The following is a 57,671-nucleotide window of genomic DNA, read 5'->3' as shown; positions in this document are numbered from 1 at the left end:
CCTCCTTCGGTGCCCCCACAGCGAGAGAGGTGGAAATAGCAGAACTCATCTGCAGCATGGTTCCTTCTATTGAAAAAGTTAGGATGGTGAACAGCGGCACGGAGGCTACTATGTCTGCCATTAGGGTAGCAAGAGGTTACACCGGCAGAGATAAGTTCATCAAGTTTGAAGGAAACTATCATGGACATGGAGACTCTTTTTTGATAGCCGCAGGCTCAGGAGCCATGACTATGGGCACCCCCAATTCTCCTGGTGTTACCACTGGTACCGCGATGGATACCCTGTTAGCCCCCTACAATGATTTAAGTGCCGTAAAATCCTTGGTTGAAGCCAATAAGGACGAAATTGCAGCCATCATTTTAGAACCGGTGGCGGGAAACATGGGATGTGTGTTACCAGCACCTGGGTTTTTGGAAGGACTAAGGGGTTTATGTGATGAGGAAGGCATAGTGCTAATTTTTGATGAGGTAATGACCGGGTTCCGACTTTCAGCAGGCGGCGCCCAGGAATTGTTGGGGGTGAAACCCGACATGACCACTCTCGGGAAGATAATTGGGGGAGGAATGCCGGTAGGTGCATATGGAGGAAGAAAAGAAATCATGGAATATGTGTCTCCGGATGGTCCTGTCTACCAAGCTGGGACACTTTCCGGGAATCCCATGGCTATGGCTGCGGGTTTTGCCATGCTTAAGCAATTAAGCGAACATCCAGAAGTCTACAGTAAATTAGAGACCACTGGGGGAAAACTGGTGGAAGGCATAAAAGATAGCTTAAAAAAATTGAACCTCTCTTTTACAGTCAACCACCTAGGGAGTATGTATAGTTTGTTTTTTACAGATTTGAAGGTGAAGGACTTAACTACTGCTCAAAGCTGTGATACAGCACTTTTTGGGAAGTATTTCCAGGCTATGTTGCATAGGGGAGTTTATTTAGCCCCTTCCCAATTTGAAAGTCTGTTTCTTTCCACCGCATTGGAGGAGAAGGAAATAGCGCATGTAATTGAAGCTAACGAGGATTCTTTGAAGGAAATTTTAAGCTAAATATTTTAATCAATCTAGGCAAAAAAAGAAAGGCCGGTTGTAAAACCGGCCTTTCTTTTTACTGAAAACTGAGAATCAATAATTTATTCCAGATCACCTATCATAGAATCAATTTTCTCCTTCACCTTTGGGCTTTGATTGTAAGCCACAGACATTTCCTGAAACTTCTGTACATCCATGTCATTTTCAGCGATAGTTTTTTGCATCTCCTGATTGGTTTCCTCTTGAACTTTCATGACTTCTTGACCAGCCTCGTTAAACTTGGCAATTTCTTCTGGATCCTCAGATACATCGGTAATATTTCCAGATTGTTGGGCTTGGGCAAGCATTTGAAACCTTTCCACGTCTATCCCATGTTCCTCGATGGCATTCATCATTTTTTGTTGAGCCTGCTCTTGGAGGGGGATCATTTCCATATTGATTTTTACAAACTTCTCATATTCATCATCACTGAATTCATCATTTACTTGTTGTTGTTGGGGGTTTGGCAATTGCTGAGCCATCACGCCAAAAGCAAAACAAAAGGATAAAAGGATGGAGAATGAGAAAACTTTTGATAATTTTGAATAAGACATCACATCTAATACGTTATAATTTAACTTCATTTTGGAAGATTAAAATTGCAATTATTATTCCAAAAATTGAAAATTATTACGTTAATTAAAGTTAATTAAGGTTTATGAGTTCAAAAATCTTCGGAATCAAGAATTGTAACACCATGAAAAAAACCATTAATCTATTTGAAAAAGAAGGTTTTTCCTATGAATTTGTGGATTACAAAAAGCAAAAGCCAAGCTTGGAACTACTAGAAAAATTTTTGAAAAAATTGGATTTAGACCAAGTTGTGAACAGAAAAGGGATGACATATAGGAAGCTTACAGAGGAGGAAAAAGCCCAAACTGAGAACCCCAAAACCGCAATCCCTCTGCTCCAGGAGAAAAGCAGTATGATCAAGCGCCCAATAATTGAATTCCCTAATGGAGAGCTGCTAGCCGGCTTTGACGAAGAAGCCATACTGGCCAAGGGGAAGTAAGAATGGGCTGAAGCCTTAGTTGCACTAAGGGATTTTGGTAAAGAACCTCCTGAGGATATGTTGGCTTCTGACAAAGAGCAAATGTCGTGTCTTGACTCCTTTAGTTTCAGCTCCTGACCAGGGTACCAAGACACGACGTTATATTTACATCCAAAGTAAGGGTTTAATCTTTCTATTATACCAAATTCACAGTTCGCCACATGGCCTTGGAGGTGGCGGCCAGTGCCTTATCGTCTTCCATTTCGTTGAGGGCCCTATTGAAAGGTTCCGCTCGCACGGGTCCGTCATACCCGATATCGATCAGCCCTCCAACAAAACCCTTTAAGTCTATCAGGCCGCTGTCACCGGGCAACTGTCGCTCCCCATCTATCTGCTCTTCCACAGACCTGCCTGCAGTGGCATCATTAAGGTCACAGGTTACTACCTGTTCGTTTTTTAGCCCCTTGATGTCGTCCACAGTCTCTTTGCTGCAATACCAATGAAAACTGTCCAATTGTAACCCAACTCCCTTCACATCAATGGCATCCACCAATTCCAACATTTCTTTCATGGTACCCACAAAAGGGTAGCGGTTCCTGATTTTTAAGGTTTTTGTACCCACATACTCTAGACCCAATCGTATATTATGGGCATGTAGCACTTTGGCCACTTCCCTCAGCCGCTGTTTATGTTGTTCAAAGTTTTGGGAATAGGTCAGCTCATCGTGGGAAGGCATTATCCAGGTATTCATCCGTGTTACATTGGCACTTTGCAAGGCTTTTGCTATGCCAGGCAACTCTTTCATCCCTTCTAAGAAAGTGGCATTGTCCTTTCTGAATTCTACAGGTAGTCCCGCAGCATCCCAAGTCAATCCCTTTTCCTGCATTTTCCCTAATAAACTTTCCAAGGCAGTGGCATCCATTTTCTTGATCTGATCGGGAATTGGGATTACGGCTTCAAAACTATGGTTGACGGCCTGCTCCAGTAGCTTCTTCTGGTCTGACTTAACTCCTATGGCAAAAGGATGAAGACTTATGCGGAACTTTCGTTCTGCCACTGAGAATGTATGGGGTATTGCAAAGGAGGGTACAGATAATCCAGCTCCTACCAGGGTCCCGAGGGCCAAAAATTTTCTTCGGTTTATTTGGTTCATTGTCTTTTTGAAAATAGGTTTAATTTAAGCTAATATAGGATGGATCAATTCCCCTTCTACGTCAGTAAGTCTGAAGGGCCTCCCCTGGAAATCAAAGGTGAATTTTTCGTGATCATATCCCAACAAGTGTAAGATGGTGGCGTGGATATCATGTACTGACACTTTTCCCTCCACGCCGGAAAAGCCAATCTCATCCGTGAGTCCATGAGAGGCTCCTTTCTTGATGCCTCCCCCGGCCAGCCACATGGTAAAGGTGTCCACGTGATGGTCTCTGCCTTTAAAGCTTTGGGTTTTTCCCTCCCGGTTTTCCTGCATGGGAGTCCTCCCAAATTCACCTCCCCACACCACGAGGGTGTTATCCAATAATCCTCTTTGCTTTAGGTCCATCAGCAAGGCACTCATGGGGCGATCTATTTCGGTACATTTGTCCTTCATTCCTAGGTCTATGGCCGTACTCTTATCCGTCCCATGCGCATCCCAACCCCAGTCAAAGAGTTGGACGAAACGCACCCCCTTTTCTACCAATTTCCTTGCTAAAAGGCAATTGTTGGCAAAAGATTCCTCACCTGGTTGAGTCCCATACATTTCATGGATATATTGAGGTTCATTTTGGATGTCCATCACCTCAGGTACCTCTATCTGCATCCGGTAAGCCATCTCGTACTGATTGATACGGGCAAGAATCTCTGGGTCTGCGTAATCCTCAAATTCCTCTTGGTTGATACGGTTGATGGTGGAAATGGTCTCCTTTTTTAAGTCCCTGGGCATACCCTTAGGATCATCTATATAGAGAACGGGATCTCCCTTAGACCTGCACTGAACGCCTTGGTAAACAGAAGGTAAAAAACCACTGCCCCAAACCGATTTACCCGCATCCGGGGTTTTCCCCCCTGAGGTGAGTACCACAAACCCCGGTAAATTCTGGTTATCAGACCCCAGGCCATAGGTGACCCATGAGCCTAAACTAGGCCTTCCCAACCTAGGGCTTCCGGTATGCATAAAAAGTTGAGCAGGCCCATGGTTAAACTGATCGGTATGTACAGCTTTTAAAAATGCCACATCATCAGCTACCTTTTTGAAGTGGGGCAGATAGTCAGATACCCAAGCTCCGGATTGACCTACTTGCTCAAAGGAGGCTTGAGGTCCCAACAGGTTGGGTTGTCCCCGTATAAAGGCAAACTTCCTACCCTGCAACAGCGATTCAGGGCAAGCCTGGTTGTGGAGCTTTTGTAATTCGGGTTTATAATCGAACATTTCCAACTGGGAAGGGGCCCCCGCCATATGTAAATAAATCACTGATTGGACTTTAGAGGAAAAAGGAGGTGAGACCGGCGATAAGGGATTCAGGTCCCTCTCACTAAGGTTCAACCCTTTTGGGGGATTTCCGGAGTCGCAGCTAAAGAAAAGGCTACCCATAGCAATTCCACCAAAACCTGCTGCGCACTCCTTGAGAAAGTGTCTTCGGCTTTTTACCTGAGCATTCCGCGTAAGTTGCTCTTGCCATAATTTCTCATATCTGTCCATATCAAGATTTTGTTAGAAATTCGTCCAAATTCATGATGGCATTGGCCACCACTGTCATTGCTGCCAATTCTGCGGTCTTTTCCGAAGACTCCTCCGCAAATACAAGGAAATCCTCCATCGCTTCTGGATCTTCTTTAAAATCTTCTAAAGCAATATGAAACAAGCCCTCCAAATGGTCTAACTGAGAAGAACTTGGTTTTTTACCAAGGGAATGCTCATAGGCAATCGCCAATTTATCCCTGAAAGTCCCCTTGTGTGTGTTGGCCTGCTTGGCCAGATAATAGGCGGTTTCGAGGTAAACAGGGTCATTAAGGGTGACCAAAGCTTGTAAAGGGGTATTGGTGACCGTTCGGTTTACTAGGCAAACCTCTCTACTAGCAGCATCAAAGGTCATAAAGGAGGGATAAGGACTGGTTCTCTTCAGGAAGGTATAAATTGCTCTTCTATACCGGTCCTCACCTTCACTAGTTTCCCAATTTTCCCCATTATAAACGGTTTGCCATACCCCTTTAGGTTGTGGAGGCATTACGCTTGGTCCATACATTTTTTTGCTCAATAGTCCAGATACCGCCAGGGCTTGGTCCCTTACCTGTTCTGCACTTATTCTAAATCTTGGCCCCCGTGCATAAAACTTGTTTTCAGGGTCCACTTCATGAAGGTGCGGGTTACTTTTGGAACTTTGTCGGTAGGTGCTGGAAATGACTATGTCCTTGATTAATCCTTTTAGTTGCCAATTGTGTTCGTTCATCAGCCTCCAAGCCAGCCAGTCAAGTAATTCCTGGTGAGATGGAGGGTCGGACTGCGTGCCCATGTCCTCTATGGTGGACACTAAGCCTCTTCCAAAAAGCTGGGACCAAATTCGGTTGACAACCGTTCTGGCGGTGAGAGGGTTTTCTTTGTCAGTAAGCCAATAAGCTAGGCCCAATCTGTTTTGAGGCCATTCCTCTTTCCAGGCACCGAGGCTGCTAGGGGTGTTGGGACCCACCCTGTCTCCGTGAAGCAGCCAGTTTCCCCTTTCAAAAACATGGGTTTCCCTTTTCATGAAATCCGGGTTTTCTATCAGGATAGGAACCGTAGAGGTGGCTGTGTTCAACAACTCGTCAAAAGTTTCGCTTAGTGCTTTTTGCTGGGGGCCTTCTCCAGGCAGTGCAGGTACAAAGGCCATCCAGTTGATGGCACTGCTGGTTTGTTCGGGTTTCAGGGAAGGGTTTTCCATGTGGAGATAGAGATCCACTCTACCCTTAACGGGTTTAAAGGGGAATTTCTTAATTACCCGCCCATCTGTTTTGTTCAAGGTAAACTGACTAAGGATTTCTCCATCTGGTCCGTCTTTTCGGATGGTCAACCTATTTCCATCATTTCCAGTCCAATAATTCAAATAAATAAAGGGCGCGCCACCAGTAAGTGCATTTCTCAGGTAACAAGAGCCATCATGCCATAGGCCCAACCACTTGGTGTCTATTAATTCTCCCTTGTCAAAATCTTCACAATTGTGTGCATGGTATTTAGGTTCTTGGTACAGAAGGAAATCTTCGAAATACTGGGCATCTGCACCAGAAGCGTTTTTTTCTGCCCATTCCTTTATGGATGCGACTTTTTTTGCCTCTTCTTCTTCGTAAAACTTCAGCTTCGGCTCCTCCCCATGTGTGTCTTCGTCCCTGGTATTGTTAAAGAATGCCATCAGTTGAAAATATTCATCGTGCTTAAAGGGGTCATAGGGATGGCTATGGCATTGTACACAGGCTATGGTGGTGGATTGCCAAACTTCAAAGGTAGTATTGGTACGGTCCATTACCGCTGCAACCCTAAACTCCTCGTCTTCTGTACCTCCTTCATCATTGTTCATGGTGTTTCTGTGAAATGCGGTAGCGGTAAGCTGATCCAAGCTTGGATTGGGCAGGAGGTCACCAGCTAATTGCTCTACGGTAAATTGGTCAAAAGGCATGTCTTGGTTAAAGGCCTTGATTACCCAATCCCGGTATGCCCAAATCTTCCTGCTAACATCACGTTCATATCCTTTGGTGTCTGCGTACCTTGCCAAGTCCAACCACCAAGATGCCCATTTTTCCCCATAGGTTTCTTGGTCAAGCAAGGTGTCAACGAGGTCGCTGTAAGAGATTTTCCCATTTAAGTAATCTTTCCTGAGGTCTTGGGAAAGTGGCAGCCCTGTTAAATCAAGACTTAGCCTTCGTGCCAAAGTGGCTGGGTCTGCCTCGGGTGAAGGGGTTAGGTTCAATTCAGCCAACCTGTCCATTATAAAACTGTCGATGCCGTTTTTGACAAAATCTCCTTCTTCCTTATTCCCAAAGCTTGCCTCCAGTTTTTTGGAGTTGTTTTCAGGAGCCATTACGGGTGAATAGGCCCAGTGGCTGCCCCATTCGGCACCTTGGTCTATCCATTTGCTGAGGGTTTCTATTTCTTTCTCGGAAAGTGGAGGCCGGTCATAAGGCATGCGAAGTTCGGGGTCTTTTTCGTGCAGCCTTTTGATCATTTCACTTTTTTTGGCATTTCCGGGAAGGATAGCAGGCACTCCGGATTCAGTTGCCGATTTGGCCTCTTCCTCAAACAAAAAGCTCAGTCCCCCATTTTTCTTCACGCCGCCGTGGCAGGAGATACAGTGTTTATTGAGTATGGGTTTAACGTCCGCACTGAAATCCACCTTTTCCTCGTGCCCCAATTGCCACAAAATAATCCCCGACAGAAATAGCAGGCTGGACGCAAATATATATGGAAATTTTTTTATCATGCAGTTCCTAAAATACGGATTTTTCCGTCTGCATGCAACTCCTTTTTTGTTGGCTGCTCCCTAGGAGGTTTAATGGTTTTCCTTTCATTTGTATCCCAAACTTAAGGTTACTTTCTGAAAGGAAAACCAGCATTAATTAAGGTCTTAATTGCCTTGGTGTTTTTTTACAGTTTTATTCATTCTGGCCAATGATCAAGGGCCTTGATGCGGTAACCACATTATCCTTGGAATCAGTGGCATACACATATATTCTGTAATCGCCCCCCCCCTTGGGGACTTGAATTTTAACGTATTGGTTGTCCAACAAAGACTCTGTGAGGATAGATTTTTCTTCCCATTTGTTTTGGTCATAAACCTCCCAATGATAGGTAAGCGTGTCTTGATTGTTATTGGTAGTGGCTGCGGATAGCCAGAAGGATTCGCCAGGCCGGGCAGCATTCCAATGACTGACTATTGTCAAGTCTGCAAACTGGTCTTCTTCGATTGGTGCTCCTGTCCAAGCTCTCTTCAGGTAACTATACGCAGGTTTGATCCTGCCCTCATAATCACTGATGCCAAACCAGGTAGCGGTTCCTTCGTACCTATCCCTCCAGCTAAAAGCGAGTCCTCCCAGGTTATCCCCCTTAGAGTTAGCGATATATTCATCCCATTGTTTTTCATACCATTCGGCTTTTCTCAAGGAGGAAAGTTCAATGAGGAGGCTGTCATTCCAAAAATCCCCAAACTCGCGATTCCAATAGCCTTTAGGTCCGAATTCCGTCACAGCATAAGGGCGTAGACTATCTAAGGAGGTAAACATTTGATTTAATGTAGAAATATTTTCCTCGTAATAAGAATTTATGCCTATAACATCTATTGATGGAGCAAAATTTTTGAAATCTAAAATTGTGGAAATCAATCGGTAGTGGTCATGTTCTTCGGAGGAAAAAACTGGCCTTTCCGGATCGATTTCTTGAATAGCTTGTGCCAATTCCTCCAAGAATTCCAGGTATGCCCTTCTATTGAGTGTCAGGTAGGGTTTGGCATAGTGTTTTTTTAATAGCCCATAGGTTTCATTACCAATATTCCAGGCAATAATAGAGGGGTTGTCCAGATGCTTTTTGACGTTTTTCAACACTTTCTTTTTATAGGCCTGCACAGTGGATTTATCCTTTAGAAAATCTGTTTTAGGGTCAAACCAAAAGCCATACATTACCTTAAGGTCAAATTCCTCAGCGGTTTTCAGGATGTTGCTGTCATAGATGCTGGGTTGGTACCTTCTGATCGTATTTGCTCCCATCTCTTTTATTTTGGCAAAATCTTCCCTTACCTGCTTCCTGCTTAATGGGAAGAATCCATCATGCCAATCATGTCCTGCATTGTAGCAAATCCCCCGCATATAGAAATCTTCACCGTCCACTTTCCAAACAAAGTCTCCAGGTTCACCTTCTATGCTTTTTGATTTTTTCCGCTGAGCCTTTTCAGCATTGGTTTTTGGAGGTAGATTGTTCACCAACGAGCGCTGAAGGGTTTTGATGACTGCTGCTAATTCCTCCATGTCAAACTTCCAATCAATAAATGCTTCTTGGGGAGTAGGCCTCCAGGGGGTAATCCAATTTTTATCTATATCGCTATAGAAAAATACGATCGATTTAATTTCTGGAAATTTTGTTTTGATGAGGTTCAAAGACTCTTGGTTCCAATCCCTAGCGGTATTTCCATAGGAGGTGGAACCGAACTCCGCAAGCATTACGGGCAATTCTATGTCTTTTTCATTCAGTTTCTCTTTGAAAGGCAGGTAGATGTCTGTGAATTCTACATTGGTAGAATCAGGACTGGCTTTTCCATAGTTGAGAGCGGTGAGACTCACCCAGTCCACGTATTGAGTCACAGATCCGTTTTCCCCATAAGGAAAATAGTCATCTATGCCATCTACAGACCAAGGGCTCCACACCCAAGAAACATTATGTGCACCTAATGAGTCAAACCTATAGTGAACATACTTCCAGGCTTCCTTAAATTCCTCAGCAGTATTGTTTCCCGTTTTTGACCACGGATACATGGGGTTTTCCATCTCATGGGCAAACCTCAAAAACACAGGAGATTTTAATTCCCTTAATGCCAGTGCCATGCTATCCACATAAGCGTCAAAATATCCCTCCGTGATGTTCTTAAAAACTTTCTTGTTTGTGGAAATAAGTGGGTGGTCGGAATATTGGCCAAATTTATTGGTAAAAGGTTCCCAAGTTATCATAGGAATTGCACCCTTTTCAACTATAAATTTCCATTTTTCTGTTGGAAATTGCTCATTCCCCCAGGCAAGATAAGTCGAAATAATGGACCACTGGCTCTGAAGGCTTTCTTCAGTTTCGTTTAGAATACTTACATCAAAATCCTCATCAAACTCCGGAGAATAAATTCCTATGTAATCACCACCTACATTGGTAGCGGCCTGATGCTCGTCTGAACGGAAAATCTGGATACCCTTTTCAATTTTGAAATTGGAGTAAATTAAAATGGATGTGATCAAAAGACCAAGAAGGCTAATGGTCAGTGTGTTTTTTTGTAGCCTACCTATAAACCCATAATATATCCTTTCCACGATGGTGTTTTCCAAGGTCCTGAAAAGATCTTTTATCCTACTGATCAAGGTGTATTGTCCCACGAAAAAGGCCAGAGAAAATATGGCAAAGTTGATTAAGGAGAAACTTGCCATAAGCAGGCTATAGGGCTGCCAATCATAACTTAAGCCATACCAGGCCGTTCCTAGACAAAACAATGCCACCACCAGATTTGGAAGCCCTAACAACAATTCATTTTTTGAGGTATGTTCTTTCGGGGTAGGTATGTACGGCACTTTAATGTTTAAAAGCGTATAAAGAAAACCGATAATATAGATCCACCATGTACCTACTCTGACAATTCCTCCTAATAGATGCAACCCCCTTTCTTGGGGTTCATTTAGCCAATCTTGTGCCTTAAACCGAAACAACAGTGAACATACCAGAAATGGTGTGTAATAGGTAAAGAACGCGATAGGATTCATTAACCACGGGTAATTTCCAGTGATTAACGAATAGGCAGGAACGACAATGTCAATTAAGGTCACCAGTCCAAATAAATAATATATGGGCATTAAGCCATAATGAATTTTTTGTCTCCAGGAAAATTTGTTGAATAATTTTGGGAAAAGGTTTATCCATAAATCAAAGGAACCCCTACTCCATTTGAGTTGCTGGGAATAATAGGCGGAAAGACTAGATGGAACAAGTCCCCTAGATAGAATTTTGGGAATATAAACTGATTTCCAGCCCTTGGCATGAAGCAACATGGATGTATGCATGTCTTCGGTTAAACCCGGAGCATGACCGCCGATGGAATCAAGAGCAGACCTTCTGAAAGTACAGTTTGCCCCGATTGCTTGGGCGGTACCAAAATCGCTCATTGCGTTCATATAAGGACCATAAAAAAGGTAAGTTTGTTCGGCTGCTGCTCTAGCTATTAGCGATTCCTTTTGGTTGCCGTATGCTTGAACTACTTGCACATACCCTATCTGCGGATCCTCAAAAGGATGAAGGACTTCATCCAGGAAATCTGGAGTGGGGGCGTGGTCGGGGTCAAGAATCACACAAATCTCCCCTTTTGCCTGCTTCAGGGCGTTATTTATGTTTCCGGCTTTGGCATTTTCATGCGTGTCCCTAGTCACATGAACCACCCCAAGCCTTAAACATAACGCTTTAAGTTTTGGGTCATTGCCCTCGTCACAAAGATAGGTTTTATGCGGATAGCGCACCTCCACCATTGCCTTTAAGGTATCCCTGATCATATCAAATGGTTCTCCGGGACACGCAGTAGTAAACATGTCGACAGTGTATGTTCGGACAGTTTTACTCTTGCCATTTTTCTTTTTCAACCCACCAAAGTGGTACCACTCAAAACAAACTTTAAGTACTTTTAGACAAAGTCCGATGGTGAGCAAATAGTAGAGTACCACATGTCCCATCCCCACATTTGAGAAAAAATTGATTAAAAAATAGCCAAGTGAAAGGACTGAAATCACAAGTAAAATCTTGATTTTAAGCCCTTCTTTAAAAAATTCTCCCCCTCTTTTTCTTAATATAGATTCCATCAATAGTTTAATTTTTTAACTTCTCCCCTACAATAATTTAAAAGCATAATAAAATTTTAATTTTTCAAAATACAAAAAAGTATATTTGAAATACATTATTTTGTAAATATAATAGATATTTCTTAACTTTGAAAGAATAAACTAAGAGGATTTCGAAAAAATTAGGTGTTGGTCATGTGGAGAATAAAAGTGATTGGATTAATAGTGTTAGCGACTATTTTTGGATGTAGGGAAAATGAAAATCATGGTGAAAAAGTTGTAGAACTTCGACTTGAAGATGGAAGTTACCAATTATATAGGAATGGAGAACCCTACTATATTAGAGGAGGGGGTGGTACCGAGCACTTTGATGAATTGGCTAGAATCGGGGGGAATTCTGTAAGAACATGGAGCACCCATGAGGCAGGTAGAATATTAGACGAGGCCCACAAGCATGGGCTCACTGTCACGCTTGGAATAGAAATAGGAAAGGCAGCATGGGGGGAAGACTTTAACTACCTTAATTTCCGAGCAGTAAATCAAAAAGTGGAGGAGATAAAGGAGCTTGTAGAAAAGTATAAAGATCATCCTGCGCTGCTAATATGGGGTGTTGGTAATGAGGTTCACCTCCATGGAGGCAACAGGATTTTGGTATGCTACATGATCAATAAGATTGCCAAAATGATTCACGAAGTAGACCCTAATCATCCCGTAATGACTACCACCACTGCGGGTAAGCACTTGGGGAAGTATGGTTTTATGAGGATTTTGTGTCCTTACGTTGACATTTTGGGGATCAATGCTTTTGAAAGATTGCCGGATGTCGCAGATGATATGCGAAGTCCCACAGGTTGGGGAAAGGCTTACATTGTTTCCGAGTTCGGTTCTATAGGACATTGGGAAGTGAGAGATACGGAGTGGGGAGCCCACAAAGAATTAAGCACTACCGAGAAGGCACAAACAACGGCTGATTTTTGGGAAATAGTAAGTAGTGATAGAGAGATGGGCTTGGGAGGTTACGCATTTTATTGGGGGCATAAATATGAGATAACACATACTTGGTTTAGTCTTTTTTCTGAGGAAGGGTATAGGTCCGAATCTTTTAATATTTTGGAGAGCCAGTGGCTTGATTCGGATAGGGTTAATTTTGCCCCAAAAATCTATGGATTATCTATCCAACCACAAGACAGGGAGGACAACATTTACCTTGAGTCGGGACAGCAATATTTTGCAACCGTAGTGGCCGACGATCCTGAAGACGATCCACTGAACTATAAGTGGGAAATTCGGCATGATGGGATAACCGAACATATTCCTGGTAGGTTTGTGTACAACTATAACCATCTGTTTGAATCGGAACCTGACGCTGAGATTAGGTTTTCAGCCCCTGAGGAGGAAGGTACCTATAGGTTGTTTGTCTTCGTCCATGACGATAAAGGGAATTTTGCAAGTCATAACCTGCCATTCTACGTTTTGCTGAGATAAAAGGCTATATTCTAAATTGACATTTTTAAAGGCAGCCAAGCCAATTGTAACTCTTTTCGCTTGGCTGCCTCATTGATTAGTAGGAAAGGTACCCGTCCTTCCGCACCGACAGTATTTTGCACCCTTATCGGATTTTGATCAGTGTATAGTTGAATTCTGAGACCATTCGTCGATTTGCGGTATCCAACATTTCCAAGCCTCCTTCCTCATCTTGGATAAAGGACCGAGTGAGGTTCCCCTCCTCATCCATCAGTTTGATCACAAAGGCATTGGGGTTTCCTTCTATGCCGTAGCCCACTTCCAGTAGGCCTTTGGACAGGAAATTCCTGTCCCCGTCTTTGGTATCCAGGTAAGTTTCACTCAACTCATAAATTCGTTCGGTTTTCTCGGGGCTGTTTTCCAGTCTTAGCTCCATTTTGATTCCACGGCAGTCCGCGCAGGGAATGATTCCTTCATAGCTCAGCCAGGTAGCTGTTTCTTTTTCCAGAATAATTTCATCCTTAGGTGCAGGTAGGGGCGATTCCCCTTCATATCTTTCCTCGGTACTAGGACTGTCACATGCTATTATTAGAGAAAATATTAGGACTAAATAATTAATGTGGCTGTTCATATAAGTGGGGGAAATAGTTTGGAAGGTGAGAAAGCATGTCTTGGGTCATTTTAGGGAGGTCATAGGAAGGCCGCCACCCCCAGTGATCCCTGGCGTTCCGATCATCTATACTGCGCGGCCAGCCATCAGCGATGGCTTGGCGGTAATCCTGCTCATAGAGGATGTTGAATTCGGGCAAATGCTCTCGGATACTTTGATACACTTGCTCTGGGGTGATGCTCATAGCGGAGACGTTGTATGCAGAGCGGATTCTGATTTGGTTTTTGGGTGCCTCCATAAGTGCGAGCGTAGCCTTTATCGCATCGGGCATATACATCATGGGCAACAAGGTGTCTTTTTTTAAGAAACACGTAAAAGTTTTGCCTTCCAAAGCCTTATGGTAAATTTCAACGGCATAATCTGTAGTGCCACCACCAGGAAGGCTCTTGTATCCAATAAGCCCAGGATAGCGAAGGCTCCTGACGTCCACTCCATGTTTCAGGAAATAGTATTCGCACCACTTTTCACCGGCCTGTTTGGAAATACCATACACGGTCCGTGGATCCTGTATGCAATTTTGAGGAGTCTGATGCGAAGGGGTGTTGGGGCCAAATACAGCGATGGACGAAGGCCAGTATACCTTGCTCAATTTTTTTTCCCTTGCCAACTCCAAAACCGATAATAGGCTGTCCATATTTAGAGACCAGGCCTTGAGGGGTTGTTTCTCCCCCACTGCCGACAATATAGCTGCCAAATGATAAATCTGGGTGACTTTTTCTTTTTCGACTAGCATGGCAATTGACCGGGCATCCATCACATCCAAGGGCCGAAAGGGAATGCCTTTCAGAATTTTTTCAGCGGCGGGGTTGACATCGGTGGCGAGTACCGAATTTTCCCCGTAAGTTTCCGCAAGAGCAAGGGTAAGTTCAGAACCAAGTTGGCCACCGGCACCCGTTATCAATAGTTTCTCCATTCAATCAGGTTATCATGCCCATTTAAGGCTGCCATTCTTTTCGCAAAATGGCTATATTTGGGCAATGTTTCCTTACAAAATTACTAAAAGGATGCAAACCCCATGAGGGAAATCAAAATATCCTTGAAAAATGTTTTATTCCTAAACGAGTCAACATGTTCGAACAGCTCAGACCCCAATTGGCCCATACCCTAGAAGAGATTAAAGAAGCCGGATTATACAAAAAGGAGCGTATCATTATCAGTGCCCAAGGCCCCTTGATCCAGACCGAGGCTTCCGGGGAGGTTATGAATTTCTGTGCCAATAACTACCTGGGCTTGTCCTCTCACTCGAAGGTTATCAAAGCTGCTAAGGAGGCCATTGATTCACATGGATTTGGCATGTCTTCCGTCAGGTTTATATGTGGCACACAGGATATCCATAAAATACTCGAAGACAAAATTTCCGAGTTTCTGGGAATGGAGGATACCATTTTATATGCGGCAGCTTTCGATGCCAATGGAGGGGTATTCGAACCCTTATTTGGCCCCGACGACGCTATCATTTCGGATTCTCTGAACCATGCCTCCATCATAGACGGGGTCAGGCTTTGTAAGGCCATGCGCTTTCGCTACCAGAACAATGACATGGAGGACCTGGAAAAACAACTGCAGGAAGCCGATGCAAAAGGAGCCAAACAGAAAATCATCGTGACCGATGGGGTGTTCTCCATGGATGGCACTATCGCCCAATTGGACAAGATCGTCGAGTTGGCCGAACGCTATGAAGCCCTGGTCATGAGTGATGAGTGCCATAGTACAGGGTTTGTGGGCAAGACAGGACGTGGGGTACACGAGCTAAAAGGAGTAATGGGCAGGGTGGATATTATCACCGGCACTTTAGGCAAGGCGTTAGGTGGGGCATCTGGTGGATTTACCTCAGGGAGAAAGGAGATAATCGACCTGCTCCGTCAAAGATCCCGCCCCTACCTGTTCTCCAATACCCTTGCCCCGTCCATAGTGGGTGCTTCCATTGCGGTGTTCGATATGCTTTCTGAGACTACTGAACTGCGGGATAAGCTGGAGCAGAACACCCGTTACTTCAGGGAGGAAATGAGTAAGTCGGGTTTTGACATCAAGCCCGGGGAGCATGCGATAGTTCCCATAATGCTGTACGATGCAAAGCTAGCCCAAGAGATGGCCGATAAGCTGCTGGAAAAAGGCATTTATGTGATTGGATTTTATTATCCCGTGGTGCCCAAGGGCCAAGCCAGGATAAGGGTGCAGCTTTCTGCGGCCCATACACGAGAGCAACTGGATAAGGCCATAAAGGCGTTTAGGGAAGTGGGGGAGGAATTGGGAGTGGTTGGTTAGGGATAGCCAAAAGGCCATCTTTACCATTAGGTAGGAAGGTTGGGATACAGGCCTTCACACTAGGTTAGGAAGAGAGATGGGTAAGTTTGGGTTCTAGGGTAGAAAGAAACCACAGATTGGGATATGTGAATTAGGTTTCTTTCCATTGGCAAATACCAGCATCGAGATTCAGACGCTAGGTAGGTGTGGGAATGCAGTCATTTTCCGGTTTCTGGTCTTTATATCTTATGGTGAATTACCAAATCGGAATAACATGGTGATCCATAAGCCATCTGCATTTGTGTGCTGGGGTTTTGATTGCCTTTCAAATCAAAACTCATGATCCGCAAATACCTCTCCCACTTTATTCAATAAAGTGCAAACATGGCCATAATCTTCTGAAGTGACCAGTTCTGTTCGGTAAGGCTTAAAGTTGGGTATACCCCGGAAATAGTTAGTGTAGTGCCTGCGCATTTCCAGCAAGCCCAGTTTCTCCCCTTTCCACTCCACCGAAAAATCCAGGTGTTGCTTAGCCACCCTGATCCTTTCCCCCAGCGTTGGTGGTGGAAGTTGTTCACCCGTGGCAAAAAAATGCTTGATCTCGTCAAAAATCCAAGGATAACCTATGGATGCCCGGCCTATCATCATGCCGTCCACCTGGTATTTTTCCCGGTATTCGGCAGCACGCTCAGGGGAGTCTATATCCCCATTGCCAAAAACAGGAATTTTCAACCTAGGATTTTCCTTTACCTTGTTGAGGTATTCCCATCTGGCCTCGCCTTTGTACATCTGTTTGCGTGTTCGGGCATGGATGCTGATGGCCTGTATGCCTACATCCTGTAGTCGTTCGACCACTTCTACAATCCGGATGGTCTGCTCGTCCCAACCCAACCTGGTTTTCACCGTTACAGGGATTTTCACGGCCTTTACGATTTCCGCCGTCATGGCCACCATCTTGTCGATGTCCAAAAGAATCCCTGCACCGGCACCTTTGCAGGCCACCTTGTTGACGGGACAGCCATAGTTGATGTCCAGAATATCGGGTTGGGCCTCCTCCACAATGGCCGCCGCCTCCCGCATCGACTGGATCTCGTTGCCAAAAATCTGAATGCCTATTGGGCGCTCATAGTCGTAGATGTCCAGTTTTTGCACACTTTTGGCCGCATCCCTGATCAGTCCTTCTGAACTGATGAACTCGGTAAACATAAGGTCTGCGCCATTTTCCTTGCACACCGCCCTGAATGGGGGGTCACTCACATCCTCCATGGGGGCAAGTAACAAAGGAAACTCACCCAGCTCCAGATTTCCAATCTTGATCACAACTGATAATTTTTTCTGCAAAAATGGGGCTTTTTTATTTGATTTCAAGGTTTTACCCCCAAAGTATGCTAGGTAATTGATACAGATGATAGCAACAAGATTGTGATTTGGGCTTGTGGTGAAGGGTAATTCATGTAAATTTACTTCTCATATGGAAATATACAAACACAGAAAGGGGTTTCAAACGGAACTTCACTGGTTGCTTGCACTTATAGTTTTGGTGCTGATCGTCTTTGGTGTCCTTGCCATTTTGCAGACTGTATCTCTCTTTTTGGTTACCCAGCTTTTTGATATACCCATGGAGTCCATGATGAACCTGTTCGGTGGCAACCTTGACCATCCCAACGCCAGGTTGGCTTTATTGGTCATTCAGGGACTGGGTGGAGGAACGGCATTTCTGCTGGGAGGCTGGGTGTTCATGCACTTCGTGGATAAAAAAACAATGGTATGGCCCAAGCAATTGGAACGGACCAACCTCAACGGGTTGCTGATTCTACTGCCCTTGTTATTGGGGTTTATCCTTTTCAATTCCCTTTTTGTGTACCTGAACATGAACGTACAGTTTCCTGACTTCCTGGCTGAACTTGAAAAGGCCATGAGGGACAAGGAGGATGAGTTGATGAAACTCACCATTTATATTACCAACTTTGAGAATACCCTAGAGTTAATTGTGGGGGTTTTGGTCATAGGGGTAATCGCAGGAATAGGGGAGGAGTACCTTTTTAGGGGAATATTGCAACCTAAATTAAGAGATTATACCAGAAGTATACACTGGGGCATTTGGCTTAGTGCCTTTATTTTTTCCGCTATTCATTTCCAGTTTTACGGGTTTATTCCCAGGATGCTTTTGGGGGCTTTATTCGGATACCTATATGTATACTCGGGCAGCCTTGTTTACCCCATGCTGGCCCATATCCTTAATAATACCTTTACGGTGATCATGGTCCATTTGAACAAACAAGGCGTCGTGGAATTTAATTTGGAGGAGCCCGGGCAGTTGTATTGGCATTATATTTTAATAGGTTTAGTGCTTTTCGTGGTTAGTGCTTTCTATTTCGTTCTTCTTCACCGACGTAGATCCCCTGAAAATGGCTAATTGGCAAAAGGTGTATGAAACGGGTTCTCAAATCAGGGCCGAAATTATCAGAGGCGTATTGAATGAAAGGGGTATCACTGCTGTGGTGCTGAACAAAAAGGAATCGGTTTACCAGATTCATGGTAATTATGAGGTTATGACTTCTCCAGATGAGGTGGTCAGGGCTCTACAAATCATCGAACATGAAGTCACGTTTTAGCATCAGTAACTATAGCAACCTTGCCCAACGGGTAATCACAGCCATTATAGGGGCCACCATAGTGGTGGGCGGTTCCATTTATAACGAGTGGGCCTATTTTGGGGTGTTTGGCATTATTCTAATATTCACCCAAATGGAGTTTTACAAACTATCCGGTTTAGATGGAATGCTTCCTTTGAAGAGTTTCGGTACTTTTTTGGGGCTGGTGATTTTTGTTTTTACCTTTTTGGAGGAAATGAAAGTGATTCCTATAGCTTATTACTTTTTGGTTTTCCCATTAGTTTCCATGATTTTCTTCATCAAATTATACAGGAAATCAGACAAGAAACCCTTTACGGGTATTGCCTTTACCATTTTGGGCATCTTTTATGTGGCCATACCTTTTGCACTATTGACCATTGCGGCATTCTCGGTGGATAATACTTTCCATTACGAAATAGTGGTGGGCTGCCTGTTTATCCTATGGGCAAGCGATAGTGGAGCATATTTTGCGGGTACTAAGTTTGGTAAAACCAAGCTTTTTGAACGGGTATCGCCAAAAAAATCCTGGGAGGGAAGCTTAGGTGGTGCCGCCACCGCTGTGGTGGTGACTTATATCATGTCCGGTTATTTTACAGTCCTGCCCCAATGGCAGTGGTTTTGTATAGCGGCCATTATTATCATTGCCGGAACTTATGGAGACCTGATAGAGTCTCTCTTTAAGAGAAGCATAGCCATTAAGGACTCAGGCCGGGGATTACCTGGGCATGGGGGTTTTATGGATAGGTTTGACGGATTACTACTATCCACACCGTTCATCGTGGCCTTTTTGAAAATATTTTAATAATAAGGTCATTAAAAGTATTATTTTGCAACCAAGTAACAGGATCATATGGCATATATAGAACCAGCACCCATTAAAGACAAGGAGAACCCACTGGAATCCATGATGGAGCGTTTTAATATCGCTGCGGAAAAGCTGGGCCTTTCCGATGAGGTTTACAACGTATTGAAGAACCCTGCCAAACAAGTCATTGTTTCGGTACCCATTACCATGGATAATGGCAAGATCAAGGTTTTTGAGGGAATGCGGGTGGTGCATTCCAATATCCTTGGTCCGGCAAAAGGAGGTATTCGCTTCGCCCCGGACGTGCACCTGGATGAGGTGAAGGCACTGGCGGCATGGATGACATGGAAATGCGCTGTAGTGGATATCCCCTATGGAGGAGCTAAAGGCGGGGTGAGGTGTAATCCCAGGGAGATGTCCCAAGGAGAAATCGAAAGGTTGGTGCGGGCCTATACCCTGGCCATGATCAATGTGTTTGGACCCGATAAGGATATCCCCGCACCCGACATGGGCACAGGCCCTAGGGAAATGGCTTGGCTGATGGACGAGTATTCCAAAGCACACGGTATGACTGTAAATGCCGTAGTGACCGGTAAGCCACTTGTGCTTGGGGGTTCCCTTGGCAGGACAGAGGCTACCGGAAGGGGAGTGATGGTATCTGCCATGTCTGCAATGGCCAAGTTGAAGATCAATCCCTTTCAGGCCACTTGTGCCGTACAGGGTTTTGGAAACGTTGGGAGTTGGGCCGCCCAATTGCTGGAGGAAAGGGGATTGAAAATCATAGCGGTATCAGATGTTTCCGGTGCATATTTCAATGACAAAGGTATAGCCATTTCTGAGGCCATTGCCTACAGGGATGGGAATGGTGGAATTTTGGAGGGTTTTTCCGGTGCTGAGAAGTTAAGTTCCCCAGGCGAACTTTTGGAGCTGCAGGTGGACGTGCTGGTGCCCGCAGCGGTGGAGGATGTGATCACCATCAAAAACGTGGACAAAGTAAAGGCCAAACTGATCGTGGAGGGAGCCAATGGGCCTACTTCCTTCAAAGCTGACAAAATAATCAACCAAAAGGGGATAATGGCAGTTCCAGACATCTTGGCCAATGCCGGAGGAGTAACTGTCTCTTATTTTGAATGGGTACAAAACAGGCTGGGATACAAGTGGACTGCCGAGCGGGTAAACCGCAGGTCTGACAGGATCATGAAGGAGGCATTTGATTCGGTTTATGTCACCTCTCAAAAATATGAGGTGCCTTTGAGGATTGCGGCCTATATAGTGGCTATAGACAAGGTGGCTAAAACATATAATTACAGGGGAGGCTTTTAATCTTTGGATGATTCTGGTAAATTTATGTACTTATCAAAAACCTTTTTACAATGAGCATACACAAGGAAGGTAGAACGTTGTTGTTTTGGATGATGTTTTTTTTGGCGGCACTAAATTTTGGCCTGCATCAACTCCTGGAGGGTCAGGACACCTTGTTAAATTTGGTATTGCTGGGAAGTGTTGTGCTGTATCTACTGGTACTGCAGTTTTTCAGGAACCCCACCATCCCCATACCTAATGATCCCAACCTGGTTTATGCACCTGCTGATGGTAAAATTGTCGTGATCGAACCTACCGAGGAAGAGGAATACCTGAATGAAAAGCGCATACAGATTTCCATTTTTATGTCCCCAATCAATGTACATGTAAACAGGTCTCCCATTACCGGGGTGGTCAAATATTTCAAATATCACCCTGGCAAATACTTGGTGGCTTGGCATCCCAAATCCAGTACGGAAAACGAGAGGACCTCAATGGTTATTGAACAAGCCAACGGCTTGCAATTGATGGTCAGACAGATAGCAGGGGCAGTGGCCAGGCGTATAAAGTATTATGTAAAAGAAGGCGATCCAGTGGCTCAAGGGTATGAATTTGGGTTTATTAAATTTGGCTCTAGGGTGGATGTGTTTCTCCCGCTGGATGCCGAGCTTTTGGTGCAAGTCAATGACAGTACCCGCGCAGGAATTACCCCACTTGCCAAATTAAATCAGGAATAGTTTAGTTAGACCCGAATGTGTACCTGATTCCTATATTTCCTCTGAAATAGAGGAGTTCCGGCATATAATAAGGGGTGGCTTCAAGAACAAACGCAAAATTCCTGACATTTTCAAAGGGTTTCAAGCTCAGCAATATGGGGATACCCACCTTGCCGTTTTCAAAATCATCCAGACCCACCATAATCCCGCCGGAGAGGTTATAGTTCTCACTTTTTCTGATGGTATACTGCCCTATTATTTCCGCGCCAAAATAACGATTATACACATCCCCAGCGAGTAAACGCAGCTCTCCGAATAGTTGTTTTTCTGGATTGGATCCTATTCCTATCTGTGTAGTTTGAGCATTTTGATATACCCCGGCACTTATTTGTGCCTGAACGCCTTGGAAACTAAAAAGAAAAAACAGGAATAAAACAGATATCTTTTTCATCGTGAAAATTTGAATTTAAAAACTAAAAATAGGAATTATAGGAAGGATATCCAAAGGGATATTGAAATATGGAGCTTATGGATGAGGTTTTTGCATAATATTGTACTTCGGGTATGCCTTTATTTTTTTTATTCCATTGTGAACAAATGACCCTAATGTAGCGCTGCATTTTATAAAATATGCCTTGATGACACACCATTATTTAGTCCCAGAAAAAAATGATTTAACAATAAGGTAACATTGGCGACATCATAGAGCAATATCACTTATGTTCCTTTGCATCGCTGAATTACTACATTTTAATTAAGGTTTTTGTGATGCGAAAACTACTCATTTGGGCTATCCTTGCAGGAGTGATGATGTCCAAAGATTTACAAGGTTCTACCTTGAATGAAGATTTGTTAAGGGAGGATTCCCTAAAGGAGGAAAAGGTTGCCCCAATAAGGAATTGGGCAGACAAGATCCAGCTTAGGGGTTATGCCCAGCTCCGTTATAACCGGCTTTTCGAAACCAACCCCCAACTGCAATGTGCCCAATGTGACCGTTCTTGGGGGGAAGATGGAGGTTTTTTCTTCAGAAGGATAAGAATGATCTTTTATGGCGACATCCATGAGCGTATTTATTTTTACATACAGCCGGATTTTGCATCCGGAGGTGGCAACTATGTCCAGTTAAGAGATGCTTATTTTGACTTAGCCCTAGACCAGAAGCAGGAGTTCAGGTTGAGGATAGGGCAGAGTAAGGTTCCATTTGGGTTTGAAAACCTACAGTCCAGTCAAAACCGAATCCCCTTGGACAGAAATGACGGCTTGAACAGTGCTGTGGCCAACGAACGTGATATTGGTATGATGTTCTATTATGCACCGGCGGAGATAAGGAAAAGGTTCAGGTACCTGGTTTCTTCAGGGTTGAAGGGCTCCGGAGATTATGGGGTATTTGCATTGGGGCTCTTTAATGGTCAAACCGCCAATCAGCCGGAACGGAACAATTCCCTTCACGTGGTGTCCAGATTGACATATCCGCATGAATTCTCGAATGGACAAATCATTGAAGGTTCCTTTCAGGGATATACCGGTAAGTTTGTGATTGATAGGCAAATGAGAACCGATACGGATCAGACCGAGTTCAGGGAATACAGGTATGGGCCTACCTTTGTGCTGTATCCACAACCATTTGGGATCCAAGCTGAATTTAACTGGGGCAGGGGGCCGGAATTTAACCCCGAAACCATGGACGTTGAGGATAAACCCTTGGAAGGAGGATATGTGATGGCCAATTATTTTTTAAGGACAGGTAAGGATGTGTTTATTCCTTTCACCAGGTACCACTACTATAATGGGGGAAAGAAACATGAGTTTGATGCCATGAAGCACAGGGTTAAAGAACTTGAAATTGGACTGGAATGGCAGCCGAATCCCCATTTCGAGCTGGTGGCAATGTACACCATGTCCGACCGGACATTTGAAAATTCCAGAAACCCGGAAAACCGACAAAAAGGCAGTCTTCTTAGGTTGCAGGCCCAAATTAACTTTTAGTAAACTACATTTCTTGGGGGTTTTTGGTAATTTTAGCTCAGGAAACCGAAAAGTTATCAACTGAACCATGCTAAGAAGACCAAGAAGAAACCGTAAGTCAGCTGTAATCCGGGATATGGTGGAAGAAACCCGACTCTCGGTGAAGGATTTTATTTTTCCCCTGTTTTTGATTGACGGGGTAAACCAAAAGGTGGAAGTGGCTTCCATGCCTGGAATCTATAGGTTTTCCACTGATTTGCTCTTAAGGGAAGTGGAAGAATGCCTGAACATGGGAATCAAGGCTTTTGATATCTTCCCCGCTTACCCAGAAAGCAAGAAGGACAAATATGCCACTGAAAGTTATAATCCGGATACATTTTACCTCAAGGCCATTCGGGAGGTGAAGCGCCAATATCCAGAGGCTTGTGTGATGACTGATGTTGCGATGGATCCCTACAGTTCGGATGGCCATGACGGATTGGTCGAGGATGGAAAAATCCTGAATGATGAGACGCTGGCAATCTTGGGGAAAATGACTTTGGCACAAGCCAGTGCCGGAGCCGATATAATCGGTCCATCAGACATGATGGATGGACGGGTGGGATACCTCCGGTCTTTATTGGATGAGAATGGGTTCAAGGAAGTTTCCATTATGTCTTATACCGCCAAATATGCCAGTGCATTTTATAATCCCTTTCGCGACGCGTTGGATTCTGCCCCTAAATCCGGTGACAAGAAAACCTACCAGATGGATCCTGCCAACCTGAAAGAAGCATTGATGGAAGCAGAGTTGGACGTGGGAGAAGGTGCGGATTTCCTTATGGTAAAACCAGCCTTGGCGTATCTGGACGTAATAAAACTTTTAAGGGACAATTTTGACTTACCGATATCTGCCTACAATGTAAGTGGAGAATACAGTATGATTAAAGCCGCAGACGACAAGGGGTGGCTGGATGGGCAGAGGGCCATGTTGGAGAGCCTGCTGGCCATCAAGCGTGCAGGTGCTAATATCATCCTTAGTTATTTTGCAAAGGAATTTGCACTGCTCCAAAAAGCATAGAAAAAGCCGCCAGGAAAAATACCTGGCGGCTTTTTGTTAAGCTAGTAAAACCTAGAATCAAATATTCGTTTTTTAGAAGCTAAAGCCGGTAGTCAGTTTAAAGAAAGAATCGTTTCCTTCTACCAGATCCCCTCCAGCGGAGAATCTTGCAAAAGCACCAGAAGGAGTCGAAAACTGTACATAGGGGCCAAGCCATTGATATACATCTGTAGCTTCAGGAACTTCAGAACCACCGGTGTTGGTCAGTTGCTCATAGTGCAAGCCAAGCGAAAAGAAATCACTGGCCTTCACACCGAAATTTGCCCAGTAGTGTAGATAGGACAATGTCGTACCTCCCGCTGGAGCTTCATCCCTAAGAGGTGCATAGTATCCCAAATAAAACTCCCCTTCCACACTGGTTTTATCCAGGTTGATGGTGATGTTAGGTACGATGCCGTCTCCAAAAATGGGTGGGCCTTCTGTCCCGGAGGATAGCAGGTTGCCACCAAGTACACCGATTTGGGGATTGATATTGAAGCCATCCGCTGGCGAAAAATCAAACCCAGCACCAAACTCTGTCCAGTTTCCCCATCCGCCACCAGTACCACCAGACCAAAGGATACCATAGAAGGTAAATGCAGTGGTTTCTGATAGACTGTACGCACCAGTAAAAAACGGGTAGAACCCGAAGAACTGATCCGAGTTTAAGGTAACATCGAAGCTGAACTTGTCATCGTCCTGTGAAAACGCTGGCATTGTAGCCAACAAAAAAATCATAGAAAAGGCGATTAGCCCTTTTGATAAAGTCGGAATGTTAGAGTGTTTCATAGTTTTTTAAGATTTTGATGTTAATTTCACCTTATTCAAAAACAGAATTTTATTTGTTTTAATGAATAGGCGAATTGATGGATCAAAAATAAACGGAAAATTCGATATATTCAAACATATTGGTAAAAATAGGTTAAAAAAATACCCCAATACCTATTTTTATGAAAAATAATCAAGAAATTTAATATAATATTATTTGACTATGAGGTTCAAATATGAACTAAGAACCCATTATTTATAAATTTTAATTCTATAAAAATGCGTAAAACAAAATTAAAATACAAATATATATAAATTTTAAATTTTTTGATAAAACTAGGTAAGGTTATAAAAAACACCAAGTAACAAAAAAAACCACCATGATGAGTCATGGTGGTTTCAAATAGGACACTTGAGTGATAAAGGCCTACAGGTCTTCTTCCCTTTCAAGCATGAGGACGGCATTTTGAGGAACAATGTAATATTTTTCCCCCTCGTAAATTACTTCATAGGCTCCATTGAGTAGGAATACGGCAAGATCCCCTTCTTTCGCTTGCAATGGGATGTATTTCACGTTTTCAGAATGATCCTTCCAAGGTTCGTCGTCTTCCACGGGAAGAGGGATGGGGTATCCTGGGCCAGCTTTTATGATGTAGCCTTGCTGGACCTTTTCTTTTTCTTGGACCCCTGGAGGAAGATATAAACCACTGGATGTTTTTTGGTCAGGCTTTTTGAGTTTTATCAGGAGCCTGTCACCTACTATTATCACTTTTTTAAGTTTGTTTTCAGAAGTTAGTTGCATAATGTCCCCCTCTTAAATGTAAAATACCCTAAACTAATAATCTGGTCAGAAGTTTTTGCTATCAACCGATTGCTGCCAGCCGACAAAAAAGAACGGCATTTCCATTGTATGGAAACGCCGTTAACTTTATTGTCTAATGTCATGAAGAACACTGTTATTTTTTGTCCTCTTCATTTACTTCTTCGTAATCCACATCCGAGACGCCATCACCAGTGCCTGATTCGCTGGCACCTGATTCTGGACCTGCTCCTCCTGGCTGACCCTCAGCATCTCCTTGGGAGGCACTGTAGATTTCCTGGGAAGCTGCGCCCCAAGCTGTGTTCACTGCTTCTATTCCTGCATCAATTCCAGCTAAATCCTGAGACTGATGAGCTGCCTTCAGTTTATCCAATGCACCGGTAATAGCGGTTTTGTTTCCTTCAGAAAGCTTCTCTCCATACTCCTTAAGTTGCTTTTCAGTTTGGAAGATCAATCCGTCGGCCTGATTTAGTTTGTCTATTTTTTCTTTTTCTGCCTTATCTGTTGCAGCATTGGCTTCCGCCTCCTTCTTCATTCTGTCGATTTCATCCTGGGAAAGTCCGGAAGAAGCTTCTATCTTAATCTTTTGTTCCTTACCTGTACCTTTGTCTTTCGCGGAGACATTCAATATACCATTTGCATCAATATCGAAGGTAACCTCGATTTGGGGTACCCCCCTTGGTGCAGGCGGAATATCGGTCAACTGAAACCTACCTATTGCTCGGTTATCCTTGGCCATGGACCGCTCGCCTTGCAGCACATGTATATCCACGGCTGGCTGGTTGTCTGCGGCGGTACTGAAAACCTCGGATTTTTTGGTGGGTATGGTAGTATTGGACTCAATGAGTTTGGTAAATACCCCTCCCATGGTTTCTATACCTAAGGAAAGTGGCGTCACGTCCAACAGTAGCACGTCTTTTACCTCACCGGTAAGTACACCTCCTTGGATGGCAGCACCTATGGCAACTACTTCGTCAGGATTCACCCCTTTTGAGGGTTTCTTCCCGAAAAACTTTTCCACTTCTTCTTGAATCTTAGGGATTCTTGTAGAACCTCCCACCAAGATCACCTCATCGATATCAGAGGGGGATAGTCCGGCATCGCTCATGGCCTTTTTAACAGGCTCCAGGGATCTCCTGATCAGATCGTCGGAAAGCTGTTCGAACTTCGCCCTGGATAATGTTCTGACCAAGTGCTTTGGTCCAGATTGAGTAGCAGTAATATAAGGTAGGTTGATTTCCGTACTCGAAGAGCTTGAAATTTCGATTTTTGCTTTTTCTGCCGCTTCCTTAAGTCGCTGCAGAGCCATAGGGTCTTTTCTGAGATCAATTTCTTCCTCGGCCTTGAACTCATCGGCGAGCCAGTTGATGATCACCTGGTCAAAGTCATCCCCCCCTAGGTGTACGTCACCATTGGTGGATTTCACTTCAAACACACCGTCTCCAAGTTCCAGTATCGAAATGTCAAATGTACCTCCGCCCAGGTCATAGACGGCGATTTTCATGTCCTGGTTCTTTTTATCCAGTCCATATGCCAATGCAGCAGCTGTAGGCTCGTTGATGATACGTTTTACCTCCAGGCCCGCAATTTGACCCGCCTCTTTTGTGGCTTGTCTTTCGGAGTCATTGAAGTAGGCAGGTACCGTAATTACGGCCTCCGTCACCTCTTGCCCCAGGAAATCCTCAGCGGTCGATTTCATCTTTTGGAGGATCATGGCAGAAATCTCTTGCGGAGTATAAGCCCTGTCCCCGATCTTGATGGTCACCGTGTCATTGGGGCCTTGCTCTACCTTATAAGAAGCATGTTTTTTCTCTTCGGAAATTTCAGAGAATTTTTTCCCCATGAATCTCTTCACGGAAGAAATGGTATTTGCAGGATTGGTGATAGCCTGTCTTTTTGCAGGATCCCCTGCTTTTCTTTCTCCGTTTCCATTATCTAAAAACGCCACAATGGAGGGGGTAGTCCTACGCCCTTCACTATTCTGAATCACTACGGGCTCACTTCCTTCCATTACGGCAACGCAGGAATTGGTCGTACCCAAGTCTATACCAATAATCTTTCCCATAACTAATGTAAATGTATTTTTAGTCTTAAATTATTTACCGATTTTTAAATCAGTAATAGCTTATCAACCAATGTGCCAAGTGGGTCTGGGTCGAAATAAGTGCCAGATTGGCAGAAAATTTGTCAGCATTCAACCTGATCTGACAGCACTCTTTTGAATTAGGCGGTGTTAGATAGTGCAGAAAAAGGTTGCCATTTAGTCAAAAACGCACATGCAAATAAAAGATATATATATCTATCCCATCAAATCATTGGGTGGAATCCGAGTGGAATCGGCCAAGGTGTTGGAGAAGGGGTTTGTTCATGACCGCAGGTGGATGCTTGTGGATAAAAATGGGGATTTTATGACTCAGAGAAAAACTTCCCATATGGTTTTGCTTCAGACCGACCTCACTACGGAAGGGGTGAAGGTTTTTCATAAGCACCATCCTAAGGAATCCATGTTGCTGCCTTTCTCTGCCGAAAAGGCAGATAGAAAGGTAGTAAGGGTATGGGAGGATGAGGTAAATGCCTTCACTTTTGGAGGGGAGGTAAACCAGTGGTTTTCAGAGATGCTAGGTTTGAAATGTGAGTTGGTGCATATGACGGAGCAAACGGATAGAAAGTTTGGTGAAAAATACAGGGATCAAATCGAACAAGTGAGTTTTGCCGATGCCATGCCATTCCTAATCATTGGGCAGTCATCCCTAGATGACTTAAACAGCAGACTTTCTACTCCGGTTGGCATGGAAAGGTTTAGGCCTAATTTGGTTTTTTCCGAGGCAAGCCCATTCTTGGAGGACCATTGGAAGGAGATAAGTATCGGGGGGATAACCTTTAGGGTTACCAAGCCGTGCGCAAGGTGTGTGGTGACAACCGTTGACCCTAGCAATGGGCAGAAGGGTAAGGAACCCCTAAGGACCCTGGCTACTTATAGGAATAATGATAAAAAGGTTCTTTTTGGACAGAATTTAGTAGCTTATGAAAAGGGGGAAGTAAAGGTGGGAGATCGCTTATCAGTTTTGAATTAGGGAATGAATTGGGTCTGAACTTGAAATTATTTTTGTGATTGTAATGATAATGAAAGCATATTTTCTTAGTAAAAATCAATTTTGTGTAATTAATCCACACATTGTGGAGGTTTGCTGAACAGGTACTTGTAAAGATGGAAAAGTGAAGATTCAAACCCTGCATCCTTTTTTTGAATCTTTAACTTTTAAAAGATTTGCTATTCTGACATTTTAAATGCATTTTTAAGTGCTTAAAATACCTAAAAGCACATACAAAACACGTGGTGAAGGTTTTCATGATTTATTCAAGGGACTGGGAATAGCCAAGGGATTGGTTGCTTCCTTGAATATGTGAATTGTGGCACAATCTTTACCAAGGTTGGTGTAGGTTAACTTAATTACCCTAAGAAACCAACTAGTACTTCCTTAAAAATTAACAGCTTAGTTTAAATGGAATGGGTAGTATTCTATCCATCCAGTTCAATCCTTATTCATTTACCGATAATTTATCGGGAGTTGAATTCTATTGCCCTATTTATAACAGTATACCACCAACTAAAATTAAAGTTTTCTATGAAAACAACTTTAACAAAACTCACTTCTTTCTTAATCCTGTTTTTGTTGTTTGCCTATGCCGAGGCAGCAACCTATTATTTCAGTTCCGAAATAGGAGATGATTCGAGGAGTTCAGGACAGGCACAAAATCCAAGTACCCCTTGGAGAAGCATTGATAAGTTAAACAGTATATTTTCTTCCTTAAGGCCTGGCGATCAGGTATTGTTTAGGAGAGGGGACGTCTTTTACGGTTCAATAAACATTAATGCTTCAGGAAATAGTGGCAACCCCATAAAAATTGGGGCCTACGGTTCTGGAAACATGCCAATAATTACTTCGTTTGTAGAATTAAGGGGCTGGAACTCGATTGGAAATGGAAGGTTCGAATCTTCCAGCCAAGTAAATTCAAATCAGGTTAAGGTTGTTTTGATCAACGGTGAACCTCAGGAATTAGGGAGATTTCCCAATAGTAACGCATCCAATGGAGGGTACGTAAGGATAGATTCCCACGGGGGCAATAGTTCTGTTACAGGTAATAGCTTGGGTGCACCTACTAACTTCTCAGGAGGGGACGTGGTGATCCGGAAAAATGATTGGATAACTGACATTCATCGCATCAACTCACACTCTGGCAACACCCTTCATTATGCTTCTGCCTCAGGGGGCAATACTCCTCCTAGGCGGGGATACGGGTTTTTCATCCAGAATCACCTCCAGACTTTGGATAGATTTGGCGAATGGTATTACAACCCTTCACGCAGAAGGATGAATGTGTTTTTTGGATCAAACAACCCCCAAAATTATAAAGTGGAGGTATCTACTTTAGATCACTTGATTAGAAAGGACAACGGATCGAGTTTTGTGTTGATCGAAAACTTGAATTTAAGAGGGTCTAATGATGATTTAGTATTTTTAAGAAGCGGAAGAGGCGTACAGATCAAATCGAGTAAGTTGGAGTTTTCAGGAAATAATGGCATAAATTCCTATAATGTTGAGGATTTGGAAATCAATAATTCGGAAGTAAACTACAGTTATAATAATGGAATTTCACTTCGGCATGGGGATGGGGGAAACAAAATAATTGGCAATAAAGTACACCATACCTATTATGTACCCGGAAGAGGAAAAAACGGGGATTTAAACGGAATGGGGATTTTGGCCATTGGAGATGGCAATCTTGTAGAAAATAATGAGGTTTTGCACACCGGTTTCAACGGGATTTATTTCGGGGGCAACAATACAGTAGTTAAAAATAACTACGTACAGAATTTCTGTTTCGTAAAAGACGACGGTGGTGGGATTTATGCCTATGTCGGAAACAGCAACAGAAACATGACAGGCAGGAAAGTAATTGATAATATAATTTTGGATGGTATTGGGGCAAAAGATGGGGCACCTCCCGGACCTGTAAACGCTAAACCCAAGGCGGAGGGGGTGTTTTTAGATGATAATACCAATGGTGTTGAAGTGATCGGGAACACTATTGCTCGGACAGCAAACAGCGGCGTAAAAATGGCGAACAACAGGAATATTGTCGTCAGGGACAATATTATTTTTGGAGCTGGCTTTCAGGTCTTGGTTGACAATAATTCAAGAGGTGCGGATGTGAGGAACCTTAATGTCACAAATAACACTTTAATATCAGAATTTCCTGACCAAAACACTTACTCAATTACCACTTTGAAAAATGACATTTCAAGCATGGGTAATTTTGATAACAATAGAATTTCTAGGCCTTTGGGGGATGGGCATTCCTTGTTTTACCGCTATGTAGATGGAAATGGGAATACACAATCTAGCCATACCGACCTGAATAATTGGAGAAGCCAATTTGGTAAGGACCGGAGTTCCTCGTTTGCGGATTTTGATATAAAGGGATTTGAGGTAAGATCAATTATAGAAAGAATATTCCGAAACTCGACATTCGACCGAAATATTGATGGGATTAATTGTTCCACTTGTTCTTGGGTATCGGGCGTTCTAAGTGGTGGTAGTTTAAGAGTCAATAGTACAAATGGCAATACCATGGCGATTTCGATGGGTAGGATATCCAAAGAGAAGAATTATTTGGTAAAGTTTAAAGCCAAAGGCAGTAAATCAGGTTCAGTACAGTTATATCTTAGGTATTCACAGTCTCCTTGGCAAACAGTCTCCAAGAGGGTCACTTTTAATTTATCCACCTCGGAAGAGGAATATGAAGCTGTATTTTCTCCCTATGCGGATGTGGATGCTGCTAATTTGATGGTAGATACAGAAGATAATAATTTCACTTATTGGGTGGACGACTTAGAAGTCGCAGAGGCTGATGTGCAATTCACAGACCCGAAGGAAGTCTTCGTTTTTGAATACAACAGAAATGGCAGTAAAAGGAGTATTTCATTGGCAGGGGAATTTATGGATTTATCCAAAAGACAGGTTTCGGGATCCGTTTCATTAGATCCTTTCAAATCCATTGTACTCATTAATAAGTCTGGGGGAAATGTAGAGGAACAGGATCCTTTTTCCATTAAGCTAATCACCCCAAGCACCACTTCTAATCTCGAAGCTGGTGCGAATCTGAGTTTAGAATCAGAGGTTTCTGGAAATGGGGTTCAGAAAGTGGCTTATTACGTAGGCAATGAACTTATTGGAGAATCTCAAAATAGCCCCTATGCCGTCAATTGGCAGGATATCCCATCAGGGAGCCATACTATTTCGGCTCGGCTTTACTCCGGTGGTAATATGGTAAAGACTTCAGAACCAATTTCACTGACCGTCGCAGCGGCACCTGTAGATGATTCAGGGTCTGGATCCTCTTCCGGAGGCTCAGGCGGGGCAGATTTACCTATTTTCGTGAATTTGGGAAATGAATCAAACCAGGTTGCTTATCAAGGCAATCAGTTTACCCCCTTGGGCAGCTCACCTTTGAGTACTAGTGGTCAGAGCTTTAGCAGAAATCCACAAATCAATGGGGAGCCTCTTTTCCAGACCTCAATGTTCGGATCCAATATGAATATTTCCGTAGATGTACCCAACGGAGAATATTTGGTCAGAACCTACCACATTGAAGACTATTTCGGAGCATCAGTTCCTGCTAGCAATGGGCAACGGGTGTTCAACATTGCTATTCAAGGGACAACAGTGAGGTCCGATTTTGATATTTATCGTGAAAATCAAAATAACCCTATAGTATTGGACTTTGAAAAGGTAAGGGTTACGAATGGTAGGCTTTCCATACAATTGACTGCAAGTGCAAACAATGCCAATATTTCTGGAATTGGGATATTTAAAGATGAGGAGGATGTACCTTCTAATAATACACCCCCCAGTGGAGGCACTTTCAGAAAGCATATTAGCGTAGGAGGAACCGATGAGGTGGTTTTTGAGGGAGTGAAGTTTGATGGGGAGGAATCAGGAACCAGGCCGAGGAGTCAATCAACGCTTGCCCGTCATGAATATGCAAGTAACGAACCCATTTTCCAAAAGGAAAGGTTTGGAGTCAGACTTACCTATTCCATAGATGTCCCAAATGGCACCTATACGGTGCAGACGTTCCACAACGAAGTGTTTTTTGGTCGCTCGGGTCCATCTGCTCAGCCAGGCAGGAGGGTGTTTGACATATCTTTAGAAGGTGAATTGGTAAAACCTGCATTTGATATTTTTGTTGAAAATCAAAATAGGGAAACGGTATTGACATTTGAGGATATCCAGGTAAACGACGGTAAATTAGATCTCGATTTAAGGGCAATAGCCAACAATGCCACTATCTCGGGAATTAGCATAGTATCCGATGGAAGTGCTATAGAAAAAAGAGGTTCTTCTAACTTCCCTGGCATATTTATCAATGCTGGAAGTAGAAATGAATCCAGTTTTGGAAACGAATTATTCGAGTCTGATTTTGAGTCGAATTATTTTTCATCGGGATCGCTTCCTGCAAGTAATTTTGTGACAGGTGTCCATGAATTATTCTACACGCACCGGTATGCAAGGCAAATGGGATATGCCATACCTGTTCCAAATGGAAAATACACGGTGATTACTTATCACTGCGAAAGCTATTTTGGTGTGTTGATCGGGGATAGTGGTCCAGGAAGAAGGGTTTTTGATATCATGATCGAAGGGAATAAAGTGGTCTCCAATTTCGACATTTATGCTAAAAACCAAAATAAAGGTGTAGAGCTTCGGTTTGAAAATATTACCGTTAATGACGGTACTCTCAACATTGATTTTTCTGCCTCAGCGAATAATGCATTAATTTCTGGCATCGCCGTATTATCCGAGGACAGTAACAACAACGCTGGAAGTAATTTGAGAGTCTTGGGAGAAGAGTTGGAAGTAACCACTGTGAATTTAGATGCCAATTCAGCTAAACCTAAAAATGAGGGCGTGAGGTTTTATCCCAACCCTGCTAAAGACCAACTATTCATTGAAACTCATAGAGAATTGCCAGAAATGGGAGTTTTGGTCTATACCATGTCGGGCCAGTTAGTACAGAACTTCAACAGGGAAGACATGATCTTTGAAAAAGGGGCCTATTCCCTTTCTCTGGCTAATCTCAAAAGTGGGGTGTATCTCGTGAGGGTCATCTCGAAAGACGGAGTGGTGGAACAGAAGAAAGTAATAGTTTCGCAATAATTTTAACTGCCAAATATCAAAAGCCCAGGGGAATTATCCCTTGGGCATTTTTTTTGTAGTTGCTTTGAAACAGCTGGCAAAATCCCATTCATTTTGCGAAAAATGTTAACACCCACTTCTAATCAATAATAAAGATGCACTTGTTAGGCATCACCAATGCCTTCGAGATTCAGCCTTGGGAGTAAGAGAACCTGAGAAGTTTTGTTGGACAAGGCGAAAGCTAAAATCTATCTACTTGCTTGATTTTGATTTCTGGGACAATTAAATTACTTTGAGATTCATGAAATTTAGGCAACCATTATTTCACAGAATAGTCGCTTTTACCGTTTTTTATTACCTAATATCCAGTTACGGATTTTCCACTACTTATCACTTCTCCCAGAAATCCGGTGACGACAATAGATCAACTAAAGAGGCAACTTCTCCTGAAACCCCATGGCAATCGCTGAAAAAACTCAATGAAATACTACCAAAATTAAGACCTGGGGACTCCTTGTTACTTAAGCGAGAGGAAGTCTTTTTTGGAAAGATGGTTCTCAATGGAGTAGGCTCTATGTCCGACAATATTTATATTGGACCCTATGGCAATGGAGATAAACCAACGGTCTCCGGAATGCAAAAATTGGGTGAATGGGAGGAGCAGGGTAAAAATGTGTATGTTATCCATTTGGATTATTCGATGGATTTACAAATAGTAAGTAACAAGCGTAAACCACTGAGAATGGGAAGGTTTCCCAACGATCAAGATGATACATGGCTGAAAAATATCTCAGAAAATAGTGACTATGTAGCTTCATCTATCTCCCTTGATGATTGGGAGGGGGCAGAGGTCGTAATCAGGAAAAACCAATGGATTATTGATAGGCATTATATTGAAAGCCAAGAAGGGGAAAAACTATTTTTTAAAGATTCAGGAAGATACCCTAGTTCGAAGGGGTATGGTTTTTTCATTCAAAACCATATAAATACGCTTGCTAAAGACGGGGATTGGTATTTTGACAAGGATACCAGAAAATTATATCTATACAGTGAGGGTTATCCGGATGAAATTTGGGCAAGTGTTTTGGATCAATTGGTGGAGAACGGTATTAATGCAAAGTATTTAACCATTGAAGGGATAAAGTTTGAAGGCGCTAATCAATCTCTGATAGCCTTAAAAGGCGCAAGCAATATCACTTTTCAAAATTGTGAAATGAATTTAGCAGGCAAAAATGCTTTTCAAGCCAGTAGTTCTCCGCAAATCCGATTTCTTGACAACCTGGTCAGCAATGCATTTAACAGTGGAGTTTACCTTGTCCAAAACAGTTACAAGGCAGAAATACGAAATAACCGAATTTCAGAGGTCTATCTTTTTGAAGGAATGGGACAAAATGGAGATGGAAACGGCATGGGGATAAATGCAACCTCCGATTTTGGCCTTATCAAGTCAAATATTCTTCAAAATATCGGGTATTCCGGTATCGTGTTCGGTGGTCATGAGACTAAAGTTATGGATAATTATATTGCTGACTATTGCTTGACAAAAAATGATGGAGGGGGGATTTATTCGTATACAGGAGTATCCAATGCAGAATTTAAGGATCGGCAAGTTTCTGGAAACGTCATTCTCAATGGGAGGGGAGACAGGAAAGGAGCTAACCTTGAAGAATCGGTATATCCTCCGCAGGTGGAGGGTATTTATTTGGATGATAATGCATCCGGTGTGTTGGTGAAGAACAATAAGGTGGTGAATGTTCAAAGAAATGCCGTTCATCTTCACAATGCAAGGAATATCCATATCGATAATAACTTTCTCCATGGCGGTATAAAGGTGAGTAATGATGATTTAGGCAGTCAGTTTAGGGGGATTTCGGTGGATGGGAATAAATTCATCGCCTCTACCAATGAATTGCCCATAGTCGAAATCACATCGAATGAACCGATGGACTGGAGAGACAATATTTCATTTTCCAATAATCAATTTGTAAATCCCACTGAGGATAAACTGCCAATTAAAATTGCAATTAAGGAGAATGAAAAAAGCCCGTATTGGGAAATTGATCAATGGCTTTCTTCCGTCCAAAAAGGAGGGGAAGCGATATTTTTCACACGACAAAGAGAGTTGATTGAGGAGGGCTCAGAGGATTTATTGGAGGCTATTATTCGCTCAGGAAATCCCCAAGGTGCTTGCAAAGGGGATGGATGCATGCTCAAAGCGGTCGGTGATGCATCTTTGAAACTGCTTATAAATGACATTGATGCAGGACTTATACGTAATATTGGGAACGTAGAATCTTCAAAATCATATGGCTTAAGAATCACTACCGAGTTAGAAATGCCACTTGCTGTTAGTGCTTATTTTAGAAGGAATGGAGACCCATGGAACCCCATATCGATGCGAAAGCCTTTTCAAGTGGGTGGATCCTCAGAAAATGAAATTCACATTACTCCAATGCAAAGCTTGGAAAATGTTTCTCTAATTATTGACTTTTATTCAGAGGAGGGATTGGAATTTCTTATTTCAGGGATGGAATTCGTGACTTACAATGTACCTGAAAAAAATGGGGAATTACTTATTTTTAGCAATATGGATAAAGAAATCCAAGAATTTAATTTTGAGGGAAAGGAACACCTGGATTTGTTTACAGGAAGTGTGTCAGACCAGCATGAGATTGATTCAATGGATGTGATGATCCTGATTCCTGTAGTATTTTTGGAGGAGGACTAAAGTAGAACTGTCCGATTATTTCCAACTAATCCATAAAGACCAATTTTTTTAATTTTTTTTTTTCAACTGAGAATTTACACTATCAACATTATTATTATTTCAAAAGGCAAAATTTAACCAATCATTGAAAACATTGTGTTTTCGGTGAATTTTTATGGGTTAAATTATTTTCCCTTAAACTTTGAAATTAGAATTTTACCTTCTTTATTAAAAAAAATACCTAATGAATTAGAATATCATTTTGGTATATATGAAAATCAAAAAATATAATTCTTAATTTCAAAATACCAAATTTATCTTTTAAAAGTCAAAAATAAGTGCACAAAATCAGAATTGATCGAAAATTTAAATCAATGGTCATTTATCTTTTTTGAAGGGTGTCGAAACATTTTAAGTTATGGGAAGTAAAGTTTTAAATCTTGGAGGAGTAGTGTTGATGTTTTTTTTAAGTCATCAACTATTAGCGGCTGATTATTATTTCTCTTCTGAATCAGGAGATGACAATAGGAGTTTTGCGCAAGCGCAGAACCCAGCCACGCCGTGGAGAAGCATAGAAAAGCTTAATTCCATATTCAGCTCATTGAGAGCAGGGGATGCAGTTCTTTTCAAAAGAGGGGAAACGTATTATGGTACTATTCAGATTAACAGATCAGGCTCAAATGGAAATCCAATTAGGATTGGAGCCTATGGCACAGGCCATAAACCAAAAATAACCAGTTTTGTAGAGGTAAAAGGATGGAGGTCAATAGGTAATGGGCGGTTTGAATCCCAGAACTCCATCAATAGCCCTGATGTTAAGGTGGTTTTGTTAAATGGAGAGCGGATTGAGATGGGAAGATTTCCAAATCTGGATGCACCGAATAAAGGATACCTTACTATTAGTCAACATTCTGGAAATTCATCTGTTAGCAGTAGCCAATTTAGTTCTTCTCACAATTTCAATGGAGGAGAGGTAGTAATTCGAAAAAATGACTGGATAATTGACATACATCCAATTTCTAGCCACTCTGGTAATACTTTTCATTATTCTGCCTCAGGGGGATATAGCCCTAGGAATGGAAATGGGTTTTTTATTCAAAACCATATTAATACACTGGATTCTTTCGGAGAATGGTTTTACAACAAAAGTTCAAAAAAACTTATAGTATATTTTGGCTCAGCAAATCCAAATAACTATAAGCTGGAAGTAAGTACCAGGGATCATGTTATTACCAAGACCAGTGCATCTAGCCACATTTTAATAGAGGGCGTTTCCTTGGAAGGGGCAAATAATGACATTGCAAACTTTAGTGGTGGTTCGGATGTAAAAATCTCAAGAACCCATTTTAGGTTTGCAGGGAGAAATGGTATTTTCGCTAGTAATGTCCCCAATTTTGTAGTGGATAGCAGTACAGTTGAATTTTCCTATAATACAGGGATTGGATTTAGGTTTAATGAAAGTGGAGTTAAGGTAACGAAAAATATTATAAGAAACACTTACGATATTGCTGGCAGGGGCCAAAATGGTGATTTACAAGGTATGGGCATCATGGCCGTTGGGAATGACAATTTAATTGAAGACAACCATATTTTCAACTCTGGATATAACGGGGTTTATTTTGGAGGAGACAGGACATTGGTTCAATACAATTTTATAGACACATTTTGTTTTGTAAAAGACGATGGTGGGGGGATATATGCATACGTCGGAGACAATAATCAAAACAGGACTGGACGTAAAGTCTTAAATAACATCATCATCAATGGTGTAGGGGCTTTAGATGGTGCTGGTCAGGGTCCTGTAAATGCCAGAGGAAAGGCTGAGGGCATTTTTCTAGATGACAATTCCAATGGCATTGAAGTAAGGGGTAATACTATAGGCTATACACATAACAGTGGGATTAAGATGGCAAATACCCGGAATGTTATCGTGGAGCAAAACACGTTTTTTAGTGCAAACTCCCAGGTTTTGATGGATAACAATGTTCGGGGTACCGACGTACGGAACAATACTATCAGAAACAACATCTTATTTTCTGAAAATCCTGATCAGAATGCCTATAACCTTACATCAAACAAGAATGATATTCAGCATTTTGCCAATTTCGATAACAATTTCTTTTTGAGACCATTAGGGGATCCCTATAGTATCTATTACAGGTATAATAATGGTTCTGAAAACATCCCTTCCTATAATAACCTAAAGGATTGGCAAAATAAATTCGGAAAGGATAGGAATTCAACGAGTTCTGATATTTCCTTAAAAAACTTCAAAGTTGGCAAAACCCAATCAAGCCGATATACAAATTCAGCATTTAATTCCAATATTCAAGGAATAAACTGTAGCAGGTGTTCATGGGACAGCAATGGAATTGATGGTGGAAGTTTACGGGTTAACAGTAGTCAACCCACTACATTTGGAGTTTCCATAGGTTCTGTGGAAAAGGGTAAAGATTATGTGTTTAGGTTCAAGGGAAAATCGGATAAACCAGGAGCTGTACAGGTTTATATGAGGCACGCAGGATCACCTTGGCAAACGCTTTCACCTAGGCTTACTTTTGATTTAACTACCAACACCCAGTCTCACGAGGTGGTTTTCTCTCCGTATGCCACTTCGGCCTCTACCACATTCTTTGTGGTTACCGAACAATCCGGCTTCACCTATTGGATGGATGATTTCGAAATCGCTGAGGCGGAAGTAGAGTTTTTCGATACCTCTAATTTTTTCCTCTTTGAATATAATGCCAGCAGGAACCAAAAAACCATAGCTGTAGCAGGAGATTATGTCGATGTCCGAGGTCAAAAAGTATCCGGTAATGTAACTTTGGCCCCATTTACCTCGGTAGTGCTAATTAACAAAAGCCCCTTAGCTTCTGAACCAGAGGTCTTGCCTGCTCCTGAGGTTACACTTACCACCCCTTCAATCAATCCCCAAATGAATGCTGGGGACGATGTGGAAATTGTTGCCGAAGTAATTGACCATGGAAACCATATAAATAGTGTAAGGGTCTATAATGAGGACAAACTTATTGGAGAGGTCAATGAAGCTCCTTATTTAGTGGTGTGGTCATCAGTTCCCGAGGGAAATCATCAATTAAGAGCAGTGGTCTCCACAAGTCAAGGAGTAACAGTGGAATCCGAAGTAATAAGCTTATTGAGTAAGCTAGTGATCAGCGAGGATGAAAAAATCATTGATGAGATCATTGAGGGTGCGGATAAGAACATATCTTTTAATGCTGGCTCTAACCAGGGAGTGGAATTTCAGGAAGACTTCTTTATTGGAGAAATCCATGATTTCAGAACCTCAAGGGATTGTAGGGTTTCACAGAATAACAATGCAAGTAGCCAAAGACTATTTCAAACAGAAAGGTTTGGGACACAAGTATCCTATGCGATACCTCTTCCTAATGGCAACTACACTGTAATGACCTACCATAACGAATTGTATTTTGGAAAAAATGGGCCTTCTCAAAAAGCTGGGCAAAGGGTCTTTGATATTTCCATTGAAGGAAACGTTGTAAAAAGTAGGTTTGACCTGTTCACTGAAAACCAAAATAGGGAGACAGTATTGAGGTTTGAGAACATCGAGGTGAAAGATGGAATTCTCAATCTGGACATGAGGGCTTTCGCAAATAATGCGACCATTTCTGGATTGATGATACAGCCATATGAACCCGCTGAACAATCAGAGCCAGATACGGATAACACCGATGACCAAGTGGAAGGTTTTGAACATCTTTATAGCTTTAATACTGGTAGTAACAGAACCACGAATTACCAAGAGCAAGATTTCGCAGGAGAAATCCATGATTTTAGGACCTCAAATCAATGCAGGGTTAGTGAGAACAGGCAAGCTAGCAGCGAAATTCTATTTCAAACAGAAAGGTTCGGGACCCGGATTTCCTATGCCATACCTGTGCCTAACGGAACGTATATGGTCAAAACCTATCACAATGAAGTTTATTTTGGGAAAAATGGACCTAGTTCAAAAGCCGGGCAAAGAGTATTCGATATTAGAATAGAGAATACAGACGTGAGGAAGAATCTTGATTTATTTAGGGAGAGCCAAAATCGGGAAACTGTACTTACTTTCAATAAGGTAGAAGTAAATGATGGGGTACTTAATGTAGACCTAATTGCTTCAGTAAACAATGCTACCATCTCTGGCATATCTGTTTTCAAGGAAATTTCCGGAGGAACAAGTGAGCATAAAGTTGTTTTCAATACCGGAAGCAACCAAAAAGTGGACTATCAAAACGTGACTTTTGAAGGCGAGATGAATGCCTACAGAACTTCAACCCAGTGTAGGGTAAGTGCTCATCCAAACGCAAGTTCAGAACCGTTATTTCAAACTGAAAGGTTTGGTACGAGGGTTAATTATGCTATTCCTTTGCCAAACGGTACGTATACGGTCACCACATTACACAATGAACTATATTTTGGAAAGAGTGGTCCAGCTGCCAGATCTGGCCAAAGGGTATTTGACATCCTCTTGGAAGGAATAGCAGTGAAAACGAATTTCGACATGTTTGTTGAAAACCAGAACAGAGAAACAATTCTGAGATTTGAAGATATCGTGGTAACAGATGGCGTATTGAATATAGATTTGAGGGCCAAGGTCAACAATGCTTCAATATCCGGAATAATGATCAGTTCGGAAGGTGGAAATGTTATAGATAAACCAATCGTAAAGGGATTGGAACTTCACATGAACACTGGATTAGCTGAATCCACAAGTTTCAACAATATCGATTTTCAATCCGATCGCCAAGACTGGAGAACCAGTACAAATTGTAATTTCAGCGTAAATAGGACAGCAAGTGCTATAGGCCTCTTTCAATCTGAGAGGTTTGGAACAAGGGTTACCTATCAAATGCCTGTACCTAACGGAGAGTACACTGTAGTGACATACCACAATGAGGTATATTTTGGAAAGCATGGACCAGCAGCCAGGGCTGGCCAGAGGGTCTTCGATATCTATCTTCAAGGGAATTTGGAAAAATCGAATTTCGACATGTTTGTTGAAAATCAAAATAAAGAGACCATGTTGGTATTCGAAAGTGTAAAAGTAACCAATGGTGTAATAAACATTGATTTGAGGGCCAAGGCGAATAACGCTTCCATATCAGGCATCTCTGTTTACACAAAAGGACAAATGCCTAAAGGAGCTAATTTGAGAGGGTATAGGGAGATGAGTGTTTCCACTGATCAACTATTACTGGAAAGTGGCAATGAAATCAATCCTGCGAAAGGTATGAAGCTTTATCCCAACCCGGCCAATCAATATGTCAATTTGGAATTGGAAACTAATTATGAAATAGAGCATATTAGTATTTACGAAATGAATGGACGTTTGGTGGATTATCACCTGGGTCATGAGTTGTATTTCAGTGACAAATTTGAGATTCCGACAGACAACCTAAAAACTGGTGTATATCAGATACAGGTTGTAGGTAGAAATGGAAAGACTGAAAGGGCTAGATTAGTCGTAAAGCACTAGCAATGAATAGCCAAAAAAAAACCATCACTGATTCAGTGATGGTTTTTTTTTGGCTATTTTCTACAATGACCCCTTTTACAGTGTACAATTAAACCAATAAAAAACTATTCCTGGGCAGTATCAATATTTGTTGAGGGCTTATTTTTGCGAACTGACCCTTTGCTTAGGAATTTTTCTTTTATTCTTTTGACAAGAGAAGCCCCATCACTCGATCTGATTTTTCTGACAAAAAACTGATTACTATTGGTAACTTGTTCCCAATCATCCAGCGTAAACCATTTTGCCAATGAGGGATCTATCAAGTGGAGGTTTGCAAATTGCCAAGTCCCCACAAAACGAAATTCCTGAACTCCACCAGATGCTTCTAAAAACTGGGAATTGCCAACAATCGTATGGAAAAAATGCTCATCCGGAGCAAAGGTACGCTTGTTCATTTCATAAAACCATGGATTTTCCAAGTGGTATTGCAGGATGTATTTACAACATGCAGGTGTTAAAGCCCACCAAGAACTCCCGAAATAGGGGATAACCTCCTTTTTCCATTCATTTTTAAATTTCAAGGACCTCAGCCCCTTTCTAATCACTTTATCCAATATAATTAAAATGCTATTCGTCGAGTAGAACAACGGCTCTTTATAATTATTATAATTCAGGTGGTTCATGTAATGATCGGTACTTTCCCTCATATCAATGAACTTGATAAATTCCTTTTCTCTCCGTGATGATAAAAATTCCCTTAACTCACTAATTGGTTTAAGTGGATAGTCGGAACCTGAAATGCTCAACAGATGAAGGTAATTATTTTTACTATTAATAGCAGCACGAATTAGTTCAATTTGGGCATCTACTATTGAGATCCCTCCCCAAGAAACTTTAAATCTATTTTGAATAAAAGTTACATTGTTGTCTTTTATTAAATTAGTAAAATTCTGAATATTTGACTTTTTGTCGATATGAATATAAATATCATTATCGACCCCTAGGGCGTTTACAAGTTCCTTCAAGTGTTGAGGATCACTATGAGCTAAAATCAAAAATGCAATTTTTTCCATTATGACTAGTATGATTTAATTTTTCTGAAAATTTTATTCACCTGTGTTGAAAAATGGTTTATGTTTATTGATTTGGATTTTCTTTTAGCATTTTCTCCCATCACATCGTACCTTTCTCTGAGTTGAATCATCTCTTTCAATTTATTTCTCCAGCCTTCCACACTGTTATCCTTCACCCACAATCCGAATTCTTCCCTTTCGATGTCAATGTCAACAAAATTATGATGAGTCATGATTACAGGCTTTCCAATTGCTATTGCATCCAGTAGTACAGTAAGGCCATAGGTATTTCCAATAGGTATAACTTCTTTTTTTAATGGAATAATGATAAATTCAGATTTTTTATAGTATTCAATTAAACTATTGTAGGGAGTCCACTCTGTAATAATTTGTACATTGTGTGGAATATTGTCAATATTTGATACACATTCAGGTTTAGTATGAATCCTTAGATCAATATCCAGGCCTTCAAATGCCTCAATAAGCATTTCGAAATCCCTATCTGAGGTTCCTGCACAAATTGCATATGGTTTCTGTTTCTCTTTCACCAAATGACCTGAAGGTTTATAATTAGAATAGAATTCAATATCTGGACCCCACATGGCATAATGAAATTTTCCTTCTGAATCAATATTTTGACCTTTAAATTCCTTTTTGAAAACTTCAAGTAAATTAAGGCTAAAAAAAATGAAATAATCATAATTGAAAATTGCATTATAATTCACTTTATCAATAAAGCTTTTCTTTTTGAAATAATGAAAAAAATTCTGATGAACCAAGACTGCTATAGGAATTTTTATAATACCCAATTGTTTTAGCATCATTAATAACCTGGTATTTGAAAGAGGGTAAGGGAAGTATAAAATATCATATTTTCTAATCTTGAACAATAACCTTATTTGTTGATCTAGAAAGGGGATTTTTATTTTATCACCCAATTTGTTAAGCCATATGTATTTCTGATGCTTTAACACATCAACTTCCATGTCATCAAACTTATTTAATTCTACTAATCCCATTAAGTAATGACTAGGACCGACTTTGTTTATATAATCTTCATTAATTTTATCGAATGAATATGAATTGGCCAATAAAATTTTTATTTTTTTCCTCATGGAATATAAGATTATAATTACTAATTTATAAAAGTGATTTCAAATTCCATTATATATTATTTCAACTTTCGATTCACTTTTAAAAATTTTGTTATTAGATTGTTGCCAAATAATAATTAACGTAATTCCAAATTTGATAAAATGCCTCTCCTACTTACAAAATTAAAATGCCTCACATACGGCATACTTGCAAATATACGATTATTGACTAGAAAGGTAAGCATACGCATCCCCTTATGCCGAATCTAGAGTCCTTTCGTTTTTGCCTACTTGTAGTTTTATTGGACTTGATGTTGTAGTTTCATCTTAGAGAATTTAAGCTTAATCAGAGTGCCAATGAATTTTGGTCCATAGTATAAATATCTTCTCCACATTCGTTTTGGCTCTTTAATCAATCGAATCAGCCATTCCAACCCCAGATCAATCCAAAATTGGTCAGGTCTCGAAATGGTTTCTGCAAAAAAATCAAATACAGCTCCTATGCTAACAATTATTTTTGCATCAACGGCGTGTTTGTTGTTATATGCCCACTTTTCCTGTTTAGGAGCCGTCATTCCAATGAAAAGGATATCTGGTTGGAATTTGTTTATTTCATTGGTTATTTTTTGATTATCGTCATCCGAAAATTCCTTTTTAAAAGGAGGGGAGTAGAAACCAGTTTCTATTCCAGGATAATCTGTTCTTATCCTTTTTTCAATTTTATCTAAAGTCTTCGGAGTTGATCCTAAGAAAAAGCATTTTGCCTTGGATTTATTGGCCTTATTCAACAGGTGAAAAAAAACATCTTCCCCTGCTATTTTTTTTACTTTCTCCCCTTCAATCCAATCAAGAAGCTTTACAATGCCTATGCCATCGGGCAAAAGCACATCTGAATGTAATAATACATGTTTAAATTCCTTGTCCTGTTCTGCTAAACAAAATGAGTATTGGTTAATCGTATTTATCAGGAGTTTTTGTTTTACCGGTAGTCGGTCCAAGTTTTCTTTGAAAACTGAATATGGGAAATTAGCTGTTTTAATCATGTTCATAGTATTAAAAATTGTTTTTACAAAATACATAAAAAATAATTTAAAACACAAGAAAATGTATTTAAAAAATCCTTTTAAAATTGTGTTTTTCTCAACAATCCATTTGAATACCGGAATTAAAAAATAAAGGTTTACTTGGATATCTTAGCCCACCTCTTTTCCTGAATGGGAGATAAGAAATTGCCACTTGCGTAGGATTCAATTGAATTTTTTTACCTTCCGAGTTTTGGGATCTGGATATTTGAATTTGTTTGAACTTCCAAGTTCCTAGATGGAATTTTATTTCCCTAAATGCTTAACACTAATAAAATAAAAAAATAGTTGGATAATATTTAAAGTTTTCAAATTTTATGATCTGTATAGTTTAGTTATTTTTTTGGCAATATTTGTCCAAGAATATTTTTCTTTTGCATATTGGGTAATATTGTTTCTCTGATTTTCGGAATAGATTATTTTTTCTGAAACAATTTGATCCAGGCAATCCCTTAAACTTGTGGGACTATTTGCCTGGAAGGTAGTACCAGTTTTTCCTTCTACTATATCTTCCGGAAATCCCCCTATATTTGCTGCGATTACGGGTATTCCATATGCATAGGACATAAATAACACCCCACTCTGGCTAGCCTCTTTATATGGGATAATAGTGTAATCTGAAGACATAAAACAATACTCCATCTCATCTTCTGAAACATGTTTTAATATAAACTTAAAACTTTCTTGTTCACACCTTCTTTTTAAAGATTCAAATTTCTCACTATAGCTTTCAATTATTCTTCCAGCTACTAAAATTAAAATCTCATTTTTAGGGCCCAATTTATTTACGGCGTCTACAATAATATCAAACCCTTTATAATCTGAAAACCGACCGAAAAATAAAAAAATAATTTTGGATTCTGGAAGTTCCAGATTTCTTCTTGCTACTAATTTATTAATTTCTGGTTTCAAATTTACCTCATATACACCATGAGGAATTACTTCTATTTTATTAGGTTTTATATTGAAGAGACTGCAAATTTCATTTTTTATGTATTCTGTATGTACTACAATTTTACTCTGTACATTATATATTATTTTATATTTTATTTTTTGTGTATAGTTATACTGATTATGGGGTAAAATATTGTGTGCAGTATATATCGATTTTTTTTGTAAAGATCTTATTAGCAATGGAACGAAGATGCCTTCAAAAATATCAAATCTCAACCATTGAATATGTATACATTTCGAATCAGTACGAAGTAGATAGTTTATTAATTTGAAATAGTATTTTATTATTCTATTCGCTTTTTCTATAAATTTTGAATTTGGGTTATGGTCTCCCCGTAAGTTTATCAACTTGGTGTTTTCACCTAACCTATCTTTCTCATATATGTCCGATCCTATAAAATCTAGTTCTTCTACCTCTTCCGACAAGGATTTCACTAAATTATGTATGTAATCCTCTTGAAATCCATTTGCAATTATAGTAACCTTCATTTTTCGCTAAATTGTAGACTCTAAAATAGATTTGAACTTATTTCTAACAATAGTTGCATTATGGTATTTTTCTACTACCTCCTTAGCTTTATTAGTAATGTCCCGTCTTTCCTCCTCATTAACAATCAAATCTTTAAGAGCTTTAGCCAATTCCTTTTTGTCATCCTTCGTGACAATTTTTGCACAATAATGTTTTTCGGCGTATTTTACCAATGCTGTGTCTTCGGGTGAAAAAATTATTACTGGACTTCCACTGGCAAAATATTCAGGAGCCTTGGTTGGCATACTGAATTTAATAAATGCTTGAGATTTAGATTGAAAATCATAGGGTAAGATAAGGAAATCACTTTTACTAAATACCTTTGGTAAGTTTTCGTATTCTACGAAACTGTTATGTTTTATTGATTTATAATTGCCTATCCATTTCGGCTTAGCCGCAGATTGGATCACAAAATAAAGTTTATGTCCATGTTCTTTATTTACTAATTCCACTGCTTCAGCAATTTTTTTGAGGGAACTGTCTATCCCTATACCGATTCTTCCCGCGTAAAGTAATACCATTTCTTTACCCAAACTGTAATCCTTTCTTTCCGACTTTTTCCAAAATTCAATATCTATAGGGTTATGAAAAGGAATGAATTTTTTGCCATATTTTTTCTCATATACCTCGCCCATGTAATCACTTATTCCTAAGCAAACCTTACTTCCATGAATTATTTCCCTAAACTCTGTTTGAATTTTTTTATGCCAATATTTTCCCAATACCCCTTCTTTTAAAACTTTTGAGGGCCAGTCGTCCATCATGTGAAAAACAAATGGTATCTCTTTGAACTTATCTTGAAGTTTTTTGCATAAAATTATTCCATTTCTTGACGTTGCTTGTACATAAATAATATCAGGATTAAAATCCTTAATCCAATTTATTAATTGTTCAGACAATATTGGATAAGAAACAGCGTGATAAATCCCAATAAATTCTAATAAAGGGTAAAAATAATTCATAATTAAATTTACTCTAAAGCTCGAAGGACTTGAAAATTGTTCACTAGTTGACGAATCTAGTTTTTTGATTTCAACTTGACCTGAGTAATGCTTTGCTTTTAATAAGTTAAAGGGGAACATCCATTTATGTTCTATACTTCCTAATTGATAATATTTATCACAAATGGATATATCTGTATTTTCATTTATCAGAAAGGATGAACTTACCACTGCTAACGATTCTTTGCTCCACCCTTTGAAAAGGTTTGATAAAGTTATTCCACCTCCCGTTTCTGAATTAAAGGGTTGTCCGACAATTAAAACTTTAGGATTTTTCATCAATTAAAAATTAATTATTCGTTAAATGCATTGATTATTTTACGATCTGAAAGATTTCTAAAGTCATTTGAATAGCCAATTCCTATGCAAATCCAAAATATCAAATAATTTAAATCCGCATTATATACGTTTAGTGGATATAAACTTAATATCCATAAAATGATCCAAATTCCTGCCACTTTAGAATATTGATTTTTTGACTTAAAAAGGGCTAACCATGCGGCTGGAATTGCTATTATCAGAATTAATGCTAATTGTATAATGCCCCCTTTCAGGATTATATTTAAGTAATCTGTTTCTATCATTGATCGGTATCCTGTAGAGTCATTTATATCAATATTTGGACACCAATACCTACCATTTATTCCTCTTCCAATTATCCAATCTACTTGGTTGAAATCCTTTTTAAAGGCTTCCTCTACCCCTGACCTTGTGTCCGTTGTTCCTCTTTCCATTAATTTTTGAAGAAAGCTATCTTTACTTTGTCGAATAAAATCCTGAGCATATACTCCAATTATAACGAATAGTAGCATTGATACCAGAACTACTAGTGGCTTTTTGTTAGTGTTTATAAATAATATTATTCCGAAAACTATTAAGTTTATGGCTGAGAATAGGGAAATTGCTCTTCTTGCGTTATATATGCCGATTAATAATGTGATTATAACCGCAATTATCAATCCTATGTTTTTTATTTTTTTATTATATGCATATAATAAAAGAGAAAATCCAGCTGGTATACTTAATTCTTGCGTAAAAACCTCAAATACAAATTTTTCTTTAACATTAATTTCATAATGGGTCAAGATAATGTCTAAGTAGTTAGCTACTAATACAATATATATAATTGCAAAGAATAAAGTAATGTTGAATAACCTGGAATAGAACTTTAAATTTTTAGGAATTAATAGTATTAATGGAAAAAAATACTTTGGCAACTGTGAAAATATTATTGTTTTTATGTTGCTATAATTATATTCTAATCCATGAAATAAAATAAATATTACCCATATAAAATAAAAAAATAGGCATGTGGCTAAAAAATCATTTTTTACTTTAGCATGGATTAATTGATAACACACATAAACTAATACCAGTATAGATACTGTTTGGAATAGTTGTACTATTCGTATAGCAGCACCATCCCATACGATTGACAATGCAGATCCTATACAATAAATTGATATGCAAATCCAGAATATTTTTAGATTATATTCCAGTTCATTTATAAATTTTTTATTTATTAATAGAGATGTTTGTTGATTCATCTAGGTTTTCTGATTTTATAAATTCTTCTATGTCGTAGAAATACTTATGAACATTTCTTAACGTTTTTTCGTCTTTATTCCACCATTTTATTTCAAGTAGTTGATCAATAATATCTTTTGGATACCTATATTTTATTATCTTAATTGGGCATCCTACGGCAATTGCATATGGTGGTATGTTCTTACTTACTACTGCACCTGCTCCTATAATTGCACCATCATGGATCTTGACCCCATCAATAATAGTTACGTTAGCGCCAATGAATACATCATTTCCAATAATTATTTTTTCTTTGTCTTTGTATATTTTTTTTTCCGAATAGGTGAATCCAGTTTGTTTATCGGTTGAATAAAACACCGGTGAAGTAGAAACTCCATTTGTTGGATGTAAACCCCATCCTGATACAAGGTTTGGGCCTATGGAACAATACTTGCCTATAATCGTGTTGTATATACTTGCATTTTTTGATATATAGGTTCCCTCTCCAATTTCTGTATCTCTTATTATGTGGTTTCCATGAATTTTAGTTTTTTCATGAATTTTACATTCATCTGCATTGTTCCCAACGTTACCCCAGTGAATACAATCAGTTTTTGCCGAGTATTTTAAAAGGGCAAGTATATTTTTATAGAAATTTAAGAGGAATTTTTTCATTATCTTATCCAGATTCCTTTAGCTGTCTTATTAATTATTTTTTTCGTTTGTATAGATAATACTATGCCCAATGTACCGTAGATTATAACGTTTGTGATTACTATTCCCTCTGTTCCAAATAACTTACCCATTGCAATTGCTAATGGTATATTTATAAGTGCCGTGACACATACTAATATTAATTGCAGCTTTATTTTTCCTATACCGTTTAGGAAAAATACATAGATAGTTTGAAAATTTGTTGCTCCTACATATAAAGTCATTACTAAGGAAAGGGAAAATGGTATCTTCACCTTATCTCCTATCCATAAATCATAAAGTATCGGGGAAAGGAATAATAACACTATTGAGGCAAGTAAGAATGCCAACCAAACCATTTTTAGTTTTTTTATGGTCCCCTTAATCCATTCTATTTCATTTTTCACGTATGCATCAGTGAATGCTGACCATAAAGGTGTAGCCACAATTCCAAATCCCATTGTTACTACCGAAAACAATTTTAATGCTATATTGTATGGGGTTACTTGTTCTGGACCAAACAACTGGGTTATTATAATATTATTTGTACTAAATAAAATTATTGCTCCTATTTGTAAAATAAAAAATTTTATTCCTAATCCCATTAGGTCTCTTGAGAGAGAGAAATCTATACTTTTTATATTTGGTGCAAATGCTTTATACTTTCCGCCATAAAGGTAAATGCTTGATGCTAGAAGTATTATTACTGGGCTTGCGCTTAAAGCTATACCTAGATAAATCAAACTTCCACTAGTCGTTTTGGTTAGAGTGAAAATTACAATTAATGATAAACAGCTTGCTAGTAAATTAAATAGAGAACCTTTTGCTGGCTCTTGATTTGCAGTTAAAATTGTAGTTAGTAATTTTAAAACAAACTCTAGACAGAAAAAAGTAAAAACAAATAATACTAAGACACTCAACTGACCACTTAACTCTGGGGGTGTATTTAATAAGGTAGACCATTCTAGGAATGGATTTATTAAAAAGAACAATATTAGTACGATTCCAATAATAGCTGATAGTATAGCATATGTCGTGCTAACATATTTCTTGGCTAAAGCAAATTGATTTTTAGCAATGCTTTCCGCCAATTTATTTCTAAGTCCATGTCCAAATCCTATATCGAAAAAGCTAAACCAAGCAATAAGGGAACTTAATGTGATCCAAATTCCATATCTTGTTGAATCGACATAGTTGATTGTCATTGGAACCAACATCAGGCTAATGAGTATACTGGTACCCTTTATTAAAAAGGATGCCAGTATATTCTTTTTAGCCTTAACACTTCTTTCATGCCCACTCTTCAGTAATAGTAAAAAATTATTGCATAAAGCAAATACGTATTGTTTCATTTCTTTAAAAATAAATGACTTTTACACTTTGACTACGTTGGTTTTTCTTTTAGGTTTTTTACTTCCTTTTACCGTTTTCTGATAATAATCGTATCCGTAGCTCATGTTTACTTTAGCGTCGTTCAAAACGATCATTGGATTCTTTAGTTTCCTTTCCTGATAATTTTCGTTCAGGAACTCTACCATTTCTAAGGAACTATAATTATATCTTAGTATATAAGATGTTAGATCTGCATATCTTGACAGTGAGTATGCATCCGCTATCTGACCTACGGGGGCTGTATCAATTATTATGATGTCATATCTCTCTTTTAGTTGCTCCATGAAAAAATCTACCTTTGCTGATAATATTAGCTCTGCAGGATTTTCGGGGATATCTCCGCACCCTACAATGTCTAATGTTTCGGGTAAATCTTTATGTTTAGTTATTATGTCTTGAAGGGAAATATTATCATCGGATAAATATTCAGATATTCCCAGGCCTTGGTCTATTTTTAAACCATCCAATAAAGCTGGTTTTCTTAGATCAAACTCTAATACGATTACCTTTTTTTGTGTAAGGGCAAAACTTATTGCCAAATTCATGCTAAAGAAGGTTTTTCCTTCACCACTTTTACTAGAGGTAACCAATATGGTTTTAGTTAAAGTATTTGGTAAAGCAAACTGAATGTTTGTTCTTATCAGTCGAAATTGTTCCGCTACAGGGGTTTTTACCGATTCAGTTATATTGATAAAATCCTTATTATTCTTTTTCGAAATTTCCCCAAGTATTGGGATGTTTGTTCGCGAACTAACCTGTTTTTTTAGTTTTATTTTGTTGTCAAATTTAGTTTTCCCATAAACAAAACCTATAGGTATAAATAAACCGAAAAAGACGGAAAAGGCTAATACTAATATTTTATTTGGTTTTACGGGTGTATCCCCAGGTAGCGCAGGGTCAATTATTCTCGAACTGGATACGGTCGTAGCAGCAAGAGAAAGCTCTGCTTCTTCCTTTTTTTGTACCAAATACTGATATTGTTCTTGCTTTATGCTTTGTTGTCTTGATATCTCCAACAATTGTCTCTCAATTGCAGGCACTTTATCAGATTGAACATCCAAATCCGTTGCCCGCGCCATTAAGTTGCGTTGTGCAATATCTACACTTTTCTTAATGTTTTTTATGTTTTCTAGTATTCCCCTTCTTAGGCTTTTTAATTGATCATTTAAATCTACGACCAATGGATGATTTGGCTGATTCGTTCTTAGTAATCTTTCTCTTTGTTTTTGTATATCATTAAACTCATTGATAAGGTTCAATAGGGTTTGATCGTCTATTGAGTGCGAACTTGGCACCGCCTGGTAATCATCCTGTTGCTCAATCAAGTATTCTTCAATGGATATGAGAACATCATATTGAATTGCATATTCTGCCAATTGATTTTTGTACTGGTTAGAATTTTCAGAATATTTTTGGGCATCTGAGCTTATTTCTGTAATTCTGTTGACTTTTTTGAAATTTTCAATTTTTTCTTCTATTTCTCGAATGTCACTAGTTACATTGTTGAGTTGGTTTTCCACAAACTCTAAAGTGTTAGCAGCTGTTTGATTTTTGCTTTTAAGTGCATCTTTATTGTATATTTCCAATAGTTTGTTTAAAACTAGGATACCCTTTTGTGGTACCGGATCTGTAATTGAGATTTCAATGATGCTCGCTAATTTGTTGACTATAAATACATCTACTCTAGAACTGTAGCTGTTAGGAAGGGAATAGGGGTTGTTGAATTTTATGTAGACGGGTGAAGCGAATGGGTTATTTTCAGATTTATTGACAGTAAATATCCCAAAAGGCATAGTTATTTCTTCCCCATATTCATACATAGTCTGGGTTTCTTTTTCATTTTCAAGAATAAAGCCATCCTCACTTTGGGGAATAATTGTGAATTTAGTGGCCAAATCCGGATTAGAAAATGCCAAGGTATCATATTCTATCAATTCTACAACGACAGGTGATTGCTTCCCGAAAATTTCTTTCTTCCTGAAATAGTTTTCATCTGTAAAATAGGACACATTAAAATTCAATTCCTCGAGAGCCCTTTTCATTAAACTCTTGGATTTTAGAATTTCCGCCTCATTTTCCACTGTTTTGGCAGGCTGGTATCCCTCTAAATCGGTGTATACTGCATTTTGCGAAAAATCTGAGCCTCCCATCTGGTTGTGTGTATTACTGGGTACAGCATTCACCAGAATGGTAGTGGAGGTAGCGTACTCTGGGGTTGTTTTTAAGATATAAACATATCCCAACCCAACGAACAAGATAAGACCTAATACATATAAGTACCAGTATCGAAGGTAATTTAAAATTTTAAATTTTATATTACCATTGTCATCAGGATTTGGCACAAAACCGTCCATGAGTTGTTCTGAAATTTTCATAATTATCCTCCTGTTAAAATAAATCTAATATTGAATAGTAAAGCGGTTGTTAACGAAGCTACGACACTTAATATCGTTAGGTTCCTCTGATTTGTCCCTGCTCTGATAGCCTTCATTTTATCCGGCTCTACATACACTACGTCATTTTGCCTTAAATAATAGTATTCCGAATTTAAAAAATCTTTTTTGTTGAGATCCAGTCGAGTAGCTTGTCTCACACCGTTATTTTCCCGAATTATCAAGACATTTTCCCTTTTTCCAAACTCTGTCATATCTCCTGCAAGACCTAATGCCTCCAAAACACTAACCTGATCTGAATTGACAATGAAGGAGGAGGGTGAATTCACTTCGCCAATAACCGTTACCCTAAAATTCATAAATCGCATGTTTACGATCGGATCTTTTACGTGTTCTCTAAGCAAGAATGTTAATTCTTCAATCGCCTCTTCTTTAGTCAAACCTTCCAATTTTATTTTCCCTAATACTGGAAAGTTGATCTCACCGTTTCCATCTACCAGATAGCCATCCATGGGTACCTGGGCTTGAGGATTAGTGTTGGCTAGTTGGGGTGGGTTGTTGTTTTCTCGTGGATTTACAACACCAAGATTGAAAAGAAGGTTCGATTCTGGACTTAAACTGCTAACTGTTATTCTTAAAATGTCATTTTTCTGGATTTTCGGTTTGCTTATATCAGGGATTTCCACGCTATATTGGGAATCCACGTCAATATCGCTGAAGTACACCAAATTTCTTTTGGAACAGCCCACAATCGCTGTTAAAATTAGTAAAATATTAAAGAATCTTCTCATCACTTAGTCTGTATTTATTCCCAAAATCTTTGCTATTGCAAGTAATTTTTTGGCCCCTGTATTTTTATTTGGCCCTTTGATCCGTAACCCTAGTTTGAAGTTTTCAGGTGATAAATTTTATTTCTAAATTTACGGAACATATCTATTTTTTTTAAACAATTAAAAGTGTTTTTTTAGTTGTCAACTAATCTTTTATTTTTTTATTAGGCAAATTTAACCTAAAATAAATTATAAAAAGATTAAATTATAATATTCGCACAAACCCTATGCAAGCCCCACTCCCATGGAGAATTAGCAAAATGTGTTCCTAATATGCATTCGTTTCGCCCAATAACAGTGATCTTGCTGTTAAAACCACTATTTTGATATCTAATAGTAAACAATATTTCTTAGAATAAAACATGTCCAATTTATATCTGGAGTAGATGTCAAAGAAGTCCTTAATCTCTCCTCTAAAGCCTTTACATTGGGCAAGTCCTGTTATACCAGGTTTAACGTAATGCCGACCCATATAATTATCTATGTTTCTGGAAAACTGGCGGTTCATTGGCATTGCATGGGGCCTTGGCCCGACTATGGACATTTCGCCTTTAATCACATTCAGAACTTGTGGCAGTTCGTCCATACTCGTTGCCCTCAAAAATTTGCCTATCCAGGTTACTCTATTATCGTTTTTCGTTGCCTGCTTTATGTCGGCTTCGTCGTTTTCCACCATAGTCCTGAATTTGTAGCAAAGAAAAGGTTTATTGTATTGACCATGTCTCCATTGCTTGAAAAGAACCGGACCTTTGGAACTAAGTTTTATTAACATGGCTATTACTGGGTAAAGCCATGATAAAATAAATATCATAACTAATCCTGAAATAAAAAGATCAAATCCTCTTTTTCCAAACTCGGCGTAAAAACCCGCCTTTGATAAATTTGAGGATTTCCAGCTAGTAACTTTCTTCGCTACTTTTGATTGACTGAGAGCCAGTTTCTCTTTTAACAAAATATTCTCCATCTCTGTGTCCTTTCTATAAAATAATCACACTTACCTTCACCTAATATTGAAAAACAAAATAATATATTTGAAATACATTTTTACAAATATAAAAAATCAAAATGACTTATCAAATTTTTTCACCAAATTGAAAAACAAAAAATTGTATTTGAAAATCACATAACATTATTTCTAATTACGGTATTGCAACCCATTGGATACCATTTTTTGAGGATCCAAGGATACAAATGGAATTTTATTTTGATAACTGTTGAACCTGAACCTCTTACTAAATAAGGAAGCTCAAAAGGATTAGTATGCTTTCTTTGAGGATGTTACGAATGATTGGATTGTCCAGAAAATAATCTTCAAATCTAAAAGCATACTCCAATTTCTAATATAAAAGTGATCAAGCCTTACCCGATGTTCTATGTCGAAGAAATCGTTGATCTCCCCTCTGTAACCTTTTGCCTGAGCCAAACCAGTAATTCCTGGTTTCACATTGTGCCGGAATTGGTAGTTAGTGATTTCCTTTGAAAAATGCACATTCATCGGCAAAGCATGTGGCCTTGGGCCGATAAGGGACATATCACCCAAGATAACGTTAAAGATTTGGGGAAGTTCATCAAGACTTGTTTTTCTAAGAAATTTTCCGAATATTGTTACACGGGGATCATTTAAGACGGCTTGTTTGAAGGTTTTTTCCTTTAGATTTGCCATCGTCCTGAACTTATAACAATGAAATACCTTATTATCTTTTCCGTTTCTTTTCTGGGTGAAAATCACTGGCCCTGGTGAAGAAAGCTTAATGCCCAAGGCAATAATCGGGAATAGCCACCATACTACAAAGAAAACCAATCCTAGGCTTATGGTTAAGTCCATAGTCCTTTTTAGGATAAGCTTGAGGGGATCTGTAACAAAAACCTCACCAGAGGGTGTTACAAACCCGCTTAAATGGGGAAAATAAAAGTCCTGATGTCTGGTTTTACTTAAAAACTTTTCCATAGTTTCAAAAATCTAGGGTAATTACCCTTGTATCGTTTTTATGTATTTGAAATACATTTTTACAAATATATTCAGCAATTCATTCAAATACAAGGAAAAAGATCCGTGTAGCCTAAATCGGGCTGTGATCGAACTAGGAAGCATACTAAAAAAAATATAAAAAAATTTAAATAGTTATTTTAAATACTCATAATATCAGGTTAGTTTAATAAAAAATTCGAATAATTAAATATTTTTAAATTCCAAAATATCTTATTTTTTTTAACAAAAAAATCAAATTGAAAGAAAATTAATAGGTTTTTACGGTCTGAATGAAAAGCTTGACTTTTTCTGGATCAATATCTGGATATACCCCATGCCCCAAGTTAGCAATATGTTTACTGCCTTCAAATGCCTTCATCATGTTTTGAGTACTTGCCACTATGCTTTTATCTGATCCATACAAGGCGGCTGGATCCAGGTTTCCTTGCAAGGCCTTTTCTGAACCTATTAGGGTTCTGGACTCCTTGATGTCCATATTCCAATCCAGTCCGATGGTATCACAGTTTATTTTCCCAAGGGCCTCCCTAGCAAAATACGCTCCTTTGGCGAATACGGTTACTGGGACTTCGGTGATAGCATTACAAATTTTCTCGATGTATTGGAGTGAAAATTCCGCATAATGGGAGGGGGGTAAAATGCCTGCCCAACTGTCAAATACCTGCACCAGATTTGCTCCGGCTGTGATTTGAGCCTTTA

At 39.9% G+C, this 57,671-nt stretch carries 40 protein-coding genes (2 of these 40 cut by a window edge); 15 read left to right on the top strand and 25 right to left on the bottom strand.

Annotated elements, in window-relative coordinates:
• Window positions 1-1,040, top strand: partial view of a glutamate-1-semialdehyde 2,1-aminomutase gene (hemL, locus tag DB520_RS21000; RefSeq protein WP_114751836.1) — the 3' portion only. The gene continues 253 nt to the left of window position 1, outside the view; the window shows 1,040 of its 1,293 coding nt (coding positions 254-1,293); its start codon lies beyond the left edge, outside the window; the stop codon is at window positions 1,038-1,040.
• A gap of 83 nt (window positions 1,041-1,123) precedes the next feature.
• Here hemL and DB520_RS20995 read toward each other — a convergent pair whose 3' ends face one another.
• The gene (locus tag DB520_RS20995; RefSeq protein ID WP_232835082.1) at window positions 1,124-1,645 is read right to left on the bottom strand and encodes a DUF4168 domain-containing protein; all 522 of its coding nucleotides are present in this window, start codon (window positions 1,643-1,645) and stop codon (window positions 1,124-1,126) included.
• Between the two features lie 74 nt (window positions 1,646-1,719).
• On the opposite strand from DB520_RS20995, the gene DB520_RS20990 reads away from it, so the two are divergent.
• Window positions 1,720-2,073 (top strand): Spx/MgsR family RNA polymerase-binding regulatory protein, encoded by a 354-nt coding sequence (locus DB520_RS20990; protein ID WP_114751738.1) that lies wholly within the window; start codon window positions 1,720-1,722, stop codon window positions 2,071-2,073.
• A gap of 175 nt (window positions 2,074-2,248) precedes the next feature.
• On the opposite strand, the gene DB520_RS20985 is transcribed toward DB520_RS20990, so the two are convergent.
• From DB520_RS20985 to DB520_RS20970, 4 genes are all read right to left on the bottom strand, one after another.
• Entirely contained in the window at window positions 2,249-3,205 is a 957-nt protein-coding gene (locus DB520_RS20985; protein ID WP_232835080.1) for a sugar phosphate isomerase/epimerase family protein, read from the bottom strand.
• Between the two features lie 24 nt (window positions 3,206-3,229).
• The gene (locus tag DB520_RS20980) at window positions 3,230-4,729 is read right to left on the bottom strand and encodes a DUF1501 domain-containing protein (protein ID WP_114751737.1); all 1,500 of its coding nucleotides are present in this window, start codon (window positions 4,727-4,729) and stop codon (window positions 3,230-3,232) included.
• 1 nt (window position 4,730) lies between these two features.
• Window positions 4,731-7,475 (bottom strand): DUF1553 domain-containing protein, encoded by a 2,745-nt coding sequence (locus DB520_RS20975; protein ID WP_114751736.1) that lies wholly within the window; start codon window positions 7,473-7,475, stop codon window positions 4,731-4,733.
• A gap of 172 nt (window positions 7,476-7,647) precedes the next feature.
• Entirely contained in the window at window positions 7,648-11,583 is a 3,936-nt protein-coding gene (locus DB520_RS20970; RefSeq protein WP_114751735.1) for a glycosyltransferase, read from the bottom strand.
• A gap of 174 nt (window positions 11,584-11,757) precedes the next feature.
• On the opposite strand from DB520_RS20970, the gene DB520_RS20965 reads away from it, so the two are divergent.
• The gene (locus tag DB520_RS20965; RefSeq protein WP_114751734.1) at window positions 11,758-13,047 is read left to right on the top strand and encodes a glycoside hydrolase family 2 TIM barrel-domain containing protein; all 1,290 of its coding nucleotides are present in this window, start codon (window positions 11,758-11,760) and stop codon (window positions 13,045-13,047) included.
• A gap of 124 nt (window positions 13,048-13,171) precedes the next feature.
• On the opposite strand, the gene DB520_RS20960 is transcribed toward DB520_RS20965, so the two are convergent.
• Both DB520_RS20960 and DB520_RS20955 read right to left on the bottom strand, forming a co-directional pair.
• On the bottom strand, window positions 13,172-13,657 hold the full coding sequence (locus tag DB520_RS20960) for a copper resistance protein NlpE N-terminal domain-containing protein (protein WP_114751733.1): 486 nt from the start codon (window positions 13,655-13,657) through the stop codon (window positions 13,172-13,174).
• A complete protein-coding gene (locus DB520_RS20955) occupies window positions 13,641-14,609 on the bottom strand; it encodes an NAD-dependent epimerase/dehydratase family protein (RefSeq protein ID WP_114751732.1) in 969 nt (322 codons plus the stop codon). The genes DB520_RS20960 and DB520_RS20955 overlap by 17 nt, the downstream gene beginning before the upstream one ends.
• Before the next feature lie 155 nt (window positions 14,610-14,764).
• Here DB520_RS20955 and kbl point away from each other — a divergent pair, with 155 nt between their 5' ends.
• The gene (gene kbl / locus DB520_RS20950; RefSeq protein ID WP_114751833.1) at window positions 14,765-15,961 is read left to right on the top strand and encodes a glycine C-acetyltransferase; all 1,197 of its coding nucleotides are present in this window, start codon (window positions 14,765-14,767) and stop codon (window positions 15,959-15,961) included.
• A 309-nt stretch (window positions 15,962-16,270) separates the two neighbouring features.
• On the opposite strand, the gene dusB is transcribed toward kbl, so the two are convergent.
• On the bottom strand, window positions 16,271-17,260 hold the full coding sequence (dusB, locus tag DB520_RS20945; RefSeq protein WP_114751832.1) for a tRNA dihydrouridine synthase DusB: 990 nt from the start codon (window positions 17,258-17,260) through the stop codon (window positions 16,271-16,273).
• Window positions 17,261-17,411: 151 nt separating this feature from the next.
• Between dusB and DB520_RS20940 the strand changes: the two genes are divergently transcribed.
• The 5 genes from DB520_RS20940 to DB520_RS20920 are packed head-to-tail and all read left to right on the top strand — an operon-like array spanning window position 17,412 to window position 21,420.
• Window positions 17,412-18,356, top strand: coding sequence for a CPBP family intramembrane glutamic endopeptidase (locus tag DB520_RS20940; protein WP_114751731.1), 945 nt, complete (start codon window positions 17,412-17,414; stop codon window positions 18,354-18,356).
• On the top strand, window positions 18,349-18,555 hold the full coding sequence (locus DB520_RS20935; protein WP_114751730.1) for a putative signal transducing protein: 207 nt from the start codon (window positions 18,349-18,351) through the stop codon (window positions 18,553-18,555). The genes DB520_RS20940 and DB520_RS20935 overlap by 8 nt, the downstream gene beginning before the upstream one ends.
• On the top strand, window positions 18,539-19,378 hold the full coding sequence (locus DB520_RS20930; protein WP_114751729.1) for a phosphatidate cytidylyltransferase: 840 nt from the start codon (window positions 18,539-18,541) through the stop codon (window positions 19,376-19,378). The genes DB520_RS20935 and DB520_RS20930 overlap by 17 nt, the downstream gene beginning before the upstream one ends.
• Window positions 19,379-19,426: 48 nt before the next feature.
• On the top strand, window positions 19,427-20,704 hold the full coding sequence (locus tag DB520_RS20925; RefSeq protein WP_114751728.1) for a Glu/Leu/Phe/Val family dehydrogenase: 1,278 nt from the start codon (window positions 19,427-19,429) through the stop codon (window positions 20,702-20,704).
• A 50-nt stretch (window positions 20,705-20,754) separates the two neighbouring features.
• Window positions 20,755-21,420, top strand: a complete 666-nt coding sequence (locus DB520_RS20920) for a phosphatidylserine decarboxylase family protein (protein WP_114751727.1) — start codon at window positions 20,755-20,757, stop codon at window positions 21,418-21,420.
• A gap of 1 nt (window position 21,421) precedes the next feature.
• Here DB520_RS20920 and DB520_RS20915 read toward each other — a convergent pair whose 3' ends face one another.
• Window positions 21,422-21,850 (bottom strand): hypothetical protein, encoded by a 429-nt coding sequence (locus DB520_RS20915; RefSeq protein WP_114751726.1) that lies wholly within the window; start codon window positions 21,848-21,850, stop codon window positions 21,422-21,424.
• 317 nt (window positions 21,851-22,167) lie between these two features.
• Here DB520_RS20915 and DB520_RS20910 point away from each other — a divergent pair, with 317 nt between their 5' ends.
• Complete coding sequence (locus tag DB520_RS20910; RefSeq protein ID WP_198675406.1) at window positions 22,168-23,385, top strand: porin; 1,218 nt, start codon at window positions 22,168-22,170, stop codon at window positions 23,383-23,385.
• A 67-nt stretch (window positions 23,386-23,452) separates the two neighbouring features.
• Complete coding sequence (hemB, locus tag DB520_RS20905) at window positions 23,453-24,424, top strand: porphobilinogen synthase (protein WP_114751725.1); 972 nt, start codon at window positions 23,453-23,455, stop codon at window positions 24,422-24,424.
• A 72-nt stretch (window positions 24,425-24,496) separates the two neighbouring features.
• On the opposite strand, the gene DB520_RS20900 is transcribed toward hemB, so the two are convergent.
• From DB520_RS20900 to dnaK, 3 genes are all read right to left on the bottom strand, one after another.
• Window positions 24,497-25,231 carry a DUF6733 family protein gene (locus DB520_RS20900; RefSeq protein WP_114751724.1) on the bottom strand — a complete coding sequence of 245 codons (735 nt, stop codon included), beginning with the start codon at window positions 25,229-25,231 and terminating at the stop codon, window positions 24,497-24,499.
• A 406-nt stretch (window positions 25,232-25,637) separates the two neighbouring features.
• The gene (locus tag DB520_RS20895) at window positions 25,638-26,012 is read right to left on the bottom strand and encodes a co-chaperone GroES (RefSeq protein WP_114751723.1); all 375 of its coding nucleotides are present in this window, start codon (window positions 26,010-26,012) and stop codon (window positions 25,638-25,640) included.
• Window positions 26,013-26,166: 154 nt separating this feature from the next.
• Window positions 26,167-28,095: a molecular chaperone DnaK gene (gene dnaK / locus DB520_RS20890; RefSeq protein WP_114751722.1), complete on the bottom strand. Its 1,929-nt coding sequence runs from the start codon at window positions 28,093-28,095 to the stop codon at window positions 26,167-26,169.
• 211 nt (window positions 28,096-28,306) lie between these two features.
• On the opposite strand from dnaK, the gene DB520_RS20885 reads away from it, so the two are divergent.
• The 4 genes from DB520_RS20885 to DB520_RS20870 all read left to right on the top strand — a co-directional run bounded on the left by DB520_RS20885 (window position 28,307) and on the right by DB520_RS20870 (window position 42,438).
• A complete protein-coding gene (locus tag DB520_RS20885) occupies window positions 28,307-29,104 on the top strand; it encodes an MOSC domain-containing protein (protein ID WP_114751721.1) in 798 nt (265 codons plus the stop codon).
• Between the two features lie 552 nt (window positions 29,105-29,656).
• Window positions 29,657-34,252, top strand: a complete 4,596-nt coding sequence (locus DB520_RS20880) for a malectin domain-containing carbohydrate-binding protein (RefSeq protein WP_198675405.1) — start codon at window positions 29,657-29,659, stop codon at window positions 34,250-34,252.
• A 280-nt stretch (window positions 34,253-34,532) separates the two neighbouring features.
• Complete coding sequence (locus DB520_RS20875) at window positions 34,533-36,959, top strand: right-handed parallel beta-helix repeat-containing protein (RefSeq protein WP_114751719.1); 2,427 nt, start codon at window positions 34,533-34,535, stop codon at window positions 36,957-36,959.
• A 397-nt stretch (window positions 36,960-37,356) separates the two neighbouring features.
• Complete coding sequence (locus DB520_RS20870; protein ID WP_114751718.1) at window positions 37,357-42,438, top strand: malectin domain-containing carbohydrate-binding protein; 5,082 nt, start codon at window positions 37,357-37,359, stop codon at window positions 42,436-42,438.
• 104 nt (window positions 42,439-42,542) lie between these two features.
• Here the strand turns inward: DB520_RS20870 and DB520_RS20865 are convergent, their stop codons facing one another.
• From DB520_RS20865 to hemE, 13 genes are all read right to left on the bottom strand, one after another.
• Window positions 42,543-43,490, bottom strand: coding sequence for a beta-1,6-N-acetylglucosaminyltransferase (locus tag DB520_RS20865; RefSeq protein ID WP_114751717.1), 948 nt, complete (start codon window positions 43,488-43,490; stop codon window positions 42,543-42,545).
• Between the two features lie 5 nt (window positions 43,491-43,495).
• The gene (locus DB520_RS20860) at window positions 43,496-44,605 is read right to left on the bottom strand and encodes a glycosyltransferase (protein WP_114751716.1); all 1,110 of its coding nucleotides are present in this window, start codon (window positions 44,603-44,605) and stop codon (window positions 43,496-43,498) included.
• 278 nt (window positions 44,606-44,883) lie between these two features.
• Window positions 44,884-45,633, bottom strand: coding sequence for a WecB/TagA/CpsF family glycosyltransferase (locus DB520_RS20855; protein WP_198675404.1), 750 nt, complete (start codon window positions 45,631-45,633; stop codon window positions 44,884-44,886).
• A 348-nt stretch (window positions 45,634-45,981) separates the two neighbouring features.
• Window positions 45,982-47,109, bottom strand: coding sequence for a glycosyltransferase family 4 protein (locus tag DB520_RS20850; RefSeq protein ID WP_114751715.1), 1,128 nt, complete (start codon window positions 47,107-47,109; stop codon window positions 45,982-45,984).
• Window positions 47,110-47,115: 6 nt separating this feature from the next.
• Window positions 47,116-48,429: a glycosyltransferase family protein gene (locus tag DB520_RS20845; protein ID WP_114751714.1), complete on the bottom strand. Its 1,314-nt coding sequence runs from the start codon at window positions 48,427-48,429 to the stop codon at window positions 47,116-47,118.
• A gap of 14 nt (window positions 48,430-48,443) precedes the next feature.
• Complete coding sequence (locus tag DB520_RS20840) at window positions 48,444-49,697, bottom strand: oligosaccharide repeat unit polymerase (RefSeq protein ID WP_114751713.1); 1,254 nt, start codon at window positions 49,695-49,697, stop codon at window positions 48,444-48,446.
• Entirely contained in the window at window positions 49,666-50,352 is a 687-nt protein-coding gene (locus DB520_RS20835) for a CatB-related O-acetyltransferase (protein ID WP_114751712.1), read from the bottom strand. The genes DB520_RS20840 and DB520_RS20835 overlap by 32 nt, the downstream gene beginning before the upstream one ends.
• Entirely contained in the window at window positions 50,352-51,722 is a 1,371-nt protein-coding gene (locus DB520_RS20830) for an oligosaccharide flippase family protein (RefSeq protein ID WP_114751711.1), read from the bottom strand. The genes DB520_RS20835 and DB520_RS20830 overlap by 1 nt, the downstream gene beginning before the upstream one ends.
• Window positions 51,723-51,743: 21 nt before the next feature.
• On the bottom strand, window positions 51,744-54,137 hold the full coding sequence (locus DB520_RS20825) for a GumC family protein (protein ID WP_114751710.1): 2,394 nt from the start codon (window positions 54,135-54,137) through the stop codon (window positions 51,744-51,746).
• A 2-nt stretch (window positions 54,138-54,139) separates the two neighbouring features.
• Complete coding sequence (locus DB520_RS20820) at window positions 54,140-54,946, bottom strand: polysaccharide biosynthesis/export family protein (protein WP_114751709.1); 807 nt, start codon at window positions 54,944-54,946, stop codon at window positions 54,140-54,142.
• 307 nt (window positions 54,947-55,253) lie between these two features.
• The gene (locus DB520_RS20815; RefSeq protein ID WP_114751708.1) at window positions 55,254-55,949 is read right to left on the bottom strand and encodes a sugar transferase; all 696 of its coding nucleotides are present in this window, start codon (window positions 55,947-55,949) and stop codon (window positions 55,254-55,256) included.
• Window positions 55,950-56,240: 291 nt separating this feature from the next.
• Entirely contained in the window at window positions 56,241-56,933 is a 693-nt protein-coding gene (locus tag DB520_RS20810; protein ID WP_114751707.1) for a sugar transferase, read from the bottom strand.
• A gap of 289 nt (window positions 56,934-57,222) precedes the next feature.
• On the bottom strand, window positions 57,223-57,671 hold the final stretch of the coding sequence (hemE, locus tag DB520_RS20805; protein ID WP_114751706.1) for a uroporphyrinogen decarboxylase. The gene runs 574 nt beyond the window's last position; the window shows 449 of its 1,023 coding nt (coding positions 575-1,023); its start codon lies beyond the right edge, outside the window; it ends in the stop codon at window positions 57,223-57,225.

Source organism: Pleomorphovibrio marinus, assembly GCF_003347495.1.
GTDB lineage: Bacteria > Bacteroidota > Bacteroidia > Cytophagales > Cyclobacteriaceae > Pleomorphovibrio > Pleomorphovibrio marinus.
This window is presented reverse-complemented; position numbering and strand designations above follow the sequence as displayed.

Bases quoted from the DNA above. Each gene is read 5' to 3' on its own strand.
- DB520_RS20995 (WP_232835082.1), bottom strand. From the start codon at position 1,645: ATGAAGTTAAATTATAACGTATTAGATGTGATGTCTTATTCAAAATTA.
- DB520_RS20990 (WP_114751738.1), top strand. From the start codon at position 1,720: ATGAGTTCAAAAATCTTCGGAATCAAGAATTGTAACACCATGAAAAAA.
- DB520_RS20985 (WP_232835080.1), bottom strand. From the start codon at position 3,205: ATGAACCAAATAAACCGAAGAAAATTTTTGGCCCTCGGGACCCTGGTA.
- DB520_RS20980 (WP_114751737.1), bottom strand. From the start codon at position 4,729: ATGGACAGATATGAGAAATTATGGCAAGAGCAACTTACGCGGAATGCT.
- DB520_RS20975 (WP_114751736.1), bottom strand. From the start codon at position 7,475: ATGATAAAAAAATTTCCATATATATTTGCGTCCAGCCTGCTATTTCTG.
- DB520_RS20970 (WP_114751735.1), bottom strand. From the start codon at position 11,583: ATGGAATCTATATTAAGAAAAAGAGGGGGAGAATTTTTTAAAGAAGGG.
- DB520_RS20965 (WP_114751734.1), top strand. From the start codon at position 11,758: ATGTGGAGAATAAAAGTGATTGGATTAATAGTGTTAGCGACTATTTTT.
- DB520_RS20960 (WP_114751733.1), bottom strand. From the start codon at position 13,657: ATGAACAGCCACATTAATTATTTAGTCCTAATATTTTCTCTAATAATA.
- DB520_RS20955 (WP_114751732.1), bottom strand. From the start codon at position 14,609: ATGGAGAAACTATTGATAACGGGTGCCGGTGGCCAACTTGGTTCTGAA.
- kbl (WP_114751833.1), top strand. From the start codon at position 14,765: ATGTTCGAACAGCTCAGACCCCAATTGGCCCATACCCTAGAAGAGATT.
- DB520_RS20940 (WP_114751731.1), top strand. From the start codon at position 17,412: ATGGAAATATACAAACACAGAAAGGGGTTTCAAACGGAACTTCACTGG.
- DB520_RS20935 (WP_114751730.1), top strand. From the start codon at position 18,349: ATGGCTAATTGGCAAAAGGTGTATGAAACGGGTTCTCAAATCAGGGCC.
- DB520_RS20930 (WP_114751729.1), top strand. From the start codon at position 18,539: ATGAAGTCACGTTTTAGCATCAGTAACTATAGCAACCTTGCCCAACGG.
- DB520_RS20925 (WP_114751728.1), top strand. From the start codon at position 19,427: ATGGCATATATAGAACCAGCACCCATTAAAGACAAGGAGAACCCACTG.
- DB520_RS20920 (WP_114751727.1), top strand. From the start codon at position 20,755: ATGAGCATACACAAGGAAGGTAGAACGTTGTTGTTTTGGATGATGTTT.
- DB520_RS20915 (WP_114751726.1), bottom strand. From the start codon at position 21,850: ATGAAAAAGATATCTGTTTTATTCCTGTTTTTTCTTTTTAGTTTCCAA.
- DB520_RS20910 (WP_198675406.1), top strand. From the start codon at position 22,168: ATGCGAAAACTACTCATTTGGGCTATCCTTGCAGGAGTGATGATGTCC.
- hemB (WP_114751725.1), top strand. From the start codon at position 23,453: ATGCTAAGAAGACCAAGAAGAAACCGTAAGTCAGCTGTAATCCGGGAT.
- DB520_RS20900 (WP_114751724.1), bottom strand. From the start codon at position 25,231: ATGAAACACTCTAACATTCCGACTTTATCAAAAGGGCTAATCGCCTTT.
- DB520_RS20895 (WP_114751723.1), bottom strand. From the start codon at position 26,012: ATGCAACTAACTTCTGAAAACAAACTTAAAAAAGTGATAATAGTAGGT.
- dnaK (WP_114751722.1), bottom strand. From the start codon at position 28,095: ATGGGAAAGATTATTGGTATAGACTTGGGTACGACCAATTCCTGCGTT.
- DB520_RS20885 (WP_114751721.1), top strand. From the start codon at position 28,307: ATGCAAATAAAAGATATATATATCTATCCCATCAAATCATTGGGTGGA.
- DB520_RS20880 (WP_198675405.1), top strand. From the start codon at position 29,657: ATGAAAACAACTTTAACAAAACTCACTTCTTTCTTAATCCTGTTTTTG.
- DB520_RS20875 (WP_114751719.1), top strand. From the start codon at position 34,533: ATGAAATTTAGGCAACCATTATTTCACAGAATAGTCGCTTTTACCGTT.
- DB520_RS20870 (WP_114751718.1), top strand. From the start codon at position 37,357: ATGGGAAGTAAAGTTTTAAATCTTGGAGGAGTAGTGTTGATGTTTTTT.
- DB520_RS20865 (WP_114751717.1), bottom strand. From the start codon at position 43,490: ATGGAAAAAATTGCATTTTTGATTTTAGCTCATAGTGATCCTCAACAC.
- DB520_RS20860 (WP_114751716.1), bottom strand. From the start codon at position 44,605: ATGAGGAAAAAAATAAAAATTTTATTGGCCAATTCATATTCATTCGAT.
- DB520_RS20855 (WP_198675404.1), bottom strand. From the start codon at position 45,633: ATGAACATGATTAAAACAGCTAATTTCCCATATTCAGTTTTCAAAGAA.
- DB520_RS20850 (WP_114751715.1), bottom strand. From the start codon at position 47,109: ATGAAGGTTACTATAATTGCAAATGGATTTCAAGAGGATTACATACAT.
- DB520_RS20845 (WP_114751714.1), bottom strand. From the start codon at position 48,429: ATGAAAAATCCTAAAGTTTTAATTGTCGGACAACCCTTTAATTCAGAA.
- DB520_RS20840 (WP_114751713.1), bottom strand. From the start codon at position 49,697: ATGAATCAACAAACATCTCTATTAATAAATAAAAAATTTATAAATGAA.
- DB520_RS20835 (WP_114751712.1), bottom strand. From the start codon at position 50,352: ATGAAAAAATTCCTCTTAAATTTCTATAAAAATATACTTGCCCTTTTA.
- DB520_RS20830 (WP_114751711.1), bottom strand. From the start codon at position 51,722: ATGAAACAATACGTATTTGCTTTATGCAATAATTTTTTACTATTACTG.
- DB520_RS20825 (WP_114751710.1), bottom strand. From the start codon at position 54,137: ATGAAAATTTCAGAACAACTCATGGACGGTTTTGTGCCAAATCCTGAT.
- DB520_RS20820 (WP_114751709.1), bottom strand. From the start codon at position 54,946: ATGAGAAGATTCTTTAATATTTTACTAATTTTAACAGCGATTGTGGGC.
- DB520_RS20815 (WP_114751708.1), bottom strand. From the start codon at position 55,949: ATGGAGAATATTTTGTTAAAAGAGAAACTGGCTCTCAGTCAATCAAAA.
- DB520_RS20810 (WP_114751707.1), bottom strand. From the start codon at position 56,933: ATGGAAAAGTTTTTAAGTAAAACCAGACATCAGGACTTTTATTTTCCC.